At 37.4% G+C, this 56,205-nt stretch carries 69 protein-coding genes (1 of these 69 running past the window's edge); 59 read left to right on the top strand and 10 right to left on the bottom strand.

Annotated elements, in window-relative coordinates:
* Both AC806_RS10500 and brnQ read left to right on the top strand, forming a co-directional pair.
* On the top strand, positions 1-780 hold the 3' portion of the coding sequence (locus AC806_RS10500) for a serine hydrolase (protein ID WP_014125683.1). The gene continues 102 nt to the left of window position 1, outside the view; only the last 780 of its 882 coding nucleotides appear in the window; its start codon lies off the left edge, out of view; its stop codon occupies positions 778-780.
* A 74-nt stretch (positions 781-854) separates the two neighbouring features.
* Positions 855-2,171: a branched-chain amino acid transport system II carrier protein gene (gene brnQ / locus AC806_RS10495; protein WP_069029283.1), complete on the top strand. Its 1,317-nt coding sequence runs from the start codon at positions 855-857 to the stop codon at positions 2,169-2,171.
* A gap of 162 nt (positions 2,172-2,333) precedes the next feature.
* Here the strand turns inward: brnQ and AC806_RS10490 are convergent, their stop codons facing one another.
* Entirely contained in the window at positions 2,334-2,636 is a 303-nt protein-coding gene (locus tag AC806_RS10490; RefSeq protein WP_231960492.1) for a hypothetical protein, read from the bottom strand.
* A 105-nt stretch (positions 2,637-2,741) separates the two neighbouring features.
* Here AC806_RS10490 and AC806_RS10485 point away from each other — a divergent pair, with 105 nt between their 5' ends.
* Together AC806_RS10485 and AC806_RS10480 are read left to right on the top strand one after the other, a co-directional pair.
* Positions 2,742-2,957, top strand: coding sequence for a helix-turn-helix domain-containing protein (locus AC806_RS10485; RefSeq protein WP_061841365.1), 216 nt, complete (start codon positions 2,742-2,744; stop codon positions 2,955-2,957).
* A 258-nt stretch (positions 2,958-3,215) separates the two neighbouring features.
* Positions 3,216-4,634 (top strand): ISLre2 family transposase, encoded by a 1,419-nt coding sequence (locus AC806_RS10480; protein WP_069029282.1) that lies wholly within the window; start codon positions 3,216-3,218, stop codon positions 4,632-4,634.
* A gap of 304 nt (positions 4,635-4,938) precedes the next feature.
* On the opposite strand, the gene AC806_RS12180 is transcribed toward AC806_RS10480, so the two are convergent.
* Positions 4,939-5,022 carry a type I toxin-antitoxin system Fst family toxin gene (locus tag AC806_RS12180; protein ID WP_123985538.1) on the bottom strand — a complete coding sequence of 28 codons (84 nt, stop codon included), beginning with the start codon at positions 5,020-5,022 and terminating at the stop codon, positions 4,939-4,941.
* A 337-nt stretch (positions 5,023-5,359) separates the two neighbouring features.
* Between AC806_RS12180 and AC806_RS10475 the strand changes: the two genes are divergently transcribed.
* Positions 5,360-5,668, top strand: a complete 309-nt coding sequence (locus AC806_RS10475; RefSeq protein ID WP_061841366.1) for an MGMT family protein — start codon at positions 5,360-5,362, stop codon at positions 5,666-5,668.
* A 450-nt stretch (positions 5,669-6,118) separates the two neighbouring features.
* Here the strand turns inward: AC806_RS10475 and guaA are convergent, their stop codons facing one another.
* Entirely contained in the window at positions 6,119-7,666 is a 1,548-nt protein-coding gene (gene guaA / locus AC806_RS10470; protein WP_197492676.1) for a glutamine-hydrolyzing GMP synthase, read from the bottom strand.
* 58 nt (positions 7,667-7,724) lie between these two features.
* Positions 7,725-8,648 (bottom strand): type I pantothenate kinase, encoded by a 924-nt coding sequence (gene coaA / locus AC806_RS10465; protein WP_069029280.1) that lies wholly within the window; start codon positions 8,646-8,648, stop codon positions 7,725-7,727.
* 185 nt (positions 8,649-8,833) lie between these two features.
* On the opposite strand from coaA, the gene AC806_RS10460 reads away from it, so the two are divergent.
* From AC806_RS10460 to AC806_RS10400, 13 genes are all read left to right on the top strand, one after another.
* On the top strand, positions 8,834-9,445 hold the full coding sequence (locus AC806_RS10460) for a class I SAM-dependent methyltransferase (RefSeq protein WP_069029279.1): 612 nt from the start codon (positions 8,834-8,836) through the stop codon (positions 9,443-9,445).
* Positions 9,442-10,458: a LacI family DNA-binding transcriptional regulator gene (locus AC806_RS10455; RefSeq protein ID WP_069029278.1), complete on the top strand. Its 1,017-nt coding sequence runs from the start codon at positions 9,442-9,444 to the stop codon at positions 10,456-10,458. Before AC806_RS10460 ends, AC806_RS10455 begins: the two co-directional genes overlap by 4 nt.
* A 177-nt stretch (positions 10,459-10,635) precedes the next feature.
* Positions 10,636-11,937, top strand: coding sequence for a pyrimidine-nucleoside phosphorylase (locus tag AC806_RS10450; protein WP_014125663.1), 1,302 nt, complete (start codon positions 10,636-10,638; stop codon positions 11,935-11,937).
* An 11-nt stretch (positions 11,938-11,948) separates the two neighbouring features.
* Complete coding sequence (deoC, locus tag AC806_RS10445) at positions 11,949-12,650, top strand: deoxyribose-phosphate aldolase (protein ID WP_069029277.1); 702 nt, start codon at positions 11,949-11,951, stop codon at positions 12,648-12,650.
* A complete protein-coding gene (locus AC806_RS10440) occupies positions 12,623-13,021 on the top strand; it encodes a cytidine deaminase (protein ID WP_061840761.1) in 399 nt (132 codons plus the stop codon). The genes deoC and AC806_RS10440 overlap by 28 nt, the downstream gene beginning before the upstream one ends.
* A 62-nt stretch (positions 13,022-13,083) precedes the next feature.
* Positions 13,084-14,154: a BMP family lipoprotein gene (locus tag AC806_RS10435; RefSeq protein WP_061840762.1), complete on the top strand. Its 1,071-nt coding sequence runs from the start codon at positions 13,084-13,086 to the stop codon at positions 14,152-14,154.
* Positions 14,155-14,372: 218 nt separating this feature from the next.
* Entirely contained in the window at positions 14,373-15,911 is a 1,539-nt protein-coding gene (locus tag AC806_RS10430) for an ABC transporter ATP-binding protein (protein ID WP_180321925.1), read from the top strand.
* Positions 15,904-17,037: an ABC transporter permease gene (locus AC806_RS10425; protein ID WP_061840763.1), complete on the top strand. Its 1,134-nt coding sequence runs from the start codon at positions 15,904-15,906 to the stop codon at positions 17,035-17,037. The genes AC806_RS10430 and AC806_RS10425 overlap by 8 nt, the downstream gene beginning before the upstream one ends.
* On the top strand, positions 17,037-17,993 hold the full coding sequence (locus tag AC806_RS10420; protein ID WP_069029275.1) for an ABC transporter permease: 957 nt from the start codon (positions 17,037-17,039) through the stop codon (positions 17,991-17,993). The genes AC806_RS10425 and AC806_RS10420 overlap by 1 nt, the downstream gene beginning before the upstream one ends.
* Before the next feature lie 84 nt (positions 17,994-18,077).
* On the top strand, positions 18,078-18,896 hold the full coding sequence (locus AC806_RS10415; RefSeq protein WP_061840764.1) for a purine-nucleoside phosphorylase: 819 nt from the start codon (positions 18,078-18,080) through the stop codon (positions 18,894-18,896).
* Positions 18,897-18,911: 15 nt separating this feature from the next.
* Positions 18,912-19,616: a purine-nucleoside phosphorylase gene (deoD, locus tag AC806_RS10410; RefSeq protein ID WP_061840765.1), complete on the top strand. Its 705-nt coding sequence runs from the start codon at positions 18,912-18,914 to the stop codon at positions 19,614-19,616.
* A gap of 181 nt (positions 19,617-19,797) precedes the next feature.
* Entirely contained in the window at positions 19,798-20,163 is a 366-nt protein-coding gene (locus tag AC806_RS10405; protein WP_061840766.1) for a hypothetical protein, read from the top strand.
* A 125-nt stretch (positions 20,164-20,288) separates the two neighbouring features.
* Positions 20,289-21,482, top strand: a complete 1,194-nt coding sequence (locus tag AC806_RS10400; RefSeq protein WP_061840767.1) for an iron-containing alcohol dehydrogenase — start codon at positions 20,289-20,291, stop codon at positions 21,480-21,482.
* Between the two features lie 53 nt (positions 21,483-21,535).
* On the opposite strand, the gene gpmA is transcribed toward AC806_RS10400, so the two are convergent.
* Positions 21,536-22,204: a 2,3-diphosphoglycerate-dependent phosphoglycerate mutase gene (gene gpmA / locus AC806_RS10395; protein WP_061840768.1), complete on the bottom strand. Its 669-nt coding sequence runs from the start codon at positions 22,202-22,204 to the stop codon at positions 21,536-21,538.
* A gap of 134 nt (positions 22,205-22,338) precedes the next feature.
* On the bottom strand, positions 22,339-23,013 hold the full coding sequence (rpiA, locus tag AC806_RS10390; protein ID WP_061840769.1) for a ribose-5-phosphate isomerase RpiA: 675 nt from the start codon (positions 23,011-23,013) through the stop codon (positions 22,339-22,341).
* Between the two features lie 302 nt (positions 23,014-23,315).
* Between rpiA and rpsL the strand changes: the two genes are divergently transcribed.
* The 4 genes from rpsL (at position 23,316) to tuf (ending at position 27,740) form a co-directional block, all read left to right on the top strand.
* On the top strand, positions 23,316-23,729 hold the full coding sequence (gene rpsL / locus AC806_RS10385; protein ID WP_014125650.1) for a 30S ribosomal protein S12: 414 nt from the start codon (positions 23,316-23,318) through the stop codon (positions 23,727-23,729).
* A 41-nt stretch (positions 23,730-23,770) separates the two neighbouring features.
* Entirely contained in the window at positions 23,771-24,241 is a 471-nt protein-coding gene (gene rpsG, locus AC806_RS10380; RefSeq protein ID WP_014125649.1) for a 30S ribosomal protein S7, read from the top strand.
* 76 nt (positions 24,242-24,317) lie between these two features.
* A complete protein-coding gene (gene fusA, locus AC806_RS10375; RefSeq protein WP_069029274.1) occupies positions 24,318-26,402 on the top strand; it encodes an elongation factor G in 2,085 nt (694 codons plus the stop codon).
* A gap of 150 nt (positions 26,403-26,552) precedes the next feature.
* Entirely contained in the window at positions 26,553-27,740 is a 1,188-nt protein-coding gene (gene tuf, locus AC806_RS10370; RefSeq protein ID WP_061840770.1) for an elongation factor Tu, read from the top strand.
* Positions 27,741-27,909: 169 nt separating this feature from the next.
* On the opposite strand, the gene AC806_RS10365 is transcribed toward tuf, so the two are convergent.
* Positions 27,910-29,238 (bottom strand): ISL3 family transposase, encoded by a 1,329-nt coding sequence (locus tag AC806_RS10365; RefSeq protein WP_012345024.1) that lies wholly within the window; start codon positions 29,236-29,238, stop codon positions 27,910-27,912.
* A 326-nt stretch (positions 29,239-29,564) separates the two neighbouring features.
* Positions 29,565-30,992, bottom strand: a complete 1,428-nt coding sequence (locus AC806_RS10355; RefSeq protein ID WP_373853313.1) for an aminotransferase-like domain-containing protein — start codon at positions 30,990-30,992, stop codon at positions 29,565-29,567.
* 96 nt (positions 30,993-31,088) lie between these two features.
* Here AC806_RS10355 and thiD point away from each other — a divergent pair, with 96 nt between their 5' ends.
* The 35 genes from thiD to truA all read left to right on the top strand — a co-directional run bounded on the left by thiD (position 31,089) and on the right by truA (position 50,438).
* Positions 31,089-31,925 carry a bifunctional hydroxymethylpyrimidine kinase/phosphomethylpyrimidine kinase gene (gene thiD, locus AC806_RS10350; RefSeq protein ID WP_014125645.1) on the top strand — a complete coding sequence of 279 codons (837 nt, stop codon included), beginning with the start codon at positions 31,089-31,091 and terminating at the stop codon, positions 31,923-31,925.
* Complete coding sequence (locus AC806_RS10345) at positions 31,909-32,436, top strand: ECF transporter S component (protein WP_069029272.1); 528 nt, start codon at positions 31,909-31,911, stop codon at positions 32,434-32,436. Before thiD ends, AC806_RS10345 begins: the two co-directional genes overlap by 17 nt.
* 302 nt (positions 32,437-32,738) lie before the next feature.
* A complete protein-coding gene (gene rpsJ / locus AC806_RS10340; protein ID WP_014125643.1) occupies positions 32,739-33,047 on the top strand; it encodes a 30S ribosomal protein S10 in 309 nt (102 codons plus the stop codon).
* Positions 33,048-33,068: 21 nt separating this feature from the next.
* The gene (gene rplC, locus AC806_RS10335; protein ID WP_061840772.1) at positions 33,069-33,698 is read left to right on the top strand and encodes a 50S ribosomal protein L3; all 630 of its coding nucleotides are present in this window, start codon (positions 33,069-33,071) and stop codon (positions 33,696-33,698) included.
* Positions 33,699-33,727: 29 nt separating this feature from the next.
* Positions 33,728-34,351 carry a 50S ribosomal protein L4 gene (rplD, locus tag AC806_RS10330; protein ID WP_069029271.1) on the top strand — a complete coding sequence of 208 codons (624 nt, stop codon included), beginning with the start codon at positions 33,728-33,730 and terminating at the stop codon, positions 34,349-34,351.
* A complete protein-coding gene (rplW, locus tag AC806_RS10325) occupies positions 34,351-34,638 on the top strand; it encodes a 50S ribosomal protein L23 (protein ID WP_061840773.1) in 288 nt (95 codons plus the stop codon). The genes rplD and rplW overlap by 1 nt, the downstream gene beginning before the upstream one ends.
* Before the next feature lie 42 nt (positions 34,639-34,680).
* Entirely contained in the window at positions 34,681-35,514 is an 834-nt protein-coding gene (gene rplB, locus AC806_RS10320) for a 50S ribosomal protein L2 (protein ID WP_061840774.1), read from the top strand.
* A 41-nt stretch (positions 35,515-35,555) separates the two neighbouring features.
* Positions 35,556-35,837: a 30S ribosomal protein S19 gene (gene rpsS / locus AC806_RS10315; RefSeq protein WP_014125638.1), complete on the top strand. Its 282-nt coding sequence runs from the start codon at positions 35,556-35,558 to the stop codon at positions 35,835-35,837.
* A 20-nt stretch (positions 35,838-35,857) separates the two neighbouring features.
* Positions 35,858-36,205, top strand: coding sequence for a 50S ribosomal protein L22 (gene rplV, locus AC806_RS10310; RefSeq protein WP_014125637.1), 348 nt, complete (start codon positions 35,858-35,860; stop codon positions 36,203-36,205).
* Positions 36,206-36,218: 13 nt separating this feature from the next.
* A complete protein-coding gene (gene rpsC / locus AC806_RS10305) occupies positions 36,219-36,875 on the top strand; it encodes a 30S ribosomal protein S3 (RefSeq protein WP_061840775.1) in 657 nt (218 codons plus the stop codon).
* Positions 36,876-36,877: 2 nt separating this feature from the next.
* Positions 36,878-37,312, top strand: coding sequence for a 50S ribosomal protein L16 (gene rplP, locus AC806_RS10300; RefSeq protein ID WP_014125635.1), 435 nt, complete (start codon positions 36,878-36,880; stop codon positions 37,310-37,312).
* Complete coding sequence (gene rpmC / locus AC806_RS10295) at positions 37,302-37,490, top strand: 50S ribosomal protein L29 (RefSeq protein WP_014125634.1); 189 nt, start codon at positions 37,302-37,304, stop codon at positions 37,488-37,490. Before rplP ends, rpmC begins: the two co-directional genes overlap by 11 nt.
* A gap of 24 nt (positions 37,491-37,514) precedes the next feature.
* Entirely contained in the window at positions 37,515-37,781 is a 267-nt protein-coding gene (gene rpsQ, locus AC806_RS10290; protein WP_014125633.1) for a 30S ribosomal protein S17, read from the top strand.
* A 58-nt stretch (positions 37,782-37,839) separates the two neighbouring features.
* Entirely contained in the window at positions 37,840-38,208 is a 369-nt protein-coding gene (gene rplN, locus AC806_RS10285) for a 50S ribosomal protein L14 (protein WP_014125632.1), read from the top strand.
* A gap of 35 nt (positions 38,209-38,243) precedes the next feature.
* Entirely contained in the window at positions 38,244-38,555 is a 312-nt protein-coding gene (gene rplX, locus AC806_RS10280; RefSeq protein ID WP_014125631.1) for a 50S ribosomal protein L24, read from the top strand.
* Positions 38,556-38,582: 27 nt separating this feature from the next.
* Positions 38,583-39,122, top strand: coding sequence for a 50S ribosomal protein L5 (gene rplE / locus AC806_RS10275; RefSeq protein ID WP_061840776.1), 540 nt, complete (start codon positions 38,583-38,585; stop codon positions 39,120-39,122).
* A 15-nt stretch (positions 39,123-39,137) separates the two neighbouring features.
* The gene (locus AC806_RS10270; protein ID WP_014125629.1) at positions 39,138-39,323 is read left to right on the top strand and encodes a type Z 30S ribosomal protein S14; all 186 of its coding nucleotides are present in this window, start codon (positions 39,138-39,140) and stop codon (positions 39,321-39,323) included.
* Between the two features lie 35 nt (positions 39,324-39,358).
* Positions 39,359-39,757, top strand: coding sequence for a 30S ribosomal protein S8 (rpsH, locus tag AC806_RS10265; protein WP_014125628.1), 399 nt, complete (start codon positions 39,359-39,361; stop codon positions 39,755-39,757).
* Between the two features lie 30 nt (positions 39,758-39,787).
* Positions 39,788-40,324 carry a 50S ribosomal protein L6 gene (gene rplF, locus AC806_RS10260; RefSeq protein WP_014125627.1) on the top strand — a complete coding sequence of 179 codons (537 nt, stop codon included), beginning with the start codon at positions 39,788-39,790 and terminating at the stop codon, positions 40,322-40,324.
* Between the two features lie 64 nt (positions 40,325-40,388).
* Positions 40,389-40,745 carry a 50S ribosomal protein L18 gene (gene rplR, locus AC806_RS10255; RefSeq protein ID WP_014125626.1) on the top strand — a complete coding sequence of 119 codons (357 nt, stop codon included), beginning with the start codon at positions 40,389-40,391 and terminating at the stop codon, positions 40,743-40,745.
* 20 nt (positions 40,746-40,765) lie between these two features.
* Positions 40,766-41,266, top strand: a complete 501-nt coding sequence (rpsE, locus tag AC806_RS10250) for a 30S ribosomal protein S5 (RefSeq protein ID WP_069029270.1) — start codon at positions 40,766-40,768, stop codon at positions 41,264-41,266.
* 13 nt (positions 41,267-41,279) lie between these two features.
* Positions 41,280-41,459: a 50S ribosomal protein L30 gene (gene rpmD, locus AC806_RS10245; RefSeq protein ID WP_014125624.1), complete on the top strand. Its 180-nt coding sequence runs from the start codon at positions 41,280-41,282 to the stop codon at positions 41,457-41,459.
* Positions 41,460-41,503: 44 nt separating this feature from the next.
* A complete protein-coding gene (gene rplO / locus AC806_RS10240; protein WP_014125623.1) occupies positions 41,504-41,944 on the top strand; it encodes a 50S ribosomal protein L15 in 441 nt (146 codons plus the stop codon).
* The gene (secY, locus tag AC806_RS10235) at positions 41,944-43,236 is read left to right on the top strand and encodes a preprotein translocase subunit SecY (protein ID WP_061840777.1); all 1,293 of its coding nucleotides are present in this window, start codon (positions 41,944-41,946) and stop codon (positions 43,234-43,236) included. Before rplO ends, secY begins: the two co-directional genes overlap by 1 nt.
* A 62-nt stretch (positions 43,237-43,298) precedes the next feature.
* The gene (locus tag AC806_RS10230) at positions 43,299-43,946 is read left to right on the top strand and encodes an adenylate kinase (protein WP_069029269.1); all 648 of its coding nucleotides are present in this window, start codon (positions 43,299-43,301) and stop codon (positions 43,944-43,946) included.
* A 185-nt stretch (positions 43,947-44,131) separates the two neighbouring features.
* A complete protein-coding gene (gene infA / locus AC806_RS10225; RefSeq protein WP_014125620.1) occupies positions 44,132-44,350 on the top strand; it encodes a translation initiation factor IF-1 in 219 nt (72 codons plus the stop codon).
* Positions 44,351-44,384: 34 nt separating this feature from the next.
* Positions 44,385-44,501 (top strand): 50S ribosomal protein L36, encoded by a 117-nt coding sequence (gene rpmJ / locus AC806_RS10220; RefSeq protein WP_069029268.1) that lies wholly within the window; start codon positions 44,385-44,387, stop codon positions 44,499-44,501.
* 18 nt (positions 44,502-44,519) lie between these two features.
* Positions 44,520-44,885 carry a 30S ribosomal protein S13 gene (rpsM, locus tag AC806_RS10215; RefSeq protein WP_014125618.1) on the top strand — a complete coding sequence of 122 codons (366 nt, stop codon included), beginning with the start codon at positions 44,520-44,522 and terminating at the stop codon, positions 44,883-44,885.
* Positions 44,886-44,910: 25 nt separating this feature from the next.
* Complete coding sequence (gene rpsK, locus AC806_RS10210) at positions 44,911-45,300, top strand: 30S ribosomal protein S11 (protein WP_014125617.1); 390 nt, start codon at positions 44,911-44,913, stop codon at positions 45,298-45,300.
* Positions 45,301-45,379: 79 nt separating this feature from the next.
* On the top strand, positions 45,380-46,318 hold the full coding sequence (locus AC806_RS10205) for a DNA-directed RNA polymerase subunit alpha (RefSeq protein ID WP_069029267.1): 939 nt from the start codon (positions 45,380-45,382) through the stop codon (positions 46,316-46,318).
* A 23-nt stretch (positions 46,319-46,341) separates the two neighbouring features.
* Complete coding sequence (gene rplQ, locus AC806_RS10200; protein ID WP_014125615.1) at positions 46,342-46,722, top strand: 50S ribosomal protein L17; 381 nt, start codon at positions 46,342-46,344, stop codon at positions 46,720-46,722.
* A 359-nt stretch (positions 46,723-47,081) separates the two neighbouring features.
* Entirely contained in the window at positions 47,082-47,921 is an 840-nt protein-coding gene (locus AC806_RS10195; RefSeq protein ID WP_069029266.1) for an energy-coupling factor ABC transporter ATP-binding protein, read from the top strand.
* Positions 47,897-48,757: an energy-coupling factor ABC transporter ATP-binding protein gene (locus AC806_RS10190; protein WP_069029265.1), complete on the top strand. Its 861-nt coding sequence runs from the start codon at positions 47,897-47,899 to the stop codon at positions 48,755-48,757. The genes AC806_RS10195 and AC806_RS10190 overlap by 25 nt, the downstream gene beginning before the upstream one ends.
* Positions 48,754-49,551 carry an energy-coupling factor transporter transmembrane component T family protein gene (locus tag AC806_RS10185; protein WP_069029264.1) on the top strand — a complete coding sequence of 266 codons (798 nt, stop codon included), beginning with the start codon at positions 48,754-48,756 and terminating at the stop codon, positions 49,549-49,551. The genes AC806_RS10190 and AC806_RS10185 overlap by 4 nt, the downstream gene beginning before the upstream one ends.
* A gap of 143 nt (positions 49,552-49,694) precedes the next feature.
* Positions 49,695-50,438, top strand: coding sequence for a tRNA pseudouridine(38-40) synthase TruA (truA, locus tag AC806_RS10180; RefSeq protein ID WP_061840779.1), 744 nt, complete (start codon positions 49,695-49,697; stop codon positions 50,436-50,438).
* A gap of 97 nt (positions 50,439-50,535) precedes the next feature.
* On the opposite strand, the gene glnA is transcribed toward truA, so the two are convergent.
* Positions 50,536-51,873 (bottom strand): type I glutamate--ammonia ligase, encoded by a 1,338-nt coding sequence (gene glnA, locus AC806_RS10175; protein WP_069029263.1) that lies wholly within the window; start codon positions 51,871-51,873, stop codon positions 50,536-50,538.
* 211 nt (positions 51,874-52,084) lie between these two features.
* Positions 52,085-54,673, bottom strand: coding sequence for a YfhO family protein (locus AC806_RS10170; protein WP_069029262.1), 2,589 nt, complete (start codon positions 54,671-54,673; stop codon positions 52,085-52,087).
* A 149-nt stretch (positions 54,674-54,822) separates the two neighbouring features.
* Between AC806_RS10170 and AC806_RS10165 the strand changes: the two genes are divergently transcribed.
* Positions 54,823-55,233, top strand: a complete 411-nt coding sequence (locus tag AC806_RS10165) for a GNAT family N-acetyltransferase (protein ID WP_069029261.1) — start codon at positions 54,823-54,825, stop codon at positions 55,231-55,233.
* Positions 55,234-55,274: 41 nt separating this feature from the next.
* Entirely contained in the window at positions 55,275-55,673 is a 399-nt protein-coding gene (locus tag AC806_RS10160) for a GIY-YIG nuclease family protein (RefSeq protein ID WP_014125607.1), read from the top strand.
* Positions 55,674-56,205 lie beyond the last annotated feature (532 nt).

Genomic DNA, 56,205 nt, shown 5'->3' with positions numbered 1-56,205 from the left:
AAAGCGGTAACTGAAAATACGACGGAAAAGCAAGCGACAGCTGAAAAACCAGAAGAAGATAAAAATGAACTGGAAAACGAGTTGCAGAAAAAAGGAGATGAGTGGGCTGAAATTTATCCCAATTCATTAGAATTTAGAGTGTACGATCTGGAAAATGAAGAGAGTTATACTTACACAAATAATGAAAAAGAAGAAAAGTATGTGACAGCAAGTATTGCAAAAGTAGATATAGCGATGTTATTGCTGCATGAAAAAGAAGAAAAACAAGAAGACTTAACTGAGGAAGAAACTGATCTTTTATCTAGCATGATTATGCATAGTGATAATGAAGCAGCGACAACTATTTTAGATTCATTAGGGGGTTATTCTTCGCTACAGCAACTTTTTGATGATCTAGAAATGAATGATACAAAAGCAGATGAAGAAACATGGGGGAAAACGACAACGACAACAAAAGATCAAATAAAGTTACTTCAAGAACTATATACACCTTCACAATATTTAAATGAAGACTCACAAAAACAGATTATTGATTTGATGGACCAGATTGATCCTGACCAAAGTTGGGGAATTTATGCCGGGTCAAGTGATGTTACTTTTAAAAACGGTTGGTTACCTAATGATATAAATGATGAATGGACTGTTACAAGTATTGGTAAAGTAACGCGTGGAGATAATAGTTATCTTGCAGTGGCTCTATCTGATCAAAATCCAACGATTGAAGAGGGGAGTCAAGTCATCGAAGACTTAACGCGTATTTCAAGCGATTATTTGTTGTAGTCATAAAATACGCAGTGATTGATTAAACAGTAGGATTTATTTTTCAAAAGAAATATATAGATGAAGGTGAAGAAATGACAAATAAAAGTAATAAAATTACTTCTAGGCAAATTTTATTCATTGGACTTATGGTCTTTTCTCTTTTCTTTGGTGCAGGAAATTTAATCTTTCCCGCAGGATTAGGAAGCGAAGCAGGGGGAAATTTATGGCGTTCTATGGCCGGCTTTTTAATTACAGGAGTAGCTTTACCAGTTTTGGGATTAGTAGCCATTGCTAACGTTAGCGAAGACGGAAATACTGAAAGCTTAGCAACAAAGGTTCATCCAACTTTTGCTAAAGTTCTAACCATTATTACTTATTTATCGATTGGACCATTAATGGCGGCTCCCAGAACAGGGCTTGTTTCCTTTGAAATTGGGGTGTCTCCTTTTTTAAATCAAAGCAATTCACAGATAGGACTACTAATTTATAGTATTGCCTTTTTTGGATTGGTGTATTACTTAGCCTTATATCCTAGTAAATTTATGGATCGCTTTGGCAGAATAGTAACGCCTGTTTTGCTATTGATTTTAGGTGTTTTTATTGTGACAACGATCTTTAATCCAATGAGTGATTTTCAATTGCCTCAAGGACAATATGCGCAAGCACCTTTCTCTAGTGGAGTAAAAGAAGGTTATTTAACAATGGATACTATCGTGTCGATTGTTTTTGCAACGATTATTATCAACACTACTAAAGACTTAGGAGAGTTCAATCAGACGGTTAGAAAAAAGGTTATTTTAAAAGCAGGAACTATTTCTGCAATTTTATTAGCTTTTATTTACTTAGGAATTGCATATATTGGAGCAAGCAGTTCTACACTGAGTTTTTCTTCTGGAGCAGACATATTAGCCGGAGTCGCTAACAATTATTTTGGAAGTGCGGGGAACTTTCTTTTTGGTTTAGTCGTTATATTTGCTTGTCTTCCAACAGGAGTAGGCTTGCTATCTTCATGTGCATGGTATTTTAACAAGCGATTTCCACGTATAACTTATAAAAAGTTTTTATTATTTTTTGTTTTATTTAGTGCTACCGTAGCTAATATCGGGTTAGAAAAATTGATCCAGTTTTCAGTTCCTGTTTTAAATGTTGTCTACCCTGTGATTATTGCATTGATTCTATTGAGTTTTATCAATAAGTATGTATCGTGTGATACCATCGTTTATCGTAGTGTTGTTGGAATCATATTATTTGTTAGTTTAAACGATGGATTGAAAGAATTTAATTCAAGTTGGGATTACATTACGCCTTTTGTCACTCTCCCTTTTTCAGATTTAGGCTTTTCTTGGATTATCCCTGCCGTGGTAGTAGGTGTGATTGCTAAAGGGATTTCTTTTGCATGGAGGAAATAGCATGAAGTCATAAATACGTGAAAGAAAACAAAAATTGTTTCACTCAAAAGGCATCCTATTGAAGTGGGATGCCTTTTCTTAATGTTGTTGTATTTCTAGCGTTAGTAGTGACGTTTATTGTTTTATTACTAACGCATACGGGATTTAAAAAATTGGAAAATCTTAGAAATGTATCTTTTCTCTGCTTCGTAATTCTTCAAACTGATTTTCTAAATTATTGGTGTTAGCGAGGAAATCGTCAAGAAAAATTTCAAAGATTTGTGCGTTAGCATGATATTCTTGCATAATTTTCTTTTTGTTTAATGTTTCCTTTTCGTGCTTAAAGAACTTATCAATGACTTCTAAAACGACCACCCAAGATTGGAGTTTTTCCAAAGTCTCCTTTAATTTGTGGAGATCTTGCTGAGTAATTGCTTTAATAGGTTGGTTTTTCTTTGTTATAAGTTCTTTCTTTTCTGTCATCATAATCATCTCCCTTTTTGAAATATTGGATATTTTAATCATATTTGTATTACAGATGAAAAACAATATCTTTAATACAGATATTTATAATGAAAAGAGGTGATAAAGATGAGTTATAAAAATATTCGTTCCATAAGAGAAGATAATGATATAACACAACGGCAAGTGGCTGAGTTACTAAATGTTTCGCAAAATACTTATTCGCAATACGAGACTGGGAAAATAGAATGGACAGCAAGCACTTTAATTAAACTAGCTGATTATTTTGATGTTAGTGTAGATTACTTGCTTGATAGAACGAAGAATAAAAACTGGAATAAATAGTAACGTAGTACAGTAAAAGCATTGTTTTGCAATTTGCTGATTGGATAAAAAATTAATATTTTGTTTCGTCGCTAACTTATCTGTCGAAAAAGACGTTTTTTCAAAGTAGTAATGTGGAAGTGGCTTTAGTTCAAATTTTAAAGAAGAACATGAACCTAAGTGTAAAATTTATTGAGGTATCCTCTAGACGAATAAAAAAGAAACCGTTACTCTATTCATTGGGCTGTGACAGGCACTAATGAACAAAGGCGGTTTCTTATGGATTCTATTGTAACAGATTTAGTGGAAGTAATGAAGAAGGAAACGAATTTTTTAGCAAGAGAAAGAGCCATGATGATCTTTTTTACACAACTTATAGCGACCATTACCCAACTAGCTTTTCAAACGCTTGATGAAGAAATTTGTGCGCAATGTAAGAAAGAAGGCTTTCGCGTCGATCGTAAAAGCGAAAGAACCATCACCTTCTTGTTTGGTCCCGTGACCTATGTTCGTCGGCGAATGAAAAATCAAGCCAACGACATTCGTTACCCTTTAGATGAATTTCTAGGGATTCGAAAAGGCCTTCGTTATAGTTCGCTGGTTCTGCGAAACGTGGCTCAATTAGGCAGTAACATGGTCTATCGTCATGTTTCTCAAGCGATCGACTGTTTAACTTCTTGGCAGATGAGTCATCAAAATGTGCAACAATTGGTGGTTAAAACGGGCGAATTCATCCAAGCCAGAAGCACGCATGAAAGTCGTTATGAGGGCGTGATCCCCAAGAAAAAAGTGCCCTATTTATATCTGGAAGGAGACGGCGTAAAGATCAACGGACAGAAGAAACAATCTCTTGAAGTTCACCGTTTTCAAGTGTGTGAAGGCAGCCAGAAAGTAGGCAACCGTTCGGAAATGATCGCCCCGCACTTTGTGAGTCATCTGAATCGGCAAAAAGCATATAAAGAAATGATGGCCTATCTTCAAGCCTATTATGATTTAAGTCATACCGTGGTCATTTCCAATAGTGACGGCGGTTCGGGTTATGAAAAAGCAGTGTTTGATGAACTGGCTTTAGGTTGTTTGCGTCATGAACACTTCCGTGATCGGTACCATGTCCATCGGAAAATCAAGGAACGAATGGCTTTTGTTCCCCAGCTCCAACATCGGATGATACGAGCGATTGAACATTATAATTGGCAAGAGGTCCAGCTGGTTTTAGATACTTCGGAAAGCTTGATTGAAGAAAAGGAAGCCGAAGATTTTGAGCATTTACGTTTACTGCATCACTATCTTCAAAGAAGTTGGCCTTATTTAAAATCATTGAAAGCACGAGGAATCAAGGATCCTAAAGCTTGTATTGGTACGATCGAAAGTACCCATCGAAAAATCACCTATCGCATGAAGCGCCAAGGTCGTTTGTGGACAAAAACGGGGGCGCAAGCCATGATTCGTGTCATTGATAGTTTAAGAAACCAAGAATTTGAAGATTGGTTGAATCAATATGAAGCCCTTCCGAATGATGTGGTTGCCCAGGAAAAGCGTTGGCAAGCTATGAAACGTTGGGTACAGAAAAAGCCTCGTTTCCAAGCCCATGAAGGTGCATTTAAAGGACAGATTGGCGAAGGAAAAGCGAAAAGTGCGCCTTTAGGCCAATTCGCCAAAGGACTGAATCAATTAATAATGACCCCGAATGTTCTTTAATAAAAACTTGTTTTTGTTAGAGATGATGAGGGCAAACCGAACGAAAGTGAGGTTGAAAAATAACTTTGTGTCTGCCCAAAAGACGGTTTTTTTATTCAACCTCAATAAACTTGACACATACAACATGAACATGTTTATGTACATATTTAGAGTTAATATGCTATAATAAAGATGTGAAATGAGATGCAGTCTATGCAAGTAGCACAAAAGCCAACCCTATAGTAGTAGGATTGGCTTTTTTTGTTCACCCGTTGTGAGTTTCGAGCGTGTGCAGTTAGTTAGCAACTTACAATTCAGTTATTTGCTAGTCATCTAACCAATGACTAACTAGTGTAATGACTAGACCCACAAAAAGCGGGGCAATAACTAATGAGATGCAGTCCTTCACAAGTAACACCCCCTTTTAGGGCAAGTTGCCAAATAATATTATAACACAGTTTATTATATTGTGATGACTTTTACAATGATTCTTTTAATTTAGCAGTTGTAAATGCTTGTGAAGTTAAGATTGCTGACAATCATTTAACTACTATGTTTCAGCTTAATTATCGGATGTATAAATCATATTTTTCTAATATTGTCGTCATTTTTAGCCGTTTTGTTAGTATATCTGTAGTTATAATTTTTGACATTGACTATAATATTTTGGTTAATGGACAATAAAAATTGTATAATAAATTTCAAGAAGGTTTTTTATTCTATTGGAAAAGCGAGGTTGATCATTCATGAAACGTGTTTTAGATGAAGATTTGATCTACGAGATTCTCTCTGCTGTAGAAGAAATACCAGAAGGTAGTGTCGCTACATACGGACAAATTGCCAGATTAATTGGCAGAGAAAAAAACGCTAGACTTGTGGGAAAAGTCCTCAGCAGAGCCGAATATTATGGGAAATATCCTTGTCATCGTGTGGTGAATCATGCAGGTAGACTGGCTCCGGGTTGGGTAGAACAAGCAGTCTTACTCCGTGAGGAAGGTGTTTTTTTGAAAGATGAAAACCACGTCGATTTGAAGAAGTTTCAGTGGGAGGATTAGTAATAATTTATATATGGGTAGATATAGCCCAGTTTATTTAAACAACTTGTTCCAGTTCCGTGGTGAATTAGCGTTTTGGACGACCTGTATGGTACTCTAGTATATCATCCCTTTATTTAAGATCTACATCATATGCTTACTCGAAATCTCCTATGTTCTAAAATTATTTTAAAACAATATCTATTACTTAATTATTATTATTATCTAATACGAGTTGCCCCATTATTTCTAATATAAATCCTAAGTTTATACAACCGGCGGAATAGGGTATAAAAAAGAGAGATATATTTTGAATATATCTCTCTTAAAATTTGATATGATAGCCTTCTAGTCAAAATTTTCTGGCGGAATTTTGACGGGGAACGTAATCAATTCAAGTCTTTTTATCCATTTTATAATCCGAAATAATGCTGTTAAAACAACCGTTCACTACCAAATCAAGTTAGTGAACTATTCCCACTCCACCGTAGCTGGGGGCTTACTCGTCACATCATACACGATGCGATTTACATGTTCGACTTCGTTTACGATACGTACGGAGATGTGTTGCAATACATCCCACGGGATGCGTGCAAAGTCAGCGGTCATACCATCAATGGAAGTAATGGCGCGGATACCGACTGTGTAATCATAAGTTCGTTCGTCTCCCATCACACCGACAGAACGGATGCCGGGTAGTACGGTGAAGTATTGCCAGATATCTCGGTCTAAGCCAGCATTTGCGATTTCTTCACGTAAGATCGCATCGGATTCGCGGACGATTTCTAGTTTTTCTTCGGATAGTTCACCTAACACACGGATACCTAAACCAGGACCTGGGAATGGTTGGCGCCAAACAATGGTATCTGGCATCCCAAGTTCGGTTCCTAATGCGCGCACTTCGTCCTTAAACAAGGTGTTTAAAGGTTCAATCAATTGGAAGCTCATTTCTTCGGGTAATCCACCGACATTATGGTGCGATTTAATCGTTTGCGCGGTTTCGGTACCAGATTCAATAACGTCAGTATAAAGAGTTCCTTGCGCTAGGAAACTGATGCCTTCTTCACCGGCTAATTTAATAGCTTCGTCATTAAATAGATAGATAAATTCGTTACCGATAATTTTACGTTTTTGTTCTGGATCCGTTACACCAGCCAGTTTGTCTAAAAAGCGTTTTTGGGCATCAACTTTGATAATGTTTAGACCGAATTTGCCACCTAAGCTGTCCATCACTTGTTCTGCTTCATTTTTACGCAATAAGCCATGGTCGACAAAAATACAAGTGAGTTGGTCGCCAATCGCTTTGTGTAAAAGCACGCCAACAACACTGGAATCAACGCCACCAGATAGGGCAAGTAAGACTTTTTTATCGCCAACTTTTTCGCGGATATTCGCGGTTTGCATGTCGATGAAGTTTTCCATCGTCCAATCGCCTTTACATTGGCAAATATCTAAAGCAAATTCCTTTAATAAGTCATTACCGTATTCGGTATGACGGACTTCCGGGTGAAATTGTACACCATAAATTTTACGTTCTGCATTTTGAATGGAAGCAATCGGACAATCTTTGCTTGTTGCGACTACTTCAAAATCAGTGGGTAGATCTTTTACTAGATCTCCATGACTCATCCAAACGGTTTGATGATCAGGAGTAGCGCTAAATAGTCTTGCTTTTTCTGCGGTAATTTCGATACCAGCTTTACCATATTCACGGTTTTGGGCTCTTTCAACAGTACCGCCGAGACGATGTGTTACTAATTGCATACCGTAACAAATCCCTAAAATAGGAATACCCAGCTCAAAAATTTCTTCATCAATACCAAAGGAGTCGGTATCATAGACACTATTTGGACCACCGGACAAGATAATTCCTTTTACATTCATTTCTTTAATTTCTTCTGCTGTCGTTTTATGACTTAACAGCTCGGAAAAAACACCACAATCACGGATGCGTCGGGTAATGAGTTGATTATATTGGCTGCCGTAGTCTAATACAATAATTTTTTCTACGTCTGCCAATTGCTCAGCGTTATTCAAATTGTTTTCCCTCTATTCTACTTAGATTTAAATAAAACGTTCAAAATTTGCGTAGCAATATTTTATCGATTTTATGATAATTTGTTTTATGGAGAATTATATCTGCTCGCGATCTTGTGGGCAAGATAAATTCCCTTAAGTTTTTCAAATTCACATTTTTCCATACGGATTTTGCCATGTCAATCGCTTCTTTACGATCGCCCATAGCATATTCATAATAATAATTTGAAGGATCTTGAAAAGCAGTGTCCAACAAAGACTCGAAACGTTCTAAGTACCAACGTTCTACCAAAGCAGGGTCTGCATCGACATAAATGGAAAAATCGAAAAAATCGCTAACGTAAATTTGTTGGTTTGCAGGCAATTGAAATACATTAATTCCTTCAACAATCAAAATATCTGGTTGCGAGATTGTTTCATATTCCCCTTCGATGATATCATAGCTTTTATGAGAATAAAGCGGAATTTTCAAATCTTTTTCACGAGATTTTACACTGTTTAAAAATTTAATGAGTCGTTCCATATCATAGCTTTCAGGAAAACCTTTGCGGTCCATAATACCCCGTTCTTCTAACACGCGGTTTGGATACAAAAAGCCATCGGTAGTAATTAGTTGCACATCTTGTTTAGGAAACAATCTTGATAGCAGGGTTTGTAATAGACGTGCTGTCGTACTTTTTCCTACGGCTACACTACCAGCAATACCTATAATAAATGGGGGGACTTTTATATAACGATGTAAGAAAAGCCCTTTGCTTAAAGTTAATGATTCGTATTCTTTCATATGTAAATGAATCATGTGACACATCGGAATGAAAACATCTTCTACATCTTGCATTGAAATCCGGTCGTTCAAACTTTTAATATTATCTAATTCTTCTTGCGTTAATGGCAGATGTTTAGGTGTATAAAAACCTTGCCATTCGCTACGAGGAATTTGATAGAAATTCATATATTCTTCCATGGTTCCTCCTCACATAACAAATAAACAGATTATTTTTTTGACCGCTGTAATTCTAAAATCAACATAAATATTTTAACACAAAAACAAAATAGCTCCTAGTTACAGTAGAAAAAAAGCAGAACTTTCATTTACTTTAAGCAAAAAATCGGTATGATAAAAGTAACAATATAAAAAGGAAGAAAAATATGACGAATCACTATTATCAAACAACTCCAGAAAGCCCGCATGATACTTCAACTTGGTCTTTTGAATTACTAGACAAAAAGTTCCAGTTTACCACAGATAGCGGTGTATTTTCTAAAGGGACAGTCGATTATGGCTCAAGAGTGCTTATTCAAACTTTTTCATGGAAAAATTTACCTGAGGGAAAGATTTTAGAAGTGGGCTGTGGTTATGGTCCAATAGGATTGGCAATCGCTCATGCGAGTGATCGACAAATTGAAATGACAGATGTGAATGAACGAGCGATTCAACTCGCTAAGCAAAATGCTAGTCAAAATCAAATTGACAATGTAGATATTCATTTTTCTGATATTTATAGCGCTGTTTATGAAAAAAATTATGCGGCTATTTTAAGTAACCCGCCCATTCGTGCTGGGAAAAAAGTAGTACATCAGATTATTGCAGATAGTTATCACTACTTACAAGAAGCAGGAACATTAACGATTGTTATACAGAAAAAACAAGGTGCACCCAGTGCGCAAAAGAAAATGCAGGATGTATTTGGCAATGCCTCAATCATAAAAAAAGATAAGGGATACTATATTATTCAAAGTTACAAGGAGGAAAAGAAATGAAGCTGACTATCCGACAGATTGCCGAAATGGCAGGCGTTTCAGTGACAACCGTTTCTCAGATTTTGAATCATAAAGGAAGACGCTTTAGCGCAGAAACACGGCAACGAGTCAATGATATCGTTGAAAAATATCAATATAAACCAGATTTTTTTGCTTCTAATTTGATTACTCGTCATTCAAAAACCATCGGCATGATTGTTCCGGATGTAACAGATTCTTTCTTTTCTAAAATTGTTGAAGGCGCTGAACGTTATACCAATCCTCTAGGTTACATGTTAGTCCTTTGTAACTCTCATCATGAATTAGAAAAAGAGATTCAATTATTACAACAGTTAGCAGATCGTTCAGTTGAAGGTGTTATTTTAGCTACCCCTAATATTTTGCCGGAAGAATATAGTGTTGATAGTGAATTTTCACAGACTATGCCTCTGGGTTTGATTGACCGTGGTATTAATCAACGCGATAATGGGCGTTTGATGGTTAAGGAATATGAAGGAGCTTATCAAGCTGTTTCATATCTAGTAAAAAGCGGGCACTATAATATTGGTTTAATTAAAGAAAATACCGATTACTATCAATTAGAAGAACGATATAACGGTTATTACCAAGCTTTAAAAGATGCCGGTATTTTGTTTAAACATGAAAATGTAGTAACGGCTGATTTAACGGTCGAAGGTGGATATTATGCTGCTCAACAATTACTAAAACAAAAGCATCTCACGGCGATTTTTTGTAGTAATGATGCTATGGCTATGGGTTGCTACCGCGCTATTTACGAACAAAACTATAAAATACCTGATGATATTTCGGTAATTGGCTTTGATGGGCTGAGCTTTTCTAAATTTATGAATCCGCCGTTAACCACTATAGAACAGCCTGTATTTGATATTGGATTTACTGCAGCTAAATTTATTGTAGATGCTATTGAGTTTCCGGAACAGCGAATTCCGAACAAAATTTTTGAAACAAAATTAATTTTTCGTGAGAGTGTAAAAAATTTAGCATCTGAATGATTTAATTTTTTGAATTGTTACAACTTAGGATTGACAATTATGAAAGCGTCTTGTATTCTAAATTCAGAAAGGGCTTTCATTTATGAGTATGTTTAGTAAACCGTTTTACTTAAATGTTTTACCTCCCTTTAAAGTATTGTATAATAAATTGAAAATCAGGAAGCGGGGTTTGTCTGAATGCGCATGGTTGATTTAATTGAAAAAAAGCGGGATGGGTACGCTTTAACCAAAGAGGAAATTGAATTTATAATTCAAGAATACACAAAAGATAAGATTCCTGACTATCAGATGAGTGCTTTTCTTATGACTGTCTTTTATGAGGATATGACTGATGAAGAAATTACAGCTTTAACTTTAGCAATGGCTGATTCAGGAGAAAAGATCGATTTATCTTCGATTGAGGGGATTAAAGTTGATAAACATTCAACTGGAGGCGTTGGAGACACAACGACTTTAGTTTTAGCTCCTCTAGTGGCAAGCGTAGGTGTGCCAGTTGCTAAAATGTCTGGTCGTGGTTTGGGCTATACTGGAGGAACGTTGGATAAATTGGAATCTATACCAGGGTTTAAAATCGAACTTTCTGACCGTGCGTTTATTGACGAAGTAAATAAAAACAAAGTAGCAGTGATCGGCCAAAGTGGTGACTTAGCTCCAGCAGATAAAAAACTATATTCCTTACGTGATGTGACGGCGACAGTTGATTCAATTCCTTTAATTGCAAGTTCGATTATGAGTAAGAAAATCGCTGCAGGTGCAGATGCGATCGTTTTGGACGTTACAACAGGTGAGGGTGCATTTATGAAAAACCTTGAAGATGCAAGACGATTGTCTCATACAATGGTTCGTATCGGCGAACTTGCTAAGCGGAAAACGATGGCGGTCATTTCTGATATGAGTCAACCTTTAGGAAAGGCGATCGGAAATGGTTTAGAGGTTGTAGAAGCCATCGAAACCCTGCAAGGAGAAGGCCCTAATGATTTATTAGAGATGTGTTATGTGCTTGGTAGCCAAATGTTAGTCTTAGGTGAAAAAGCAGAAACTTTAGAAGAAGCTCGAAGCCTGTTAGAAGAAGCTGTTTCTTCCGGAGCAGCGTTTGAAACTTTTAAAAATATGATCAAAAATCAAGGCGGTGACGAATCTATATGTAGCCAACCTGAGAAATTATTAACAGCGCCTTTTAAAATCGAGTTACCTGCTAAAAAAGCGGGTGTTGTTACACAACTTGTAGCCAATGAAATTGGTATTGCTGCCATGATGTTAGGCGCAGGTCGTCAAACCAAAGAAGAAACGATCGATTATGGTGTAGGATTAAAGTTACATAAAAAAGTTGGCGAACAAGTAGAAAAAGGAGAATCCTTAGTGACAATTTATAGCAATACTGAACAAATTGAACCAATCAAAGAGAAATTATATCAAAATATTCAGATCGGAGAAGCTGCTGATAAACCAATATTAGTCCATGAAATCATTACAGAGTAGGGGTTAGAAAAATGGAGTTAAATCGTATAATCGACTATACGCTTTTAAAAGCAGAAGCCACCCGAAAAGAAGTGCTAGAGGTGATTGAAGAAGCAAAAAAGCAACGTTTTTATGCTATTTGTATCAGTCCCAGCTGGGTTTTTCTAGCAGCCAAGGAATTAAAACGTGACCCAACAGTCGTATGTACAGTGATTGGATTTCCTTTTGGAACAAATACTTCAGAAGCTAAGGCATTTGAGACAAAAAATGCTATCGAAAATGGTGCAGATGAAATTGATATGGTGATGAATATCGGAGCGCTAAAATCTGGTATGGAAGAAAAAGTCCAAGCAGATATTCAAGCAGTTGTTGATGTAGCTAAGGATCAAGCGTTAGTAAAAGTTATTATTGAGATGACCTTATTAACCAAAGAAGAACTATTGAAAGCTTGCGAACTTGCACGAGCAGCTGGCGCTGATTTTATAAAAACTTCTACTGGACTGTTAAAAGTAAATACTACAGTAGCAGAGGTAAAATTGCTAAAAGAAATTGTTGCTCCTGAAATGGGCGTCAAAGTTTCTTGCGGTATTTATGATGAAGATGAAGCATTAGCCATGCTTGAAGCGGGTGCTAGCAGGTTAGAAATAAGTGCTAGTGTATCCATGATGACTAAAAACGATAAAATGAAGAAATTAGGAGGTGGAAGATGGCAAAGGCAAAAGAAGAATGGATAGCAATAGCACAAAAAGCATTGAAAAAAGCTTACGTTCCTTATTCACATTTTCCAGTAGGCGCTTGTTTGGTGACTAAGCAGGGGAACATATACCAAGGGATTAATATTGAAAATGCTTCCTATGGTTTAAGTAATTGTGCAGAACGAACAGCCATATTTAAGGCAGTTTCTGAAGGGGAACGAGATTTTGAGCATTTAGTTATAGCTGGTAATACGTTACAACCGATTGCTCCGTGTGGTGCTTGTCGCCAAGTAATGGTTGAATTTTTTGCACGGGATATGCCGTTAACGCTTGTAGGTAAGCATGGAGCAAAAAAAGAAATGACGGTGGAACAACTACTTCCCTATTCATTTATTGGGCAAGATTTATGATGGATTCGAGTAGTTAAAAGCTGTTTAAATTAAAAATATTTTTTAGGAGGATTTATAATAAAATGAAAAAAGCGAAATTATTTGGGATCGGGACTATAGCGATGGCTAGTGCTTTACTATTAGGTGCGTGTGGTAATGGTGGAGGTTCCGGCGATGGCGGCGGTAATGGAGAGGGATCAAATGCTCCGGCAGCTTTAATTACTGATACAGGTGGTGTTGATGACCGCTCGTTTAACCAATCTGCTTGGGAAGGATTACAAGATTGGGGAGAAGAAAATAATGTAGAACGTGGAAACGACGGCTACCAATATTTCCAATCAGGAAATGAATCAGACTATATCCCTAATATTGATCAAGCGCTAAATGCTGGCTTTCAAACTATTTTTGGAATTGGATATAAGTTGCAACCAGCTATTGAAGAACAATCACAAAATAACCCTGACACTAATTTTGTGATTGTAGATGATGTTGTAGAAGGCGAAAATGTAGCTTCAGCAACTTTTAAAGACCAAGAAGCTGCTTATTTAGCAGGGATTGCAGCTGCATATACCACAGAAACAGATAAAGTTGGATTTGTAGGTGGTGTTGAAGGGGAAGTTATTGATCGTTTTGATGCTGGCTTTACAAAAGGTGTAGAAGATGGTGCTGAAAAATTAGATAAAGATATTGAAGTATTGAACCAATATGCCGGTGATTTCTCTGCGCCTGATAAAGGACGCTCGATTGCTCAAGGTATGTACTCGCAAGATGCAGATATTATTTATCATGCTTCGGGTGCTACAGGAAATGGCGTATTCCAAGAAGCGAAATCAAGAAACGAGTCTGGTGACGATAAAGTTTGGGTTATCGGTGTTGACCGTGACCAAGAAGATGAAGGAAATTATGACAATGATGGAGAAGAAGATAATTTCACCCTAACTTCTACATTAAAAGGCGTAGGAACTGTTGTTCAAGACTTGGCACAAAGATCTGCAGACGATGACTTTCCGGGTGGCGAACATTTAGAATATGGTCTAGATGAAGATGGTGTTGGCTTAAGTGATGGTTATTTATCAGATGAAGCAACAGAAGCTGTTGAAGAAGCTAGAGATGATGTTACAAATGGTGATGTTGAAGTTCCTGAAAAGCCATAAAATAATAGGGCTCGTTGATCGTCGGCAAAATGTCGGCGATCAACGCATTGATTTTTTCTTTCAATAAAAATAAAGAGCGATAACGTTAATGTGTTCTTGCTCCTTTTTATTGAGAGAAAAAATCTCTATGATAAAAAGTTTACGATGCGCGATTGTTTGTTTCAGAATTACTTCCAAAGGATGTGAAAAATGTGTCAGAGGAACAAGTTGTAGTGGAAATGCGCGACATTACAAAAGAGTTCGGACTCTTTAAGGCAAATGATCGGGTAAATTTGCGTTTGAAAAAAGGCGAGATTCACGCTTTACTAGGAGAAAACGGCGCGGGCAAATCAACGCTGATGAATATGTTATCTGGATTATTGGAGCCAACTTCCGGGAAAATCCTTATTGATGGTAAAGAGGTAACGATTACAGGTCCGAATACAGCCAATCAGTTAGGGATCGGCATGGTCCACCAGCATTTTATGCTAGTAGATGCATTTACGGTGACTGAAAATATTATCTTGGGAAACGAACCTAGTCATTTAGGAAAAATTGACCGAAAAAAAGCCCGGCAAGAAATTATGGAAGTTTCAAAACGATATGGATTGCGAGTGGATCCAGATGCTTATGTGCGAGATATTTCGGTAGGAATGCAACAAAGGGTAGAAATATTAAAAACACTATACCGTGGGGCGGATGTATTAATTTTCGATGAACCAACTGCAGTATTGACTCCGCAAGAAATCGATGAATTGATCGAGATTATGCGTGGGTTAGTAAAAGAAGGTAAGTCGATTATTTTAATCACGCATAAATTAGACGAGATCAAGTCAGTGGCAGATGAGTGTACTGTTATTCGTCGTGGTAAAGGGATTGGCACCGTGACGGTTAAAGATGTTTCTTCCCAAGATTTAGCAGATATGATGGTAGGACGTTCTGTACTGTTTAAGACCGATAAGAAAAAAGCGGATCCGAAACAAAAAGTATTATCGATTAAAGATTTAATTGTTAAGGAAAATCGCGGTGTTGAAGCGGTAAAAGGTCTTAATTTAGATGTTCATGCAGGAGAAATCGTAGGTATTGCAGGTATTGATGGGAATGGACAGTCTGAATTGGTACAAGCGCTAACAGGGTTACGTAAAGTAGAAAGTGGCGCTGTTCAATTAAAAGGTACTGATATCACTAACCTCAGGCCAAGAAAAATCACTGAAAGCGGCGTAGGGCATGTACCAGAGGATCGTCATAGATATGGTTTGATTTTAGATATGTCGATAGCCGAAAATCTTGTTTTACAAAATTATTATTTAAATCCTTTTAGTAAAAACGGTGTATTAGATTATGGCAGTATTCATGAACATGCAAGAACATTGATTGAAGAATATGACGTACGAACAGTCAATGAAGTGGTGCCAGCCCGCTCCTTATCTGGGGGGAATCAACAGAAAGCTGTAGTTGCACGTGAAGTGAGCCGTGATCCGGATCTTTTAGTAGTAGCTAATCCAACTCGTGGTTTAGATGTAGGCGCGATTGAATTTATTCATAAACGTTTGATTAACCAAAGAGATAATGATAAAGCTGTTCTTCTAGTAAGTTTTGAACTTGATGAAATATTAAATGTATCGGATCGAATCGCTGTGATTTATGATGGAAAAATCGTGGGTATCGTAAAACCAGAGGAAACTTCTGAACAAGAACTTGGATTGCTCATGGCCGGTTCTTCTTTAGAAAAAGCTAGACAAGAACTTGCTCAACAGGAGGTAGCTGCCGATGAATGATCGTAATGTAAAAATTCGTAATATTTTAGTTCCTGTCCTTTCGGTTATTTTAGGTTTAATCATTGGCGCAATTCTCATGGCCGCCTTTGGGTTTAACCCGGTTATTGGCTACCAATCGATGATGAATGCTTCTTTAGGGAATTTAAGAAGTATCGGGGAAACATTACGACAAGCTACACCACTGATTTTTACCGCATTGGGATTTTCAATTGCTAATTCTGCCGGCTTTTTCAATATTGGGCTTTCCGGTCAGGCTTTGTGCGGTTGGGTGGCAAGTGTTTCTTTAGCGTTAGTCTTTCCTGATTTGCCTAAAGTTATTTTACTTCCATTGTGTATCATTGCAGGGGCTTTAGCTGGCGCGCTAGCAGCTGCAGTTCCAGGCGTTTTACGTGCCTATTTTGGTACAAGCGAAGTCATTGTAACAATTATGATGAATTATATTGTTTTATATTTAAGTACCTTTATTTTACAAGATTGGATGCCAGAAAGTTTTCGTTCTAGTCTAGATTCTTCAAACAGAATTACTGAAAATGCTAGTTTGAATATGGAAAGTCTTTCGACCTTTTTTGGTGGTTCACGGGTTAATGCAGGGTTATTCCTAGCTTTATTGGGCTTAGTTGTCGTCTGGTTTATCATGAAAAAAACAACGCTTGGCTATGAAATACGGGCTGTCGGATTAAACCCAAACGCCTCAGAATATGCTGGAATGAGTAGTAAAAGAACGATTATTTTATCCATGGTACTTTCAGGGACTTTTGCTGGTTTAGGTGGTGTCGTAGAAGGGTTAGGAACTTATCAAAACTTTTTTGTACAGACAGAGTCACTTTCAATTGGTTTTGATGGATTAGCTGTTTCTCTTCTAGGTGCAGGTACATCTATTGGTATTTTACTTTCGGCACTATTATTTAGTATTTTGCAAATTGGTGGTTTAGGTATGCAAACGGGTGCAGGGGTGCCATTTGAAATTGTCAATGTTGTCATTGCCTTAATCATCTTCTTTGTTGCTATTAGTTATATTATGAGAGTGTTGCTTGCTAAAATCATGCCGGATAAAAGGCAAGAAGAAGTGGTACACAATATTGAATCTTCAACAGGTGATCAGGATGGAAAAGGAGGCGGCCTATAATGTCGACGATTGGATTGATATCTTTAATTTTAACATCTGCACTGGTCTATTCGACCCCTTTGATCCTTACAGCACTAGGTGGCACGTTTTCTGAAAGAAGCGGTGTTGTCAATGTGGGGTTAGAAGGTATCATGGTTATGGGCGCCTTCAGTGGGATTGTCTTTAATTTGGAGAATGCTGGGAGATTCGGTGGTTGGACGCCTTGGTTAGGGATTATTGTTGGCGGCATAGTAGGATTATTGTTTTCACTACTACATGCTGTAGCAACCGTCAGTTTTCGTGCTGACCATATTATTAGTGGTACAGTGGTTAACTTAATGGCACCAGCTTTAGGCGTCTTTTTAATCAAAGTTTGGTATGGCAAAGGACAAACAGATAACATCGATAGTAATTTAGGCTACTTTTCCTTTCCTGGCTTAGAAGATATTCCTGTTATTGGTGATATTTTCTTTAAAAACACCTTTTTGCCAGCATATTTAGCGATTATTATTGCTATTATTGCGTGGTATATAGTTTCTAAGACACGCTTTGGCTTACGCTTACGTTCAGTGGGTGAACATCCGCAAGCAGCAGATACTTTGGGCGTAAATGTTTATTTATTCCGTTATTCCGGAGTTCTACTTTCGGGGCTATTAGGTGGTATGGGTGGTGCTATCTTTGCACAATCCATTTCAGGGAACTTTTCTGCAGGAACTATTGTTGGGCAAGGCTATATTTCTTTAGCTGCGATGATTTTTGGTAAATGGAATCCATTAGGTGCTATGGGCGCCGCAATTTTCTTTGGTTTTGCGCAAAGCTTGAGTATCATAGGAGCTCAGCTTCCAGTAATTTCTTCTATCCCGCCTGTGCTTTTGCAAATCGCTCCATATTTATTGACAATCATTGTCCTGGTTCTGTTTTTGGGACGATCTTCGGGTCCGCAAGCAAGTGGAAAAAATTATGTGAAATCTAAATAAAAAGTTTAGTTAAAGGGGCGGTCTTAGGGAACTTTTATGAGCGCCGCTTCTTTTTATTAAAAAATTTAAAGTAGGAGTGTTTAAATGGATTCGTTACAAGAAAAACTTAAGGAAACTACGGAATTTATTAAAAGTAAAGGCATAGGTAACGTTGAATTTGGTTTGATTTTAGGTTCAGGCTTAGGTGAATTAGCTGAAGAAATTGAAGATGCACAAACGATTACTTATGACCAAATTCCACATTTTCCTGTTTCTACTGTTACAGGCCATGCGGGTCAATTGGTGTATGGTACATTAGCTGGAAAAAGGGTATTAGCTATGCAAGGGCGTTTTCATTATTATGAAGGTTATTCGATGCAGACAGTAACTTATCCGGTAAGAGTAATGGCCGCTTTAAAAGCCCATTCTTTAATTGTGACAAATGCAGCGGGTGGCGTAAATCTAGACTTTACACCGGGAGATTTAATGCTGATTACTGATCATATTAACTTTATGGGAAGCAATCCATTATTTGGCGCAAATATTGATGAATTAGGACCACGTTTTCCTGATATGAGTGAGGCCTATCGTTTAAGTTATCGCACAAAAGCCAAAGAAGTGGCAGAAAGGCAAAATATTCATTTAAAAGAAGGAATCTACATGGGATTTTCTGGCCCTACCTACGAAACGCCGGCTGAAGTTCGTTTTGCACGAACTGCCGGAGCAGATGCTGTGGGAATGTCAACAGTGCCAGAGGTCATCGTTGCATGTCACAGTGGTTTAAATGTATTAGGTATTTCTTGTGTGACAAATTTAGCAGCTGGTATGCAAAAAAGTTTAGATCACAAAGAAGTTGTAGCAACGACTGAACGAGTAAAAATTGATTTTAAAACATTAGTGAAAGAAACATTAAAAGCTTTATAGATAAGGAGGAATCATATGAGCGTTCATATTGAAGCAAAACCCGGAGAGATCGCAGATAAAATACTACTTCCTGGTGACCCGTTGCGAGCAAAGTATATTGCTGAAACGTTTTTAGAAGATCCAGTTTGTTATAACCAAGTCCGTGGGATGTTAGGTTATACGGGGGTTTATAAGGGTGAGCGAGTTTCAGTGCAAGGAACCGGTATGGGGATGCCTTCTGCTTCGATTTATGCTCAGGAATTGATTGAATCTTACGGTGTTAATAAGATTATTCGCGTGGGAACCTGTGGCGCGCTTTCAGAAGAAGTCCATGTTAGAGAACTTATTTTAGCTCAAGGGGCCGTGACAAGCTCTGCGATGATCCAAAAACATTTTCGTGATTTTCATTATGCCCCCATCGCTGATTTTCGTTTGTTGAAATCGGCCTATGAAATTGCTGAAGAACAAGGCTTTACTACTCATGTAGGAAATATTTTATCTGAAGATACATTTTATAAAGATGATATGACTGAAACCTTTCAACTAGCTGAATTAGGGATTAAAGGTGTAGAAATGGAAGCAGCGGCATTATATTATCTGGGCGCAAAATTTGGGGTTCAGACGCTTGCCATTTGTACCGTTAGTGATCACATGATTACAGGTGAGGAAACGACAGCACTTGAAAGACAAACGACTTTTGACGAGATGATCCAAGTTGGACTAGATACAGCTTTGAGTTAGAAAAATAAGTGTCATTTGAGATAAGTTACCTTTTATATTTTCAATAATGTAAAAGGTAACTTATCTTTCCGTGTGTTATTTTTATTAGTCAGTGAAGGTCTATATATCAGTTTATATTTGAGCAGTTAAATTTATTTTTTTATTATTTTACTCTATTATAAATAAAAAGGAGGAATGATGGATGAGATGGGTAATAAAGCAGGAAGATTTAGATAGAGTAAAAGAAGAACACGGGAGCGCTCAAAGTATTGTTGGGTATGCTGATGAACATAAGTTGCTAACAATTCCTATTCCGAAAATGTATGCAATTTTGCTAGATGATAATGAACTAAAACTTGTTCAATTGAATATGAATATGGAAGTAAAAAATATTGACACTATTCCCATAAGTAGCATTGATGCTATTAAAATTAGTGGAGCGGTAGTCAAAAAAGTGGTGGTGACAACCAAAGATACTAAAGTCAAGCTAGCTGTGAAAACCTTAGCTGTGGGTATACAAAAAGCACAAAAAGAAATGATAGAAAAATTGGGAAGTTTAGTTAAATAAGATACCATTTATTTTTCAAAAAAGTATAATCAAAAGCTATTCATATCTTATTTTTAGAAGCTATGAATAGCTTTTTTGACTTTAAACAAAATTCTAGCGATAATAGACGAAAAGGAGGTTTTCTCATGGAAAATTTTGACTTTCATGTAACAACAGATATACGTTTTGGTAAAGATCGTTTGGATGAATTGCCTCAAGTTTTGAATAATTTTGGTAAAAATGTGTTACTTGTTTATGGTGGAGGTAGTATTAAGAAAAATGGTTTATATGACAAATTATATGAACTGTTCAATCAAAATGATAATAACGTAGTTGAATTAGCGGGTGTTGACCCTAATCCGCGAATTGAAACGGTGCAAAAGGGGGTACAACTATGTAAGGAAAATGCGATCGATGTTGTTTTGCCTGTCGGCGGTGGTTCGGTAATCGATTGTAGTAAAGCGGTTGCAGCTTGTGTTTTTGTTTCAGGTGATTTATGGGAAAATTTTGTTTTGCAAAAAAACTATAAAGGACCTGCGTTACCTATAGTGACTATTCTTACATTAGCAGCTACGGGTAGTGAAATGAACGGAACCTGCGTTATTTCAAATATGGATGCTCAAATAAAATTAGGCGTTCATGGAACAACCAATTTACTCCCGAAAGTTTCTTTTCTTGATCCGACAAACACATTCAGTGTAGGCGCCTATCAAACAGCCGCGGGTTCAGCAGATATTCTTAGTCATTTGATGGAAAATTATTTTAACGCTACAGAGGGGACTGAAGTACAAGATGAGATTGCTGAAGGGCTCATGAAAACTGTTATCAAGTATTTACCTGTGGCTTTAGATGAGCCGGATAACTATACTGCTAGAGCTAATTTGATGTGGGCTAGTACCTTGGCTTTAAATGGATTAGTTGGCAAAGGAAAAAAAGGTTCTTGGTCATGTCACGCAATGGAGCATGAGTTAAGTGCGTTTTATGATATCACTCATGGCGTAGGACTTGCGATGCTTACACCTAGATGGATGGCTCATATTTTAGATGAAGATACGCTACCGAAGTTGCAACGATTTGCTGAAGAAGTTTGGAACGTGAAAGAGAAAGAGCCGAAAAGAACAGCTGAGATAGGAATCCAAAAATTGTATGATTTCTTTGTTTCGTGTCATATCCCGATGACACTTCCTGAAGTAGGAATTCAAACAGAAGAAAATTTTGAAGAAATGGGACAACGTGCTGTAGCTCATAGTTCAATTTCAAATCAGGGCTTTGTTCCACTGCATGAAGACGATGTTGTATCTATTTATAGAGAGTGTATGTCTGAATCATCATTTGTATAAAATAAAAAAATTCGCAGGAAATATCATTTCTCCCTGCGAATTTTTTACATATTTTATAAATAATATTTTTCTTTGACTGTTAGGTCATCATTTAGTTCGTAAACACTTGGTTTTCCGGTTGGAATTTCAAGATCCATAATGTCTTCATCAGAAATTCCTTCGATATGTTTTGCTAAAGCACGTAAAGAATTGCCGTGTGCGGCAACTAAAACAGTTTTTCCTTCGCGCAATGCAGGAGCGATTTGATCTTCCCAAAATGGCAAAGCACGTTCAAGCGTAACTTTCAAGTTTTCGCCACCAGGAATTGTTCTTGGGTCTAGATCAGCATAACGACGATCAGGTTCAGGGTCTGTTAATGGAGGCAACGTATCATAAGAACGACGCCAAATATGGACTTGTTCGTCACCGTATTTATCACGCGTATTTTGTTTGTTTAAACCTTGTAAAGCGCCATAGTGACGTTCGTTCAAGCGCCAAGATTTTACTTCTGGTACCCATAATTGGTCGGTTTCTTCTAAAATATAGTGGCAAGTTTTAATTGCGCGAGTTAAAACAGAAGTATAAGCAATATCAAATTCAATGCCCGCTTCTTTAAGTTTTTGACCGGCATCTTTTGCTTCTTCTACACCTTCTGGCGCCAAGTCTACGTCGACCCAACCAGTGAACTTATCTGCTTTATTCCATTCACTTTTTCCGTGACGTGCAAAAATTAATTTTGGCATAAAAAAATCTCCTTTAATCATTTAATTACTGAAATTTTCATTCCGATTCCATTATACACGTTTTTAGTTATTTTTTCCATTAGATTCCCAAAGCCACATGAAAACAAAATAAATATACAGTGAACATTCTATATTTAACGAATAACAGAAATAAGCTTTGCACCATCTTCTTTACCGATAATCACTGTATTTACCATATTCAAGAATAAACCATGTTCCACTACGCCGACTGTTTTGTCCAACTCCTTAGCTAATTTTTCAGGATCATCGATTTTTTTTAAATGAAGATCGATGATTGAATGGCCACTATCGGTTACCTTTAATTGATCTTTGTCCATACGAAAACTAGGTTCATAGCCCTTTTTTTCGAACAAATGAAATAGTTGCTGCTGACCATAAGGAATGACTTCTACCGGTAATGGAAAGTTGCCTAATTTATCTACCATTTTTGACTCATCAACGATCCAAATGACTTGTTCTGTGTAAGTAGCGACGATTTTTTCAAAAAGTAAGGCAGCGCCTCCGCCTTTTAACCCCTGATAATCAGCGCTTATTTCGTCAGCGCCATCGATGATTATATCCACCTTTTCAACTTCATCGATTGATTTGATGGGTACGCCGATTTCTTCTGCTTGTTTTTTTGAAGTAGTAGAGGTGGGAACGCCAATAACATTAAGTTTTTCTTCTTTTACTTTCCGACCAATCTCTTTGATCATATAATAAGCAGTAGATCCAGTGCCAAGACCTACGATCATCCCATCTTTAACATAACTAGCTGCTTTAATACCGACAGTTTCTTTTACGTTCACGTTTATCACTCCCACATTTTTTGTAAGCTCATTTACTATCCATTATATCACCTAAATTTTAAAAATGATAGCGTTCTATAAAAATAGCTAATAAAAAAGGATGGAAAATGTTGACAAGCCGTGAAATGCGTGGTATTCTTTCAAAGGTGCTTTATAAACAGGTCTTTTGGATGAGACATGCTGACTGTATAAGTACATCTGATAAAGTATGCAGATTAAATTGTGCATTCTTTTTTATCGCAAAAAAAGAACCACCTGGATGTGTGGAACTATAAAGCAAATTAAAGGAGGGAAAATAAACAATGCCTACAATTAATCAATTAGTACGTAAACCTCGTAAATCGAGAACTAGTCAAACAGATTCACCAGCTTTGAATAAAGGATATAACAGTTTAAGAAAGAAACCGACGACTGTATATTCTCCGCAAAAACGTGGAGTAGCAATGCGTGTTGGAACTATGACTCCTAAAAAACCTAACTCTGCTTTGCGTAAATATGCTCGTGTACGTTTGTCAAACTTAATTGAAGTAACAGCTTATATCCCAGGTATGGGTCATAACTTGCAAGAACACAGTGTGGTATTAATCCGCGGTGGTCGTGTAAAAGACTTGCCAGGGGTACGTTATCATATTGTACGTGGTGCTTTGGATACTGCGGGCGTTAACGACCGTAGAAAATCACGTTCTAAATACGGAACGAAGAAGCCAAAAGAATAATAATAAATATACTGACCAATTTTTGAAAGGAGGAATTACGTATGTCTCGTAAAGGTGCTGTAGCAAAACGTGACGTTTTACCAGACCCTATATATAATTCGAAATTAGTGACACGTTTGATCAACCGAGTAATGATCGATGGTAAACGTGGTACTGCCACAAATATCATTTATAACGCATTCGATAATATTAAAGAAACTACAGGTAATGAACCATTAGAAGTTTTCGAACAAGCAATGAAAAACATTATGCCTGTTTTAGAAGTGAAAGCTCGTCGTGTAGGAGGTTCTAACTACCAAGTGCCAGTTGAAGTACGTCCTGAACGTCGTACGACTTTAGGTCTTCGCTGGATGGTAAATTATGCGCGTTTGCGTGGAGAACACTCTATGGAAGAGCGGTTAGCTAAAGAAATCATGGACGCAGCTAACAATACTGGCGGATCTGTCAAAAGACGTGAAGATACACATAAGATGGCAGAATCAAACCGAGCATTTGCTCACTATCGCTGGTAAGTCCCTCGCTTCTTTATTGTTGGTAAAAGGTATAACCATAGCAAAAGTTAAAAGTTGAGAGGAGAACAAGCTAGAAATGGCAAGAGAATTTCCATTAGAAAAAACTCGTAATATCGGTATCGTAGCACACGTCGATGCTGGTAAGACGACAACAACTGAACGTGTCTTGTACTATACAGGACGTATCCATAAAATTGGAGAAACGCACGAAGGTGCTTCTCAAATGGACTGGATGAGTCAAGAGCAAGATCGTGGGATCACGATTACCTCTGCTGCTACTACAGCACACTGGAGAGATCATCGTGTGAATATCATTGATACTCCTGGACACGTGGACTTTACAATTGAAGTGCAACGTTCATTGCGTGTGCTAGACGGTTCAGTTACTGTCCTAGACTCACAATCAGGTGTTGAACCGCAAACTGAAACAGTTTGGCGTCAAGCAACAGAATATCAAGTCCCTCGTATTGTATTCTGTAATAAAATGGATAAGGTTGGCGCGGATTTCTTATATTCTGTCCAATCATTACATGATCGTTTAGAAGCGAATGCACAACCTATCCAATTGCCAATTGGTGCTGAAGATAACTTTGAAGGTATCATCGATCTTGTGAAAATGAAAGCTGAATTTTATAAAGATGATTTAGGGACTACTTTCGAAGAAACTGAAATCCCAGATGAATATAAGGAAACAGCGCAAGAATGGCATAATAATTTAGTAGAATCTATAGCTGATTTTGATGAAGATATCATGATGAAATACTTGGAAGGTGAAGAAATTACACCTGAAGAGTTACAAGCAGGTATTCGTAAAGCAACCTTATCTGTTGGATTTTATCCAGTATTATGCGGTTCTGCTTTTAAAAACAAAGGTGTTCAAATGATGTTGGACGCAGTAATTGATTACTTGCCTTCTCCAACCGACGTTCCTCCAATTAAAGGGATCGATCCGAAAACAGAAGAAGAAACTGAACATCCTGCTGATGATAGTGAACCTTTTTCATCACTTGCTTTTAAAGTTATGTCAGACCCTTATGTTGGCCGTTTGACTTTCTTCCGTGTTTATTCAGGTGTGTTGGATACAGGTTCTTATGTATTGAATGCTACCAAGGATTCACGTGAACGAATTGGTCGTATTTTGCAAATGCATGCCAATTCTCGTTCTGAGATCGATAAGGTTTACTCAGGTGACATTGCAGCTGCTGTGGGCTTGAAGAATACTACAACAGGGGACACCCTTTGTGATGAGAAAAATCCAGTGATTTTGGAAACTATCAACTTCCCTGACCCAGTGATTCAAGTTGCTGTTGAACCTAAGTCAAAAGCTGACCAAGACAAAATGGGTGTAGCACTACAAAAACTTGCAGAAGAAGACCCATCCTTTAAAGTGGAAACTAACGCTGAAACCGGTGAAACTGTAATTGCTGGTATGGGTGAACTTCAATTAGACGTTCTTATTGATCGTATGAAGACTGAATTTAAAGTGGATGCCAATATTGGTGCACCACAAGTTTCTTATCGTGAAACTTTCCGTTCATCAACTAAAGCTGAAGGGAAATTTATTCGCCAATCTGGTGGTAGAGGACAATACGGACACGTATGGGTTGAATTTACTCCAAATGAAGAAGGAGCTGGATTCGAATTTAAGAACTCCATTGTTGGTGGGGTTGTCCCTCGTGACTATATCCCTGCAGTACAAAAAGGATTGGAAGACGCCATGGAAAATGGTGTGTTAGCTGGTTATCCATTAGTTGACGTAAAGGCAGAATTGTTTGATGGTTCTTACCATGATGTCGACTCTAATGAAACAGCCTTCCGTATTGCGGCTTCAATGTCTCTACGTGAAGCTGCGAAAAAGGCAGATCCAGTGATTCTTGAACCGATGATGAAAGTAACAATTAGTATTCCTGAAGAATATCTAGGTGATATTATGGGACATGTTACAGCTCGTCGCGGTCGTGTTGAAGGAATGGATGCTCACGGTAATGCACAAACTGTAAGTGCGTTTGTACCATTAGCTGAAATGTTTGGCTATGCAACAACGCTACGTTCAGCAACTCAAGGTCGCGGTACTTTCATGATGACATTTGATCACTATGAAGCTGTACCAAAATCTATTCAAGCTGAAATTATTAAGAAAAACGGCGGAAATGCTGAATAAACTTAATAAATATTGAAATGAAATGCTACAAATACTGTATTTTTTGTTGTATTTCGTGTACAATTGGTTACAATAAGATGGGTGGAAATTCAGAGATGATTTTCTACCTATCAAATATAAAAAAATGTAATTTAGGAGGAACATTTAAAAATGGCAAAAGAAAAATATGATCGTTCTAAACCACATGTTAACATTGGTACTATCGGCCACGTTGACCATGGTAAAACAACTCTAACAGCTGCAATTACAACTGTTTTAGCTAAAAACGGATTAGGCGAAGCTTCAAGCTTTGATACAATTGATAGAGCTCCAGAAGAAAAAGAACGTGGTATCACTATTAATACATCTCACGTTGAATATGAAACAGAAAACCGTCACTATGCTCACATTGACGCACCAGGACACGCGGACTATGTTAAAAACATGATCACAGGTGCTGCGCAAATGGACGGCGCTATCTTGGTAGTGTCTGCAGCTGACGGTCCAATGCCACAAACTCGTGAACATATCCTATTGTCACGTAACGTTGGTGTACCATACATCGTTGTATTCTTAAACAAAATGGATATGGTTGACGATGAAGAATTACTTGAATTAGTTGAAATGGAAGTACGTGATCTATTAACTGAATACGACTTCCCAGGTGATGACACTCCTGTTATTTCTGGCTCAGCTTTGCGCGCTTTAGAAGGTGACGCAGAATATGAACAAAAAGTCTTGGACTTAATGGCAGCTGTGGATGACTTCATCCCAACTCCTGAACGTGACCATGACAAACCATTCATGATGCCGATTGAAGATGTTTTCTCAATCACCGGTCGTGGAACTGTTGCTACAGGTCGTGTTGAACGTGGAACTGTTAAAGTCGGCGATGAAGTTGATATCATCGGTATCCATGAAAATGTTAAGAAGACAACTGTTACAGGTGTAGAAATGTTCCGTAAGTTGTTGGATTACGCTGAAGCGGGCGATAACATCGGTACATTATTGCGTGGTGTTTCTCGTGATGATATCGAACGTGGTCAAGTGTTAGCTAAACCAGGTTCAATCACACCACACACAAAATTCTCAGCTGAAGTTTATGTATTGACAAAAGAAGAAGGCGGACGTCATACACCATTCTTCTCAAACTATCGTCCACAATTTTACTTCCGTACAACTGACATCACTGGGGTCATTGAATTGCCAGAAGGCACTGAAATGGTTATGCCAGGTGATAACGTAGCAATGGAAGTTGAACTAATTCACCCTGTTGCTATTGAAAACGGCACTCGTTTCTCAATTCGTGAAGGCGGACGTACTGTTGGTTCAGGCGTTGTTTCTAACATTGAAAAATAACTCTATTTAGCTTAGAGGTAAGAAAACTTCCCAAAAGCGTCTATTTGCTTTTTGGGAAGTTTTTTTGTTATGAAAAAGAAAGGTAGGTTATAAGGCTCTTTGTCAAATAGTGTTGTTTAAGCAAAACCTTTATAAAAAGAAGGACTTCGGTTCTTCTTTTTTTGTTATTTTATAAGATCTCAAGAAGCCCTTGTTGAATAAGCACTCGCTTACGTAGATGATTAAAAGAACGAAAGCCAAAGGCAATCCGTTGAATTACTTTAATCAAGTTGTTTTTCCCTTCAAGTTTGCCGTTGGAATACGGTTGAGTAAAAGATAAGGTAATTTCTTTACGGTACTTTTGGAGGTGACGTAAGGATTTTTTAAAGGGTTCTTCTAATAAAGGCGACAGTTGATCAATGATAGCGAAAAATGGTTGCGCTTTGCCGTTTTCAAAAGCGTCAAGCAGATCTTGATAAACATCATAAGAAGCCTTAAGCACGGGATCAATGGTTAATAAGTAATCCACAACTTCCGATTCCGTCACATATTTTTGGCGAAAAAGAGGGAACTGTTTCAAATGGTCGTACCCCAAGTTTTTATGCTTTTTTTGGAGCTGTTTCCAGTATTTTTTTAATTTGCGATAATCCTTCATTTGTTGGGCGCTCTTTTTGTCCAGCTGGTTCATCGACCGAATCCGCTGCTGGTTAAAAGCTCGAGAAATCTGTTGGATAATGTGGAAATGATCCACAAGAATCTTGGCCTTCGGAAATACTTGAGGGATCATTTTTCCATAAGCCGAATTCATATCCATAACCACATGTTGGACTCTTTTCCGCGCTTGTTGAGTAAATCGTTGAAAGTAAGCAATCAGTTTGAAATTGCGGCGATCGTCCAAGATATCGATAATTTTTCCTGTCTGAGCGTCACTGAAGATAAAACACATGGCTCCTTCACAGTCCTTCGTGCCTTTGAATTCATCGATTAGCAAATGTTTCGGTAAATGGTTGGGATTGAATTTAAGTCCTTGATAGAAGGTATCCAATACGCGTTCCACGGTTTTAAATGAGACCCCATAGCGTAAAGCAATATCTTTCATCGATAGTTTTTTCTTCAAGTCTATCGCAATGGCAAACTTCAAGGCTTGCGAAATATAACAGTCTTTGGCGATATAATAGGTCCTGGCACTAAAAGTATGATGACAGGATTTACAATAAAATCGTTGCTTAAATAAGCGTAAAACGCTGGGCACTTCCTGATAAGGAATTAATTGAATATCCGAAGCCTTTGGCGAATGTTTAATAAGAAGATTCTCTTCATTTATGAGGCCACAACATTCGCAAGCTTTCGGGGTGTAGGTAAGGACACCGTAAAAGACATTCGTCATTCGATGATGAATGGGTTCTTTTTGAACTGCTTGAGCGGAAAAAAAGATGTGAGGGTCCTTAATATTGAGTAAGTTTTTAAGGCCTACATCTAGATTTTGATCTTTAATTTTGATATCTTTGTATTGAAGCATTTGTTTTCTCCTTTTATTTTGGTGTCCAACTTAATTATAAAGGAAACAAATGCTTTTTTGTTATATAAAAAATTAGTGTTATTACTAATTTTTTTAGTAACAACACTAAATATTATAGACCCGGTTATAAAGGAGCTTGTTGGCCCTGAGTCAGACAAAGTAAGGGCCATTGGCAAGGTAATTGGACTTACGTCAGTTAAATGAAGGACCACAAATAAAGTTATTGGCCCAAACTTAGCGACAGTAAGGACCAAATAGCAAAATATTGACCCTGAGTCAGACGAAGTAAGGGTCAAAAGTATCTCTTAGTATATACATAAAATATTCTAACCATTTTTTTTCAAATGCTCTGTAATTAAGGTTAGTTTTTGTTTAAAAATTAACCGTTCTTTGTCATCTAAAGGAGTATAGTTAACTCGCATCGAGGAGGTATGATTGCTAAATAAAAAAGAAGGGGCAACGAGTAAATTATTTCGTAGAAACATTTGCCAGTCATTTCTTGTTAATTTTTGGTGTCGCCAACTTAACCAATAATAAAGCCCTCCGCTCACAGGAAAGAACTGCCAGTCTTGACTAAAAGCTTGTAAAGTATCTGTAAAGGCTTGACTTCTATCATGTAGATTGGTCGCTAGTTGTTGCTGTTGTGTTTTATAGTTAGATTGTGACAAAGCAGCTGTGGCGAAAAGTTGTGGTAATAAATCCGTTTTATTATCCATGACTTGTTTTGCATCAGCTAAACTTTTAACCAAGGGCTTTGGTGCAAATAACCAACCGATTTTTATTGAAGAACTGAAAATTTTAGATAAAGAGCCTAAATAAATCACTTGGTTAGGAGCTAAAGATTTTAAAGAAGGAAGTGCTTGGCCAAAATTTAATTCACGAAAGACATCATCTTCAATAATAGGTAGATGATATTTCTGGCAAATTTGTAAAACTTCTTTGCGTCGTTTCAAAGACATTGAGTTTCCTGTTGGATTTTGATGATTCGGATTTAAATATAATAGTTTTATTTTCTTTTTTTGAATCAATTCTTCTAGAGCCCTGCAATCAATGCCTTCTTTATTTTGCACAACTCCTTTCAAATGAACACCTCTTGCAGCAAATAAAGGTAAAGAAAATAAAAATGAAGGGTCTTCGGTAGCAATGGTATCGCCTGGATTTAATAGTACTTGAATAAGCCAAAAAATACCTTGGGTAGACCCAGAAGTAATCAGTAGATCTTGTCCATAACCTGTAACATCTGGAAAAAAGCGTTTAGTGATTTGTTTTTTTAAAGGAATGTAACCTGTAGGCGTCATTTGTCTTTCTTCGTGCATGATCTGATCCCATGTCATAGTGGGAAATTCAAAGTCTGGAATCAAGTCATTGCTTAAATCACCTGTGTAAAGGTCCAAACTCTTTTTAGCAGCTTTTTGGTTTTTGATTTGGGTAATATAAGGATCTTCTTTTAATAGTGGACTAGAAAATAAAGCGTTCCACTGATAAATAGCGAATTGTCGGTTTCCCCATTGACCATGCGTTACGTGGGTACCACTACCTTGTTTACGCTCTAACCAACCTAAACTAGTTAACTCTTCAAAGGCATGTACTACTGTTGAACGATTTACTTGTAAAATTTGGGCTAAATTTCGTTCAGATGGCAGACGCTGCCCAGGTGTTAACTCAGTTTGCTGAATACTAGCAATAATTTGTCGTAGCAGTTGTTGGTAATAGGGCTCTTTTTTTGTTTTGTCGATTGTCCAGATAATAATCACCTTCTAAATTGGATGAGTTAAAAATAGTCCAATTGGCTCTTTTCGTCAAGTAAAACTATGCTATACTCGAGGGTAAATAAAAGAGGATGTGAAATTATGGAAAAAGTATTAACAATTGCTGGCTCTGATTCGAGTGGTGGTGCAGGTATTCAAGCTGACTTGAAAACATTTGAGGAATATGGCGTTTTTGGTTTTTCAAGTTTAACCTCTATTGTGACCATGGATCCTGATAATGGCTGGAGCCACGAGGTAACCTCTATTTCTGAAGAAATGTTAGAAAAACAGTTAATCTCTGTATTTGCCGGTGATCCAATGGATGTAATAAAAACTGGAATGATGGGTAACGAGAAAAACATAGCATTAGCTAGTCGGTATATCGATTTCTATCAAATCAAAAATGTCGTTATTGACCCAGTAATTGCTTGTAAAGGAACTGCACAAATTTTACAGCCTAAAAGTGTGGAAGGTATAAAAAAATATTTTCTTCCTCAAGCATTAATTGCTACACCTAACTTAGAAGAAGCAGGTATTTTATCTGGTTTGGGGGATCTAGAAAATATCGAAGACATGAAAAAGGCAGCATCAATCATTCATCAAATGGGTGCAAAAAACGTTATTGTTAAAGGTGGCCATCGTCTGGCTTCTGATAAGGCCTTAGATGTTTTCTATGATGGAAAAAATTATCAAGTACTTGAGGGACCGTTATTTGCAACCGATTTTAACCATGGTGCTGGATGTACTTTTGCTGCAGCCATTGCAGCCGGGATCGCTAAAGGTTACTCAGTCTTTAACGCTTGTAAAACAGCTAAGGCATTTGTGGCTGCTGGAATTGAGCATGGGGTGTCGATCAACCCCTATGTTGGACATATCTGGCACGGTGCTTATAATGAAGCAGAAAAAAGGATGGTAGCAGCAGATGAGAATAACGACTAGACATGTCGTAATGATTGCCCTTTTTACAGCACTGACAGTTATTGGCACGATGATTAAGATCCCTTTACCTACAGGTGCTTTTGTTCATTTAGGTAATGCAGTCTTACTTTTGGCAGTTTTATTTTTAGGCTATGTCAAAGGATCGCTTGCTGGAGGATTGGGCTTTGCTATTTTTGATATGTTAAATGGTTATGCTATAGAAGCGCCTTATTTTATAGTAGAAAGTTTTATTGTAGGTGCAACAGCTTATGGTTTGTTCTTGCTTTATCACAAAAACCCCACGCATATTTGGCAGATTATTATTATTGCGGCTGGCACAGGAGTAGTAAAATTAATCATGACGCAAATAAAAAATATGGTTCGACAACTTTATTTGGGAATGGATTTTCCGACAGCTTTCACTACTGCAATCTTTTCTCTGCCTGCTACTGTAGTTAATGTTGTGTTAACAGCAATATTAGTTTCGTTTTTATATTTTCCCTCAAAAAGAGCGTTGGCTACAATCCTTTAATAAAAAATCCTGAAAAAATGTAGGGAGCTTGAATGCTTCCTGCATTTTTTTGAAAACTAAACTGAAAACTTTTCTTGAAAATTAAAATTTATAGGAAAAAAAGCTTGCTATTCAAGCTTTGTCATAATATAATGTAAAAGGTGCTTTTTTCTTAGGGGAAAAAATATTCTCCATTGGAAAGAGGATCAGTCGGCTAGGAAACGAGAGGTTGCGACACGCCCGGGCGCTTTGCCACGGCCGAGTGTGACGGAGATTTTCGTGGAGCTATGTCTACTTTTAAAATAGGCGAAGGAGGGAAAATAATGGCAAAACAACAAATTCGTATTCGTTTAAAAGCGTATGAACATCGTATTTTAGACCAATCGGCGGATAAAATCGTAGAAACTGCACAAAGGACAGGGGCGGCTATTTCAGGTCCAATCCCATTGCCAACACAACGCAGCGTATACACCGTCATCCGTTCACCACATAAATTTAAGCAATCACGTGAACAGTTTGAAATGCGTACGCACAAACGTCTTATTGACATTGTAAATCCAACACCAAAAACTGTTGATGCTTTAATGAAGCTAGATTTACCATCAGGTGTAAATATTGAAATTAAATTATAATTAAAAATTGGAGGTGTAATCATGGCTAAAGGAATCTTAGGAAGAAAAGTAGGAATGACTCAGATCTTCACTGAATCTGGCGAATTAATCCCGGTAACAGCTATTGAAGCAGAACCTAATGTTGTTTTACAACTTAAAACAGTTGAAAACGATGGTTACGAAGCTGTTCAATTGGGTTTTCAAAATAAACGTGAAATTTTGAGTAACAAACCTGCTAAAGGTCATGTTGCAAAAGCAAACACGGCTCCTAAGCGCTTCATTCGCGAGTTCAAGAATGTAGGGCTTGAGGGCTTAGAAGTAGGAACAGAAATTAAAGTTGATACATTCGAAGCTGGAGATGTTGTTGACGTAACAGGAACCAGTAAAGGCAAAGGCTTCCAAGGCGTTATCAAGCGTTATGGACAAGCTCGCGGCCCAATGGGACATGGTTCTCACTTTCATCGTCATCCCGGTGGATTAGGTCCACTTGAACCCAAACACGTATTAAAAGGCAATAGTCTTCCAGGTCGTATGGGCGGCAACCGAGTAACAATTCAAAACTTAGAAGTTGTACGTGTAGATACTGACCGCAATGTCATTTTAATCAAAGGGAATATCCCTGGCGCGAAAAAATCATTGATTACTATTAAATCTGCTGTAAAAGCTAAATAATTAGATAGGAAGAAAGGAGGAACTAAGGAATGCCAAATGTAGCATTATTCAAACAAGACGGTAGCCAAAATGGCGAAGTCACATTAAATGAAGAAATTTTCGGAATTGAACCGAATGAATCAGTTGTTTTTGATGCCATTACGATGCAACGTGCTTCGTTAAGACAAGGAACACACGCTGTGAAAAATCGTAGTGCAGTATCAGGTGGCGGTAAAAAACCATGGCGCCAAAAAGGAACTGGACGAGCACGTCAAGGAACTATTCGTGCACCACAATGGCGTGGTGGAGGTATAGTATTTGGCCCAACGCCACGTTCTTACAGCTACAAACTTCCTAAAAAAGTTCGTCGCTTAGCAATTAAATCTGTATTGTCAGAAAAAGTTGCTTCAAATAATTTTGTAGTTGTAGATGCATTGAATTTTGATGCACCAAAAACAAAAGAATTCAAACAAGTATTAGAAAACTTATCGATCGATTCAAAAGTGTTGGTCGTTGTAGAATCAGAAAATAAATTTGCATCATTATCTGGACGTAATCTATCAAACGTAACAGTCGTTACTTCTGATAATGTTACTGTGTTAGATGTTGCAAAGAGTGATAAAGTATTAGCCACTCAAACTGCTCTTACTCAAATTGAGGAGGTGCTTGTATAATGAATTTACTAGATGTAATCAAACGTCCAGTGATCACTGAAAAAACAATGCTTGATATGGACGAAAAAAAATATACGTTCGAAGTTGACACTGGCGCAAATAAAACATTAGTAAAACAAGCTGTTGAGTCAGCTTTTGATGTAAAAGTTGCAAATGTCAATATCCTCAATGTACATCCTAAACCAAAACGTATGGGTCAATATCAAGGATATACAAGAAAACGTCGCAAAGCAGTTGTTACTTTAACGCAAGACTCAAAAGAAATTGAAATTTTCTCAGCAGAATAAGCTGAACTGTTTGCATAAAAATCGAAATAGGAGGGAAATGACGTGGCACTTAAAAAGTATAAACCTATTACCAATGGTCGTCGTAATATGACAACATCTGACTTTGCTGAAGTTACTACTAACAAACCAGAAAAAACATTAATGGCGCCATTGAAAAACAATGCAGGTCGTAATAATAACGGTCGCATTACTGTACGTCATCAAGGTGGCGGACATAAACGGAAATACCGTATGATCGACTTTAAGCGTAATAAAGATGATGTTAAAGCGACAGTTAAATCGATCGAGTATGATCCAAACCGTTCCGCAAATATCGCGTTAGTTCATTATGAAGACGGAGTAAAATCATACATTTTAGCACCAAAAGGTCTAAAAGTCGGCGCAACAGTTGTTTCAGGAAGCCAAGCTGATATTAACCTTGGAAACAGCCTGCCTTTAAAGGATATTCCAGTAGGTACTGTCGTGCATAATGTTGAATTGAAACCAGGTAAGGGTGGACAATTAGTCCGTTCTGCAGGAACTAGAGCCCAAGTACTTGGTAATGAAGGAAAATACGTATTGGTTCGTTTGAATTCAGGCGAAGTTCGTATGATCTTGTCGACTTGTCGTGCTACAGTTGGTTCAGTTGGGAATGAACAACATGAATTGATCAACATCGGAAAAGCAGGTCGTTCACGCTGGATGCATAAACGTCCAACTGTTCGTGGTAGTGTTATGAACCCTAACGATCACCCACATGGTGGTGGGGAAGGAAGAGCACCAGTAGGACGTGTAGCGCCACTTTCTCCTTGGGGACAAAAAGCTGTTGGTTTGAAAACTCGTAAGAAGAACAAAGCATCCAATAAGCATATTGTTCGTGGTCGTAAGAAGAAATAAATTATTAACTGTTTATAACATAATTTAAAAGGAGGTTCACCATGAGTCGTAGTGTTAAAAAAGGACCTTTTTGTGATGATCATTTGATGAAAAAAATTGAAGCACAACAAGGTGTTGAAAAGAAAAAAGTAATTAAGACTTGGTCTCGTCGTTCAACGATCTTCCCAAGTTTTATCGGATATACTATCGCCGTGTATGACGGACGTAAACATGTTCCTGTTTATATCCAAGAAGACATGGTAGGACACAAATTAGGTGAGTTTGCACCAACAAGAAACTTTCGCGGACACGCTAAAGATGATCGTAGAACATCAGCTCGCTAATCTGAGAGGAGGAAAAAGAAATGGCAGAACAAATTACCTCAGCAAAAGCTACTGCTAAAACAGTTCGCGTTTCTCCTCGCAAATCACGTTTAGTTATTGATTTGATTAGAGGGAAAAGCGTCAGTGAAGCTATTGCTACTTTGAAATTTACGCCAAATAAATCAGCTGGAGCTATTGAAAAAGTATTGATGTCAGCTGTAAGTAATGCAGAAAACAACTATGACTTAGAAGTTGAAAATTTAGTTGTGGCTGAAGCATTTGTAGATGAAGGACCAACCATGAAACGTTTCCGTCCTCGAGCAAAAGGTTCAGCATCTCCAATCAACAAACGTACAAGTCATATCACGGTTGTTGTATCAGAAAAATAAGGAGGGATAGTCAGTGGGTCAAAAAATAAATCCAATTGGAATGCGTATCGGTATTATCCGTGATTGGGAAGCAAAATGGTATGCTGAAAAAGAATACGCAGATTTATTACATGAAGATTTACGGATCCGTGAATTTATCGGTGAAAAACTTGCTGAAGCAGCAGTATCGACTGTAGAAATCGAACGTGCTGCAAAACGTGTGAATATTTCAATCCACACTGCAAGACCAGGTATGGTTATCGGTAAAGGCGGTTCTGAAGTCGAAAATCTAAGAAAACAATTAAATAAATTAACAGGCAAACGAGTTCATATTAACATCGTTGAAGTTAAGAAATCTGATTTAGATGCAAAATTAGTTGGAGAAGGCATTGCCCGTCAACTTGAAAATCGTGTTGCGTTTCGTCGCGCACAAAAACAAGCGATCCAACGTACAATGCGTGCAGGAGCAGAAGGTATTAAAACCCAAGTTTCTGGTCGTTTAAACGGAGCAGATATTGCTCGTGTAGAAGGTTATTCAGAAGGAACTGTTCCTTTGCATACACTTCGTGCAGATATTGATTATGCATGGGAAGAAGCAAACACAACATACGGAAAACTAGGAGTTAAAGTGTGGATCTATCGTGGAGAAATTCTTCCAACTAAAAATAACACTGAGAAGGGAGGGGAATAAACATGTTAGTACCTAAACGTGTAAAACACCGTCGTGAGTTCCGCGGAAGAATGCGCGGAGAAGCTAAAGGCGGTAAAGAAGTTACTTTTGGCGAATATGGTTTGCAAGCTCTTGAATCTTCTTGGATTACAAACCGACAAATTGAAGCTTCCCGTATCGCGATGAACCGTTATATGAAACGCGGTGGGAAAGTATGGATCAAAATTTTCCCTCACAAATCTTATACAGCAAAAGCTATCGGCGTGCGTATGGGTTCAGGTAAAGGGGCACCAGAAGGTTGGGTAGCGCCAACAAAACGTGGTAAAATCCTTTTTGAAATCGCCGGAGTTTCCGATGAAGTCGCTAAAGAAGCTTTACGCCTTGCTTCTCACAAATTGCCAATTAGAACCAAGATCGTAAAACGTGAAGAAATGGGTGGTGAATCGAATGAAGGTTAAAGATATCAGAGAGTTAACCACTGCCGAAATGCTAGATCAAGAAAAACAATTTAAAGAAGAATTGTTTAATCTTCGTTTCCAATTAGCTACCGGACAACTAGAAAATACAGCGCGTATTAAAGAGGTACGCAAATCGATTGCACGCATCAAAACGGTGTTGCGTGAACAAGTAAAGTAATAATGGAAGGAGGCCATGAATCGTATGACTGAAGAAAGAAATCACCGTAAGGTTTATCAAGGGCGCGTGGTATCTGATAAAATGGATAAAACAATTTCTGTTGTCGTCGAAACAAAGAAAAATCATCCAATTTACGGCAAACGGATTAATTATTCGAAAAAATACAAAGTGCACGATGAAAACAATGAAGCCAAAACTGGTGATATCGTGAGAATTATGGAAACTCGTCCATTATCAGCTACAAAACGTTTTCGTTTAGTAGAAATCGTTGAAAAAGCAGTGATTATTTAATTACACGAGATTTTCCTATATAGATTAAATTGCTATATTTGAAAGGAGGATATACATCGTGATCCAACAAGAAAGTCGTTTAAAAATTGCTGATAATTCGGGGGCACGCGAAATTTTAACGGTCAAAGTCCTAGGTGGCTCAGGTCGAAAAACTGCGAATATCGGTGATGTGATCGTCGCTACGGTCAAACAAGCAACGCCAGGTGGGGTTGTCAAAAAAGGCGAAGTTGTAAAAGCAGTGATTGTTCGTACAAAATCAGGCGCTCATCGTGCTGACGGTTCTTATATTAAATTTGATGAAAATGCTGCGGTGATCATTCGCGATGATAAAAGCCCACGCGGAACTCGTATCTTCGGGCCAGTTGCTCGCGAACTACGCGAAAGTAATTACATGAAGATTGTTTCGCTAGCACCAGAAGTACTATAGTGGTTATTTAATATCAAAGGAGGTGCGAAACAAGAATGTTTGTTAAAAAAGGCGATAAAGTAAAAGTTATTACTGGTAAAGACAAAAATAAAGAGGGCGTCATTTTAGAAGCTCATCCAAAAAACGACAAGGTTGTCGTCGAAGGTGTTAATGTTGTGAAAAAACATCAAAAACCTTCTCAAACTGCACCGCAAGGCGGGATCTCTGAGCAAGAAGCTCCGATCCATGTATCGAACGTTATGTTGATCGATCCTTCAAGTGGTGAAGCAACCCGAGTTGGCTATCAAACAGTGGACGGCACAAAAGTCCGTGTTTCTAAAAAAACTGGTGAAGTTATTGATAAATAAACAAATCAAGAAAGGAGGGGCAACTAAATGAACCGCCTTAAAGAAAAATATACACAAGATATCGTTCCATCATTAGTACAAAAATTTGACTATAGCTCTGTTATGCAAACACCAAAGGTTGAAAAAATCGTTATTAATATGGGTGTTGGTGATGCAGTATCTAATGCTAAGAATCTAGACAAAGCAGTTGAAGAATTACAATTGATTTCTGGACAAAAACCTTTAGTGACAAAAGCTAAAAAATCTGTTGCAGGCTTCCGTCTGCGTGAAGGAATGCCAATCGGCACTAAAGTTACTTTACGTGGAGACAGAATGTATGACTTCTTGGATAAATTAGTGAATATTTCCTTACCACGTGTACGTGACTTCCATGGTGTAAGCAAAAAAGCTTTCGATGGTCGGGGAAACTACACTTTAGGTATCAAAGAACAATTGATCTTCCCTGAAGTCGACTATGATTCAGTTGACAAGGTACGAGGAATGGATATCGTTATTGTTACAACAGCAAACACTGATGAAGAATCTCTTGAATTGTTAACTCAATTAGGAGTGCCATTCCAAAAATAAAAGGAGGCGAAGAAATTGGCTAAAAAGTCACAAGTTGCTAAAAATAAACAAACCGCAAAATATTCAGTACAAGAATATACTCGCTGTGAACGCTGTGGTCGTCCACGTTCTGTTTATCGTAAATTTCACCTTTGCCGTATTTGCTTCCGCGAACTGGCCTACAAAGGTCAAATTCCCGGCGTGAAGAAAGCTAGCTGGTAAAAAAGTAAACTCGCAAAAAGGAGGTAAATCATCTAATGGTCATGACAGATCCAATTGCAGATTTTCTAACACGTATCCGTAATGCCAATATGGCAAGGCATGATGTTTTAGAAGTTCCTGCTTCAAAAATCAAACACGACATTGCTGAAATCCTTAAAAATGAAGGTTTCGTTCGTAATGTTGAATATATAGAAGATGACAAACAAGGCGTAATCCGTTTATTCCTTAAATACGGGAAAGATGGTGAACGTGTGATCACTAACTTGAAACGTATCTCTAGACCAGGTCTGCGTGCTTATGTTAAAGCTGACGAAGTACCTAAAGTATTGAATGGTTTAGGCATTGCAGTTGTTTCAACTTCTGACGGTGTGATCACTGACAAAGAAGCTAGAGCAAAAAATGTTGGCGGCGAAATTGTCGCTTATGTATGGTAATTTAATAAATACACAAGGAGGTGTCTTTCCGTGAGTCGTATTGGGAATAAAGTTGTTGTATTGCCAGAAAGCGTTGAAGTTAAAATGGATGGCAACGATGTAACAGTTAAAGGACCCAACGGTGAATTAACTCGTGCATTTTCACCAGATATTAAATTTAATATCGATGGAAATGAAGTGACATTTACCCGTCCAAACGAAAGTCAGAAAATGAAAACAATTCATGGAACAACCCGTGCAAACTTCAATAATATGGTTGTAGGTGTATCTGAAGGCTTTCAAAAATCATTAGAACTTGTGGGGGTTGGATACCGTGCCCAATTACAAGGGACAAAACTTATTTTAAACGTTGGTTATTCACAACCAGTTGAGTTAGAAACTCCAGCAGGGACTACCATTGAAGTTCCAGCCAATAACCAAATTATAATCAAAGGTTCTAATAAAGAACTTGTTGGTAAAGTGGCTGCTAAGATTCGTAGTATTCGTTCACCAGAGCCTTATAAAGGCAAGGGTATTCGTTATGCTGGCGAACAAGTGCGCAGCAAAGAAGGTAAAACAGGTAAATAAACAAGTCCGCAAAAGAGTAAGACAAATCGCGGCTTAGACTAATACAGTTAAAGAGGTGACAATTGTGATTACAAAACCAGACAAAAATAAAACACGTCAAAAAAGACATCAACGTGTGAGAAATAAAATCTCTGGTACTGCTGAGTGCCCACGCTTGAACGTTTTCCGTTCTAATAAAAACATCTACGCGCAAGTAATTGATGACGTAGCGGGTGTGACGCTAGCAAGTGCCTCTACCTTGGATAAAAATATTTCAGGTGGAACAAAAACTGAGCAAGCAGAAACAGTCGGTAAATTAGTTGCTGACCGTGCATCAGAAAAAGGTATTAAAAAAGTAGTCTTTGACCGTGGTGGATACCTTTACCATGGCCGCATAGCAGCTTTAGCAACAGCTGCACGCGAAAATGGACTAGAATTTTAAAAAAAGGAGGAACACCATTCATGGCTTATATTGATCCAAATAACTTGGAAATAGAAGACCGTGTCGTTGCGATCAACCGAGTATCAAAGGTCGTAAAAGGCGGTCGTCGTATGCGTTTTGCAGCTTTAGTCGTTGTCGGTGATAAAAACGGGCACGTAGGATTTGGTACAGGTAAAGCACAGGAAGTACCAGAAGCAATCCGTAAAGCTGTTGACGACGGAAGGAAAAACTTAATCGAAGTACCAATAGTTGGCTCAACAATCCCGCATGAAGTCATTGGCTCATTCAGTGGTGGATATATTCTATTGAAACCAGCTGAAGCTGGTGCTGGAGTTGCTGCAGGTGGACCTGTTCGTGCGGTATTAGAACTTGGCGGTGTAGCCGATGTAACATCTAAATCTTTAGGCTCTAATACGCCGATCAATGTTGTGCGTGCAACAATTAAAGGATTGACAGAATTAAAACGCGCTGAAGAAGTTGCTGAACTTCGCGGCAAATCTGTAGAAGAAATTATTGGTTAGGAGGACAATTCTAATGGCTGAATTAAAAATCACATTAAAAAGCAGTATTATTGGACGTCCTCAAAATCAACGCGATACAGTAAAAGCGTTAGGATTAAAAAAAGTGAACAGCACTGTTGTTAAACCTGCGAATGAGGCAGTCAAAGGCATGGTTGCAACTATTGCACACTTAGTGGACGTAGAGGAAGTGTAACAACGATTCGATGAATCGATTTTAACTAAGGAGGTGCCAAACACATGAAACTTCATGAACTAGAATCTGCAAAAGGTTCACGTCAAGTACGCAACCGCGTGGGACGTGGTTCATCATCAGGTAATGGTAAGACTGCAGGACGTGGACAAAAAGGACAAAAGGCTCGTTCAGGCGGTGGAACTCGTCTTGGTTTTGAAGGTGGTCAAACAGAATTATTCCGCCGTTTACCAAAACGTGGCTTTACCAACGTTAATCGTAAAGAATATGCGATTATCAATGTTGACCTTTTGAATAATTTTGAAGAGGGAACTGAAGTTACTCCCACTGTTTTAGCTGAAGCTGGGTTTGTAAAAAAACAAAAAGCTGGCATTAAAGTGTTGGGTAATGGAGAAGTAACCAAAAAATTAACTGTGAAAGCAGCGAAGTTTTCTAAAGCAGCACAAGAATCTATTGAAGCTGCTGGTGGGTCAATTGAGGTGATCTGATGTTAAAACTTTTAAAGGACGCTTTTAAAGTCAAGGATATTAGATCAAGGATCTTGTTTACAATATTTATTCTGTTTATATTCCGTGTTGGAACGCATGTTACTGTCCCAGGTGTCGATGCAGCAGAGTTACAAACTATTTCTGAATTGCCCTTTATGAATATGTTGGATTTGGTTAGCGGTAGTGCGATGCAACGTTTTTCGATTTTTTCGATGGGCGTTTCGCCCTACATTACTGCTTCTATTATTGTTCAATTAGCTCAAATGGATATTGTTCCGAAATTCACTGAATGGTCAAAACAGGGTGAAGTGGGACGTAAAAAGCTGAATCAAGCGACTCGTTATATCACCTTGTTTATAGGTTTTTTACAATCTATTGCGTTAACGGCTGGTTTCCAAGTTTTTACTCAATTCGGCTTTGTTCCTAATCCTTCAATCTCAACTTATGTTGTTATTGGAGTTATTTTAACCACTGGTACCATGTTTGTTACTTGGTTGGGGGAAATGATCACTGAAAAAGGGATCGGAAACGGTGTGTCCATGCTTATTTTTGCAGGGATTATCTCTCGTTTACCTGTTTCAATCAAAGAAATAGCAGAAGATTATTTTATTAATATTAACCAAGATGACCTTTGGAAATCAATTTTATTTGTGGTTATTTTAGTTATTGCGATGTTGTTGGTCGTAACGATTGTTACCTTTGTTCAACAAGCAGAGAGAAAGATCCCGATTCAGTATACAAAACGTGTAGCAGGAGCACCAACAAGTAGTTATCTACCTTTAAAAGTGAATGCTGCTGGCGTTATTCCTGTTATCTTTGCTAGTTCCTTGATTACAACACCTAATGCGATCATTCAGGCTTTTGGATCTGCTAGAGGAGAAACGTGGTTTGATGTCATTCAAACACTTTTTGATTACAATACAGTACCTGGTGCTATTTTGTATGGTGCATTGATCGTTGGCTTTACTTTCTTTTACGCTTTTGTTCAAGTAAATCCCGAGAAGTTATCGGAAAACTTGCAAAAGCAAGGAAGTTATATTCCAAGTGTGCGTCCGGGAAAAGGAACAGAACAGTTCGTCTCAAGGTTATTGATGCGTTTAAGTACAGTGGGTTCGCTCTTTTTAGGAGCAGTCGCATTGCTTCCAATTATCGCATCCATGATATGGGATCTTCCACAATCAATAGGTTTGGGGGGGACAAGTTTATTAATTGTTATTAGTGTAGCGCTTGAAACTGCCAAACAAATAGAAGGTCTAATGCTAAAACGTCAATACACAGGTTTCATAAATTAGAGTTTTATGTAGTGTTGGGGCTTTTTCCTCAACACTGGAAAAACTTGCAGGAGGAATAAAAAATGAACCTCGTTTTAATGGGACTCCCTGGAGCTGGTAAAGGGACTCAAGCAGAAAAAATTATTGCTAAATATAATATTCCGCAAATTTCAACTGGAGATATGTTCAGACAAGCAATTGCTAAAAAAACAGATCTTGGCTTAGAAGCAAAGTCTTATATGGATAAAGGTGAACTTGTTCCTGATGAAGTAACGAACGGAATCGTTAAAGAACGCTTAGCTGAATCAGATACCGAAGATGGCTTTTTATTGGATGGTTTTCCTCGTACGTTAGATCAAGCAGAAGCCTTAGATAACATGATGCAAGATTTAAGTAAAAAGATTGACGCTGTTATTGAGATAAAGGTGCCAGAAGAGGTGCTGGTTGAGCGTTTATCTGGTCGTTACATTTGCCGCAATTGCGGTGCCACATATCACAAGATATTTAACCCTCCTAAAGTGGAAGGAACTTGTGATCGTTGTGGCGGACATGATTTTTACCAACGGGAGGATGACAAACCAGAAACTGTCAGAAATCGTATTTCAGTCAATGTTAAAAATAGCGAACCTATTTTGGAACATTATAATAAAAAAGGCTTGCTATATTCTATTGATGGAAATCGTGAGATCGATGAAGTTTTTGCGGAAATTCAACAAATTCTAACGAAGTAATTCTTGCTCTTTTTCGTGTTCTAGTAACTTTTTCTTGTAAATAGTTAGACATTATGCTAAAATATATCAGTCCGACTTCTAGATTGATAGAAAATTGTTGAAAAGAAGTTAAGGTGGGAACACGACACAGGTTTCCGCCGTTTTATCGCGTAAAGTTGCGAAACAAGTACAAGGGGGTACTGTGCGTGGCAAAAGAAGACATGATAGAAATTGAAGGTACAGTCGTCGAAACTTTACCAAATGCAATGTTTAAAGTCGAGCTTGAAAATGGCCATGAGATTCTTGCGACTGTTTCTGGCAAAATTCGAATGCACTATATTCGTATTTTACCGGGAGATAAGGTGACTGTTGAACTTTCGCCTTATGACTTGAGTCGTGGTCGTATTACGTATCGTTTTAAATAATTGTACTTACGTAAAACCATAGGAGGTAAGTATTATGAAAGTAAGACCATCAGTAAAACCAATGTGTGATAATTGTAAAGTCGTTCGTCGTAAAGGACGCGTTATGGTGATTTGTTCTGCAAATCCAAAACATAAACAACGTCAAGGATAATTGGAGGTGTAATAAGATATGGCTCGTATTGCAGGAGTAGATATTCCTCGGGAAAAACAAGTAGTTGTCTCTCTTACTTATATTTTTGGTGTCGGAGATACAACTGCTAAAAGTATTTTAGCAGAAGCAGGCGTTGCTGAAGATGTTCGTGTTCGTGATTTAACCAACGAACAAACTGACGCGATCCGCGCAGCTGTTGATAATCTAAAAGTTGAAGGTGACCTTCGTCGTGAAGTGAACTTAGATATCAAACGTTTGATGGAGATTGGTTCATATCGCGGTATGCGTCATCGTCGTGGTTTGCCTGTTCGTGGACAACATACTAAAAATAATGCCCGTACACGTAAAGGCCCCGCAACAACTATCGCAGGCAAGAAAAAATAATTTCTAATGAAGGAGGTTAAACTTCATGGCACAAAAAAAGGTGAATCGTAAACGCCGTGTGAAAAAGAATATTGAATCTGGAATTGCACATATTCATTCAACATTCAATAATACAATTGTGATGATCACTGATCAACATGGTAACGCGTTATCATGGTCTTCAGCAGGTGCATTAGGATTCAGAGGAAGTAGAAAATCAACACCATTTGCCGCTCAATTAGCAGCAGAAACTGCGGCAAAATCAGGAATGGAACACGGATTGAAAAATGTAGAAGTAACTGTAAAAGGCCCAGGTTCAGGACGTGAAGCAGCAATTCGTTCATTACAAGCAGCAGGATTGGAAGTGGCTGCGATTCGTGACGTAACACCAGTTCCTCATAATGGATGCCGCCCTCCAAAACGCCGTCGTGTTTAATGAGTGCTGCTCATTTTGAGTTTCAAAATTATGTCATTGAACAAGACACTTTTCGTTTTGAAAGGGGTAAGAGATAAGAATGATTGAATTCGAAAAACCAAGAATCACAAAGATTGATGAAGAGAAAGATTATGGCAAGTTTATCGTAGAACCTCTGGAAAGAGGCTATGGAACTACATTAGGAAATTCCCTGCGTCGTATTTTGTTATCTTCTTTACCAGGAGCAGCAATCACAAGTATTCAAATTGATGGCGTGTTACATGAGTTTTCAACGATCAAGGGCGTTCGTGAAGATGTCGCGCAAATTGTTTTGAATATTAAAGGTCTTGCGTTAAAACTTTATAGCGAAGAAGAAAAAAACCTTGAAATCGATATTACTGGACCGGCTACAATAACTGCTGGCGATATCATCGTTGATAGTGATGTAGAGATTCTTAATAAAGATATGTATATCTGTACGGTGGCAGAAGGTACAAGATTTCATGCTCGCTTATCAGTGCAACCTGGACGTGGGTATGTTCAAGCTGACGAAAACAAAAAAGAAGATATGCCCATTGGTGTACTTCCAGTTGATTCAATTTATACACCCGTTCGTCGTGTGAATTATCAAGTAGAAAATACACGTGTTGGTCGCCGGGGTGATTATGATAAGCTGACAATGGAACTTTGGACAGATGGTTCGATTGAACCACTTGACGCTTTAAGTTTATCAGCGAAAATCCTTACAGACCATTTAGAAATTTTTGTGAATATGACCGATGAAGCGAAAAATACAGACATCATGGTCGAAAAAGAAGAAACACAAAAAGAAAAAATGTTAGAAATGACAATTGAAGAGTTGGACTTATCTGTTCGTTCTTATAATTGTTTAAAACGTGCTGGTATTAATACTGTACAAGAATTAACAAATAAATCTGAACCAGAAATGATCAAAGTACGTAATTTGGGCCGTAAATCTCTTGAAGAAGTAAAATCAAAATTAAGTGATCTTGGTCTGGGATTACGTAAAGACGATTAATTTTTACGAAGGAGGGAAACCACGTGAGTTATCGTAAATTAGGACGCACATCTAACCAACGTAAAGCGATGTTGCGTGATTTAACAACTGATCTAATCATTAACGAACGAATTGAAACAACAGAAGCTCGTGCCAAAGAAGTTCGTTCTACAGCAGAAAAAATGATTACACTAGGAAAACGCGGTGATTTGCATGCACGTCGCCAAGCAGCTGCTTTTGTACGTAATGAAGTAGCTAATGTGCGTGAAGAGGATGAAGAGATTATTATTGATTCAGCTTTACAAAAGCTTTTTAATGATATCGCTCCTCGCTATGAAGAGCGCCAAGGTGGTTATACTCGCATCTTGAAGACTGAACCAAGACGCGGAGACGCTGCAGCAATGGCTATCCTAGAACTTGTCTAAAATCTACTGAAGCAGTATTAGTAATTAAACTAATGGCTAGCATCACTTTGTCGATGATTTTAAGAGTGTTATGATGTTGGAAATATTTTTTTCCGAGTCTAGCTCAGCACTGCTCCCTGAATTATCAGGGAGCAGGCATTCATCATAAAGTGTTTTTTTTTAGTTTCGATTTGCTATAAATCTAATATATAGCTAATGGAAAGTAAAAGAAAACGTTGTGGACTATTTATTAGAGTAATTGAAATATTAACTTTTTTTTGGTAGTGTTAGTTAGAATCAGATAGCTTTTAATTTTTGTGAATGAATATAGTGAATTTGTCTTAAGTACTTTTTAGTCTATTTTACATAAAGGAGCAACCATGGAACCTATCATAAGTTTAAAAAATATTACATTTCGCTATCAAGCTGATCAAGTGCAACCTGCGCTGCAAGATTTATCGCTAACTGTAAATAAAGGAGAATGGGTAGCGATTATCGGGCATAATGGATCAGGCAAATCGACTCTGGCTAAAACGATAAATGGACTCTTATTGCCAGAAACAGGAAATATCTCTGTGGGTCAATTGGAATTAAATGAAGAGAATATTTGGACGATACGTAAGATGGTAGGTATGGTTTTTCAAAATCCAGATAATCAATTTGTAGGTGCTACGGTTGAAGACGACGTCGCTTTTGGGATGGAAAATCAAGGCATTCCCCGAGAAGAAATGGTTCCTAGAGTTAAGGAAGCTTTAGAGCAAGTCAAACTAACGGATTTTGCGGCCAAAGAACCTGCGCGGTTGTCTGGCGGACAAAAACAACGAGTAGCAATTGCAGGAATTTTAGCTTTACGCCCCGATATTATTATTCTTGATGAAGCAACAAGTATGTTAGATCCTGAGGGTCGTCAAGAAGTGATCTCTATTCTAAAAGAAGTGAAAGAAAAATATCAGTTAACCGTTTTATCCATCACTCATGATATTGATGAAGCAGCCAATGCGAATCGAATTCTTGTAATGCGTGAAGGACAATTGATGGACGAGGGAACACCTGCTCAAATTTTTTCTCAAGGGCCTAATTTAATAGAAAAAGGATTAGATTTGCCATTTCCTGAAAGGTTAAAACAATCATTAGAGGATCGTGGCGTTTCTGTACCTGAAAAATACTTAACTGAAGAAGGGATGGTCGACTGGTTATGGACATCGTTTTTGAACAAGTAAATTTCACTTTTCAACCGGGCTCACCTTTTGAACAGCGCGTTTTATATGATATCAATATGACGATTAAAGAAGGAACTTATAATGCTTTGGTGGGGCATACAGGTAGTGGGAAGTCAACGATCTTACAGCATTTAAACGCCTTATTGAAGCCAACTTCAGGTAATGTAAAGATTGGCGAGCGAACGATCACGCCAGAAACAAATAATAAAAATTTAAAGCCTATTCGAAAAAAAGTGGGCATTGTCTTTCAATTTCCTGAATCGCAGTTGTTTGAAGAAACAGTGGGAAAGGATATTGCCTTTGGTCCGAAAAATTTTGGTGTGTCAGAAGAAGAGGCATTGAAATTAGCAAAAGAATATTTAACATTAGTAGGGCTAGACGAAAGTTATCTTGATCGTTCTCCTTTTGATTTATCAGGTGGACAAATGCGTAGAGTGGCTATTGCTGGCGTATTAGCCATGGAACCAGAAGTTTTAGTACTAGATGAGCCCACGGCAGGACTTGATCCACAGGGACGTCGAGAAATGATGGCGATATTCGAACATTTACATAAGGCTCGTCATATGACCATTGTGCTAGTTACACATTCGATGGATGATGTTGCTGATTATGCCGATTATGTTTATGTCTTAGAAAAAGGACAACTTGTAAAAGATGGGACGCCAGAAAAAGTCTTTCAAAATATAGAGTGGTTGCAAAACAAACAATTGGGCGTTCCTACTGCGGCTGCATTTGCTAAACGCTTAGAAGAAAAGGGGATGACTTTTAAAAAGTTGCCTCTTACCGCAAATGAATTAGCCGATGAATTAGTGGCTAGAGGAGGAGAATCATTATGATGAACAAGTTGATTCTTGGACGATATATTCCTGGAAATTCGCTAATTCACCGCTTAGATCCTCGAGCGAAATTACTTACTAGTTTTTACTTTATTGGGATCATTTTTTTCGCCAATAATTGGCAAAGTTATTTACTTTTAGGTTTATTTACCCTTTTTTGTATTTATTTATCAAAAGTTGACTTTGGTTTTTTCTTGCGCGGTGTTCGTCCGCTACTTTGGTTAATATTATTTACTGTTGCCTTACAAGTTCTGTTTACTTCTGGAGGAGAGACTTATTGGGAGTGGGGCGTCTTTCAGATTACAGAGTTCGGCGTACAAAATGGGATTTTTATTTTCTGTCGTTTTGTATTAATTATATTCATGTCTACTCTACTAACATTAACAACTCCCCCATTGGAACTTTCAGATGCGATTGAATTCATTTTACGTCCCTTAAATGCAATCAATTTTCCAGTTCATGAAATTTCTTTGATGCTGTCTATTGCCTTACGTTTTGTGCCAACGTTAATGGATGAGACTGAAAAGATTATGAACGCGCAACGTGCGCGTGGTGTTGATTTTAGTGAAGGAAATTTGATCCAAAAAATGAAAGCTGTTATTCCGCTGCTCATTCCTTTATTTGTGTCTAGTTTTAATCGTGCGGATGATTTAGCAACAGCGATGGAAGCTCGTGGTTATCAAGGAGGAGAGGGACGGACAAAATATCGTATATTGCACTGGCATAAGAAAGATACCATTTCTGTTTGTGCTTACGGGTTTTTAACGGCCGCTTTAATTTATTTAAGAGCTTAAAAAAGGAAATAGCCTCATAAGAAAGTTAAACTAGTGTGGTTAAGCACATAAGTTTGCTAAAGTTACGTGCTTAATTTAAGAAAAAGAGACAACAAAAGTTAATTGATTCTTTTATTGTCTCTTTTTTTATGAAGGAGGAAAAAATGGTTCGTTACAAAGCAATTATTGCCTATGATGGTACAAATTTTAGCGGTTTTCAAAGTCAAATCAACGGACGTACGGTTCAAGACGAATTAGAAAAAACATTATCTAAAATCGCAAATCAAAAAATTAAAATCAATGGATCTGGACGTACAGATGCTGGTGTACATGCTTTAGGACAGGTTATTGATTTTGCTTGGCCAGTCAAACGTCCATTAGAAAAATTACGTTTTGCTTTAGACACACAGACATCTGCAGATATTGCGGTAAAACAGATAGAGCTTGTAGAAGATAGTTTTCATTCTCGTTATCTAGCTAAAGAAAAGACTTATGAATTTCGGGTAGATATTGGGAAAGCTCGTAGCCCTTTTCGTCGGTTTTATAGTAGTTATTATCGTTATGAATTAGACTTGGGACGAATAAGAAGAGCTCTTCCTGATTTTTTAGGTTCTCATGATTTTACTTCTTTTTGTTCCATAAAAAGTGAAGTAAACAATAAAAAACGCACTATCTATGAGGCGAAGATGGAAGTTAATGACACCGGTGATGAACTGTTATTTACTTTTCGTGGAGATGGTTTTTTATATAATATGGTTCGAATTATGGTAGGGACGTTGTTAAAAATTGGCAATGGACGTATTTCTGAAGACGCAATACCGCAAATTATTGCTGCATGTGATCGTAGTTTAGCTGGTCCTACGGCTCATCCGGAAGGCTTATATTTAAAAGAGGTTAAGTACGAATAAGAAGGTTAGTAAAGATTTTATTTAATAGTCTATGAAAATAAGAGGTGTACTATTTAGCGATAGTACATCTCTTATTTTTGTTACTTTGTTTAGTTTACTATAGTGTTAAGTATTGTTCTTTTTCCCATTCGGAAACAGAGGACAAAAAAGTTGTCCATTCACTCTTTTTAGCTTCTACAAAATTATTATAGATATGTTTGCCAAGTGTATTTTTAAGTAGTTCATCTTCAGATAAAGCCGTTAACGCATCATTTAGTGTTGAAGGTAAAGCATAAATGCCGCTTTCTACGCGCTCTTTTTCTTCCATGTGATAAATGTTGCGATCGATAGGTGTAGGTGGCATTAGTTGGTTTTTTATACCATCTAACCCGGCTTGTAAAAGTAAAGATAAAGCTAGATAAGGGTTAGCTGAAGGATCGACCGAACGTAGCTCTAAGCGTGTAGAAGTTCCTTTTGATTCTGGTACACGGATTAAAGGGGATCGATTTCTCCCAGACCAAGCGATGTACACAGGAGCTTCATAACCCGGAATAAGTCGTTTGTAGGAATTCACAGTAGGATTGCAGATCGCCGTAAATGATCGTGCATGTTTTAGTAGCCCAGCTAGAAAATGGTAGGCGTTACGACTTAATTGTAACTCGCCCTTTTCATCATAAAAGGCATTTTTACCGTCTTTAAATAATGACATATTACAATGCATCCCTGAACCATTAATGCCAAATAAAGGCTTAGGCATAAAGCTGGCGTGTAGTCCATGTTTTCGCGCGATCGTTTTAACGACAAGTTTAAAAGTTTGAATATTATCGCATGCTTCAACAGCATCAGCATATTTAAAATCAATTTCATGTTGCCCGAAAGCCACTTCATGGTGGGAAGCTTCAACTTCAAAATTTAATTTTTCTAATTCTAATACAATATCTCGACGACAATTTTCTCCTAAGTCTGTTGGGGATAAGTCAAAGTATCCACCTGTGTCATTTAAATCCATAGTGATATTTTCATTACTATCTAATTTAAATAAGAAAAATTCTGGCTCTGGTCCTAAATTAAAGGAAGTAAAACCTAACTTTTTCATCTCTGCCAATGAAGCTTTAAGATTTCCTCTTGGATCTCCAGCAAAAGGAGTTCCATCAGGATTATAAATATCACAGATTAAACGTGCTACTTTTCCATACTCATTTTCCCAAGGAAAAATCATCCAAGTTGATAAATCCGGATAAAGATACATATCGCTTTCTTCGATAAGCACAAATCCTTCGATAGAAGAGCCATCAAACATTAATTTATTATCTAGTACTTTATCTAATTGACTGATAGGCACTTCTACGTTTTTGATAATCCCAGAAACATCAGTAAACATTAAACGTAAAAAACGGACATTTTCTTCCTTGACTATCCTTTTTATATCATCTGCACTTATTTCTGATTTTTCCATGTGATCCCACCCTTTTTAAAGTTATCAATTATAAAAAAATATTTTTTATAATTGATAGAAGTAATATAGCAATTTTATTTTTATTTGTCAATGAAAATATGTAAGGAAATATAACACGAATCTCCAGAAATAATAAAATTTCAATAAAAAAATTAAAAAAAGATAGTTTTATGTAATGTTTAATGACATAAAACTATCTTAATTAACAAAATTATTTTGCATATCTTCTTTCGTAATACCAATCAAAGACAACAAATAAAAGTGTACAGCTGATCAACAATCCTAGGCCTAAAAGAAATCCTTGTGGCCAGTAAGTAAACTCTATAGTATGTTTTCCTTCTGGGACTTGTAGACTGACAAAAGCGTCTTGGAAGGAATCAATAGGGACTTTTTCTCCATCGATTTTTGCTTGCCAACCGCCATCATAAGGAATAGTGGTAATTAATTTTTGTGCTGTATTTGTGTCAACTTTAGCTTGAGCACTACGTTTTCCTGTTTGCATTTCAACGCTATTATTTTGAATTTTACCTACGCTTTTTTGAAAAGCATCAGTATCTAAGGTAACGACCTGTGGGTTTTGGAAAGAAATATCTTCGGTACCATAAAAACTTGCTGTAAATTCGACGGTTTGTGCTTGGTCGTAAAAACCTAAATCATAATATTGTCCATTAATGTCAATTTTACTTTCTCTTTGTTGCCCATTTACTGTGATTGTTGCTGTAGAACTTTCTAATTCTCCAAAATTTGTTGGGAATAGACTTAAGTAGGCTTGAGAGTGGGCCGGTACATTGACTTTCCAAGTGACTTCTTTAGCGACATTTCCTTCTTGTTCACTAAATTTTGTATGTGCTCCTTGATTTTCAATACTTATATTATTCAAATCAGTCACCGTGATTGGCTGAAATTGGAAGAAGTTTTCTTTTGTATCAGCTAATTGGTTCATTAAGTTTGTTTGGTTGGCCAAATTATCATTTTCAAACTGTGTCAGTTGGTCAATAGAAGGGTCGGTTAAAAAGCCTAAAGGTAATGCATTTTGATTTTCATATAATTGATAGTCATCGCTTGTATCTTTTTGTCTGAAACCATACTTGTTAATTGGTTGTTTACTTAAATTGTATTTGACTGACATTAAGCTATCCATCAGTAGCGTGTTATTAGGATAGCGAATATTTAGACTCGTTCCCCTCGAACGGAAACCCAGCATGTTCATATAACCAGAAGTGTTTCGGTTTCTAATAGATGAAAACATACTAATTCCACTATAACCATAGTTAAAGCTATCATTGGCAGAAACTGGATCAAGATTTTCTAAACGATAGAAACTATCATTTTCTTCTTTGGTTTGTTCAACGAGTTCATTGATTGCTGGATAAGGTTCTGTGTACAATTCCCGGGAAGCGTAGTTCCACTCATCTAAGATACCACGTAGCATGCTATTTGTATTAATCGTCATTTCAGCTGTTACAAATATCAGTAAAAATAGCACAGCTTGTTTAAAAGAGAATTTTTTTGTATAAAAGGAAAAAAAGATCACACAATAGACGGTTAGAAATGATAAAGTTAAAATCAATGAAATAGGTTCTAGATATTCTCGTGTTTTGCAGACTAAAAGATAAGTAAAGACAAAGGCGATAGCTAAAAAGATAAAAGAGTAAAATAACCTTCGCTCATTTGTTTCGTTTAATTTTTCCCAAGCAAATCCAGCTAACATGATTACCGTAAAGGATAATAAAAAAGCATAACGGAACAAAAACATATTTGGTGCATGCATCCCGTGCCAGAATAAATTTAAAGGAACAAAATAAAAGCTTCCTATTAGTAATGCAACCAATAGTCCGTAAAGAATTTTTTCTTTCCAAGGAATTTCCTTAATGACAAAATAAAAAATAAAAAAAGCAAGAGGTAGTAGACCGATATAAATAAAGGGAATGGCGCCATATTTAGTTGTATCATAGACGCCGATCATATTTTTGATAAAAAAGTCAAAAGCACTTGTTGCTTCTGTTTTAAGGTTAGTAATTTGCGTTAATTCTTCTCCATTGGCATGTAAATCTAATAGCGCCGGTAAAATGATGATCATTGACGCGCCACCTGCTAATAATGAGGTGGTAAAGTAAGGTAAAATACTTTTTTTATTGTTTTTCCAATTTTTAAATAACTGAATTAAAAAGTAAAGAAAAGAAAAAACGCCAATCATAAACCCTAAGTAAAAACTAGTGAAAAATAGCATGAAATAACTAATAAATAAGAGTTTTGGTTTACGTTTTTGAATGAGTCGATCGATTCCCCAAATAATTAAAGGTAAATATATATAGGCGTCTAACCACATAATAAGCTCGGATTGTGCAGTAACAAAAGACATTAGCGCATAGCAGACTGCTAGCGTTATGTGACTGCCTCTTGCAATTTTGAAGCGATGACTTGCATAGAACCAAAAACTTAATCCAGCACTACCTATTTTAATTAAAGTTAAAAAATAAAGCGCGTCAGGCATTAGTTGGTTAGGAAAAAATAACACAAGCGGGGTAAAAAAGCCCCCTAGGTAATAAGAAATTAGAGAAAGAAAGTTTAATCCTAATGATGCATTCCAAGTATAAAGAAAGCTTTGTTCACCTAACAAAGCGTTGCGAAAACTGGCATGAAAATTAGAAAATTGGGAGAAGGCATCACTTGCCATAACACTTCGATCACTGCCGGGATAGATGCCAATTGTTAGATACATTATGGCCATTACTAAAAAAGGAATAAAGAAACTTGCCATCATATACCATTTGTTTTTTTGTAAAAAATCTTTTATCATTACGAAAAGACCCCTTCAACCAGAAAATTTATCCATACTTCATGACAGTTTACCATAGAACAAAACATTAGCTAAGCATGTATAGACAATATTTATAAAAAACGTAATTTGGCTATTCATTTAGAATAATAAGAGAAAGAAGGGAAGATATGGAGAGAAATTATCAAATCAGACATGAAATACCAAAGATTGAACATTTCAACCAATTAAGGCGAAAAGCAGGACTTAGCGTTAAAGATAATAAGGCAGTTGTCATTGGTCTTTCGCATACATTGTTTGCTGTTACGATCTATGATAGAGATTGCTTAATTGCTATGGGAAGGGTGGTTGGCGATGGGGGCACTGTTTTTCATGTAGTAGATATTGCTGTAAACCCTTCTTATCAAAGAAAAGGTCTCGGTAAAAAAGTAATGACAGAAATTATGGGCTATTTAGACACTCATACATTTAAAGGCTCATATGTTAGCTTAATTGCTGATAGTCCGGCCAATAAATTGTATCAACAGTTTGGTTTTTGTTATACTGCGCCAGGTTCAGTGGGGATGTATCGCATTTATTGAGGTTAAAATAATTTTTAGTAGTAGTTAAAAGGTGGATGAAAATGAAGAAATCAATCAAAGAAAGTCATACACTTTATGCGGTGAAAGGGTACCTTCCTAAAAGACAAGAAAGTATACAGATAGGCAAGCTGGGTCATTTTGCATTTGAAAAAGGATATTACGTTTATGTAGGTAGTGCCAAACGTAATATTCGCTCAAGGGTCAATAGACATATCGCAGTAGAAAAAAAGCAGCGTTGGCATTTGGATTATCTGCGTCCTTTTTTAAAGATAGAAGAAGTCCAAACTTATTCAGGTAAAGATGGTGAATGTCAGCTTTTTGCAGGATTGCGAGAAAGAAATAATGGAAGCATTCCAGCAAAAGGCTTTGGCTCCTCTGATTGTAAATGTGTATCGCATTTATTTTATACTGAAAAAAATCCAATGCTAACTTTTCATTAAATCATTTTTTCTTAGAGATCATTAGCTTTCTTTGACAAGTAGTAGAAATTATCTTAGAATAAATGGAAATAAAACTCGTTTTCTAAAGAAAGAGGTTGCTTGATGAGTGTCGTAGGTATCTAAAATTAGCAATTGAATACAAATAAGCTAAAATTTTGGCAAGCTTATTTGTTATGCCTTTAGATACCTGAGAAAACAATGAATGTTAAAAAGGTGATGGGGCTTCCTGTCGCCTTTTTTGCTGTGAATCACTAAGATTCAACGACCAAGGGGAGTTGAAAGTAGATGATGAGCAGTACTAGGCGAGAGGAGCGAGCGTAGTTCCCCAAACCGAATCACTACGATTCAGCGACCAAGGGGAGTTGAAAGTAGATGATGAACAGTACTAGGGCGAGCGGAAGCGAGGCGTAGTGTCCTTTACTTCGAATAGCCTTTAATATTAGCCACCACAATGGAAAATTTCAAAAGTTAGAATAACTTATTTTTACGAAAACGAGTGAATTCGTTGTTTTTAGGATATCTTATTTCCAAT

Origin of the sequence: Tetragenococcus halophilus, assembly GCF_001712815.1 — a bacterium.
In the GTDB taxonomy this organism is placed as follows: domain Bacteria; phylum Bacillota; class Bacilli; order Lactobacillales; family Enterococcaceae; genus Tetragenococcus; species Tetragenococcus halophilus.
The sequence above is the reverse complement of the archived record's forward strand: the minus strand, read 5'-3'. Positions and strand labels throughout refer to the sequence as shown.

Excerpts from the sequence above, each read along its gene's own strand:
- AC806_RS10165 (WP_069029261.1), top strand. The coding sequence starts at position 54,823 with ATGGAGAGAAATTATCAAATCAGACATGAAATACCAAAGATTGAACAT.
- rplX (WP_014125631.1), top strand. The coding sequence starts at position 38,244 with ATGTTTGTTAAAAAAGGCGATAAAGTAAAAGTTATTACTGGTAAAGAC.
- AC806_RS10185 (WP_069029264.1), top strand. The coding sequence starts at position 48,754 with ATGATGAACAAGTTGATTCTTGGACGATATATTCCTGGAAATTCGCTA.
- truA (WP_061840779.1), top strand. The coding sequence starts at position 49,695 with ATGGTTCGTTACAAAGCAATTATTGCCTATGATGGTACAAATTTTAGC.
- AC806_RS10365 (WP_012345024.1), bottom strand. The coding sequence starts at position 29,238 with ATGCTTCAATACAAAGATATCAAAATTAAAGATCAAAATCTAGATGTA.
- AC806_RS10400 (WP_061840767.1), top strand. The coding sequence starts at position 20,289 with ATGGAAAATTTTGACTTTCATGTAACAACAGATATACGTTTTGGTAAA.
- deoC (WP_069029277.1), top strand. The coding sequence starts at position 11,949 with ATGGAGTTAAATCGTATAATCGACTATACGCTTTTAAAAGCAGAAGCC.
- AC806_RS10440 (WP_061840761.1), top strand. The coding sequence starts at position 12,623 with ATGGCAAAGGCAAAAGAAGAATGGATAGCAATAGCACAAAAAGCATTG.
- AC806_RS10455 (WP_069029278.1), top strand. The coding sequence starts at position 9,442 with ATGAAGCTGACTATCCGACAGATTGCCGAAATGGCAGGCGTTTCAGTG.
- AC806_RS10205 (WP_069029267.1), top strand. The coding sequence starts at position 45,380 with ATGATTGAATTCGAAAAACCAAGAATCACAAAGATTGATGAAGAGAAA.
- rplD (WP_069029271.1), top strand. The coding sequence starts at position 33,728 with ATGCCAAATGTAGCATTATTCAAACAAGACGGTAGCCAAAATGGCGAA.
- AC806_RS10345 (WP_069029272.1), top strand. The coding sequence starts at position 31,909 with ATGAGAATAACGACTAGACATGTCGTAATGATTGCCCTTTTTACAGCA.
- rpmJ (WP_069029268.1), top strand. The coding sequence starts at position 44,385 with ATGAAAGTAAGACCATCAGTAAAACCAATGTGTGATAATTGTAAAGTC.
- AC806_RS10415 (WP_061840764.1), top strand. The coding sequence starts at position 18,078 with ATGGATTCGTTACAAGAAAAACTTAAGGAAACTACGGAATTTATTAAA.
- AC806_RS10475 (WP_061841366.1), top strand. The coding sequence starts at position 5,360 with ATGAAACGTGTTTTAGATGAAGATTTGATCTACGAGATTCTCTCTGCT.
- AC806_RS10405 (WP_061840766.1), top strand. The coding sequence starts at position 19,798 with ATGAGATGGGTAATAAAGCAGGAAGATTTAGATAGAGTAAAAGAAGAA.
- AC806_RS10170 (WP_069029262.1), bottom strand. The coding sequence starts at position 54,673 with ATGATAAAAGATTTTTTACAAAAAAACAAATGGTATATGATGGCAAGT.
- brnQ (WP_069029283.1), top strand. The coding sequence starts at position 855 with ATGACAAATAAAAGTAATAAAATTACTTCTAGGCAAATTTTATTCATT.
- rpsJ (WP_014125643.1), top strand. The coding sequence starts at position 32,739 with ATGGCAAAACAACAAATTCGTATTCGTTTAAAAGCGTATGAACATCGT.
- AC806_RS10450 (WP_014125663.1), top strand. The coding sequence starts at position 10,636 with ATGCGCATGGTTGATTTAATTGAAAAAAAGCGGGATGGGTACGCTTTA.
- rpsS (WP_014125638.1), top strand. The coding sequence starts at position 35,556 with ATGAGTCGTAGTGTTAAAAAAGGACCTTTTTGTGATGATCATTTGATG.
- rpsG (WP_014125649.1), top strand. The coding sequence starts at position 23,771 with ATGTCTCGTAAAGGTGCTGTAGCAAAACGTGACGTTTTACCAGACCCT.
- rpmD (WP_014125624.1), top strand. The coding sequence starts at position 41,280 with ATGGCTGAATTAAAAATCACATTAAAAAGCAGTATTATTGGACGTCCT.
- fusA (WP_069029274.1), top strand. The coding sequence starts at position 24,318 with ATGGCAAGAGAATTTCCATTAGAAAAAACTCGTAATATCGGTATCGTA.
- rpsE (WP_069029270.1), top strand. The coding sequence starts at position 40,766 with ATGGCTTATATTGATCCAAATAACTTGGAAATAGAAGACCGTGTCGTT.
- AC806_RS10190 (WP_069029265.1), top strand. The coding sequence starts at position 47,897 with ATGGACATCGTTTTTGAACAAGTAAATTTCACTTTTCAACCGGGCTCA.
- rpsK (WP_014125617.1), top strand. The coding sequence starts at position 44,911 with ATGGCACAAAAAAAGGTGAATCGTAAACGCCGTGTGAAAAAGAATATT.
- coaA (WP_069029280.1), bottom strand. The coding sequence starts at position 8,648 with ATGGAAGAATATATGAATTTCTATCAAATTCCTCGTAGCGAATGGCAA.
- tuf (WP_061840770.1), top strand. The coding sequence starts at position 26,553 with ATGGCAAAAGAAAAATATGATCGTTCTAAACCACATGTTAACATTGGT.
- deoD (WP_061840765.1), top strand. The coding sequence starts at position 18,912 with ATGAGCGTTCATATTGAAGCAAAACCCGGAGAGATCGCAGATAAAATA.
- AC806_RS10160 (WP_014125607.1), top strand. The coding sequence starts at position 55,275 with ATGAAGAAATCAATCAAAGAAAGTCATACACTTTATGCGGTGAAAGGG.
- rplC (WP_061840772.1), top strand. The coding sequence starts at position 33,069 with ATGGCTAAAGGAATCTTAGGAAGAAAAGTAGGAATGACTCAGATCTTC.
- rpsH (WP_014125628.1), top strand. The coding sequence starts at position 39,359 with ATGGTCATGACAGATCCAATTGCAGATTTTCTAACACGTATCCGTAAT.
- AC806_RS10430 (WP_180321925.1), top strand. The coding sequence starts at position 14,373 with ATGCGCGACATTACAAAAGAGTTCGGACTCTTTAAGGCAAATGATCGG.
- rplO (WP_014125623.1), top strand. The coding sequence starts at position 41,504 with ATGAAACTTCATGAACTAGAATCTGCAAAAGGTTCACGTCAAGTACGC.
- thiD (WP_014125645.1), top strand. The coding sequence starts at position 31,089 with ATGGAAAAAGTATTAACAATTGCTGGCTCTGATTCGAGTGGTGGTGCA.
- AC806_RS10230 (WP_069029269.1), top strand. The coding sequence starts at position 43,299 with ATGAACCTCGTTTTAATGGGACTCCCTGGAGCTGGTAAAGGGACTCAA.
- AC806_RS10425 (WP_061840763.1), top strand. The coding sequence starts at position 15,904 with ATGAATGATCGTAATGTAAAAATTCGTAATATTTTAGTTCCTGTCCTT.
- rpsM (WP_014125618.1), top strand. The coding sequence starts at position 44,520 with ATGGCTCGTATTGCAGGAGTAGATATTCCTCGGGAAAAACAAGTAGTT.
- rplP (WP_014125635.1), top strand. The coding sequence starts at position 36,878 with ATGTTAGTACCTAAACGTGTAAAACACCGTCGTGAGTTCCGCGGAAGA.
- rpsL (WP_014125650.1), top strand. The coding sequence starts at position 23,316 with ATGCCTACAATTAATCAATTAGTACGTAAACCTCGTAAATCGAGAACT.
- AC806_RS10480 (WP_069029282.1), top strand. The coding sequence starts at position 3,216 with ATGGATTCTATTGTAACAGATTTAGTGGAAGTAATGAAGAAGGAAACG.
- AC806_RS10195 (WP_069029266.1), top strand. The coding sequence starts at position 47,082 with ATGGAACCTATCATAAGTTTAAAAAATATTACATTTCGCTATCAAGCT.
- AC806_RS10485 (WP_061841365.1), top strand. The coding sequence starts at position 2,742 with ATGAGTTATAAAAATATTCGTTCCATAAGAGAAGATAATGATATAACA.
- AC806_RS10460 (WP_069029279.1), top strand. The coding sequence starts at position 8,834 with ATGACGAATCACTATTATCAAACAACTCCAGAAAGCCCGCATGATACT.
- glnA (WP_069029263.1), bottom strand. The coding sequence starts at position 51,873 with ATGGAAAAATCAGAAATAAGTGCAGATGATATAAAAAGGATAGTCAAG.
- rplW (WP_061840773.1), top strand. The coding sequence starts at position 34,351 with ATGAATTTACTAGATGTAATCAAACGTCCAGTGATCACTGAAAAAACA.
- AC806_RS10435 (WP_061840762.1), top strand. The coding sequence starts at position 13,084 with ATGAAAAAAGCGAAATTATTTGGGATCGGGACTATAGCGATGGCTAGT.
- rplE (WP_061840776.1), top strand. The coding sequence starts at position 38,583 with ATGAACCGCCTTAAAGAAAAATATACACAAGATATCGTTCCATCATTA.
- secY (WP_061840777.1), top strand. The coding sequence starts at position 41,944 with ATGTTAAAACTTTTAAAGGACGCTTTTAAAGTCAAGGATATTAGATCA.
- rplV (WP_014125637.1), top strand. The coding sequence starts at position 35,858 with ATGGCAGAACAAATTACCTCAGCAAAAGCTACTGCTAAAACAGTTCGC.
- AC806_RS10420 (WP_069029275.1), top strand. The coding sequence starts at position 17,037 with ATGTCGACGATTGGATTGATATCTTTAATTTTAACATCTGCACTGGTC.
- rpsQ (WP_014125633.1), top strand. The coding sequence starts at position 37,515 with ATGACTGAAGAAAGAAATCACCGTAAGGTTTATCAAGGGCGCGTGGTA.
- AC806_RS10490 (WP_231960492.1), bottom strand. The coding sequence starts at position 2,636 with ATGATGACAGAAAAGAAAGAACTTATAACAAAGAAAAACCAACCTATT.
- gpmA (WP_061840768.1), bottom strand. The coding sequence starts at position 22,204 with ATGCCAAAATTAATTTTTGCACGTCACGGAAAAAGTGAATGGAATAAA.
- rpmC (WP_014125634.1), top strand. The coding sequence starts at position 37,302 with ATGAAGGTTAAAGATATCAGAGAGTTAACCACTGCCGAAATGCTAGAT.